26 protein-coding genes, 1 tRNA gene, 1 pseudogene and 1 riboswitch (1 of these 29 running past the window's edge) are annotated in these 57,671 nt (G+C 73.8%); of the genes and pseudogenes, 24 read left to right on the top strand and 4 right to left on the bottom strand.

Translation table 11 applies throughout. From position 1 onward, the window contains the following. From AB0D45_RS19135 to AB0D45_RS19115, 5 genes are all read left to right on the top strand, one after another. Window positions 1–754: the 3' portion of a polyprenyl synthetase family protein gene (locus AB0D45_RS19135; RefSeq protein ID WP_361608341.1), read on the top strand. 407 nt of this gene lie to the left of the window's left edge; the window shows 754 of its 1,161 coding nt (coding positions 408–1,161); its start codon lies beyond the left edge, outside the window; the stop codon is at window positions 752–754. Between the two features lie 112 nt (window positions 755–866). Continuing rightward, window positions 867–2,906, top strand: coding sequence for a squalene--hopene cyclase (gene shc, locus AB0D45_RS19130; protein WP_362460363.1), 2,040 nt, complete (start codon window positions 867–869; stop codon window positions 2,904–2,906). Beyond that, complete coding sequence (locus AB0D45_RS19125; RefSeq protein WP_362460360.1) at window positions 2,906–3,544, top strand: 1-hydroxy-2-methyl-2-butenyl 4-diphosphate reductase; 639 nt, start codon at window positions 2,906–2,908, stop codon at window positions 3,542–3,544. Before shc ends, AB0D45_RS19125 begins: the two co-directional genes overlap by 1 nt. A gap of 5 nt (window positions 3,545–3,549) precedes the next feature. Continuing rightward, window positions 3,550–4,581, top strand: coding sequence for an adenosyl-hopene transferase HpnH (gene hpnH, locus AB0D45_RS19120; RefSeq protein WP_362460357.1), 1,032 nt, complete (start codon window positions 3,550–3,552; stop codon window positions 4,579–4,581). Beyond that, entirely contained in the window at window positions 4,578–5,981 is a 1,404-nt protein-coding gene (locus AB0D45_RS19115) for an aspartate aminotransferase family protein (RefSeq protein ID WP_362460354.1), read from the top strand. The genes hpnH and AB0D45_RS19115 overlap by 4 nt, the downstream gene beginning before the upstream one ends. A 76-nt stretch (window positions 5,982–6,057) precedes the next feature. Here AB0D45_RS19115 and AB0D45_RS19110 read toward each other — a convergent pair whose 3' ends face one another. Continuing rightward, the gene (locus tag AB0D45_RS19110) at window positions 6,058–6,876 is read right to left on the bottom strand and encodes a tyrosine-protein phosphatase (RefSeq protein ID WP_362460351.1); all 819 of its coding nucleotides are present in this window, start codon (window positions 6,874–6,876) and stop codon (window positions 6,058–6,060) included. Window positions 6,877–7,154: 278 nt separating this feature from the next. Further along, window positions 7,155–7,357, top strand: a riboswitch (cyclic di-AMP (ydaO/yuaA leader). 4 nt (window positions 7,358–7,361) lie between these two features. Here AB0D45_RS19110 and AB0D45_RS19105 point away from each other — a divergent pair. The 3 genes from AB0D45_RS19105 (at window position 7,362) to AB0D45_RS19095 (ending at window position 10,716) form a co-directional block, all read left to right on the top strand. Next, on the top strand, window positions 7,362–8,381 hold the full coding sequence (locus AB0D45_RS19105) for a LysM peptidoglycan-binding domain-containing M23 family metallopeptidase (protein WP_362460348.1): 1,020 nt from the start codon (window positions 7,362–7,364) through the stop codon (window positions 8,379–8,381). Between the two features lie 163 nt (window positions 8,382–8,544). Further along, window positions 8,545–9,330, top strand: a complete 786-nt coding sequence (locus AB0D45_RS19100) for an SGNH/GDSL hydrolase family protein (protein ID WP_361609539.1) — start codon at window positions 8,545–8,547, stop codon at window positions 9,328–9,330. A 156-nt stretch (window positions 9,331–9,486) separates the two neighbouring features. Continuing rightward, window positions 9,487–10,716 (top strand): MBL fold metallo-hydrolase, encoded by a 1,230-nt coding sequence (locus AB0D45_RS19095; protein ID WP_362460345.1) that lies wholly within the window; start codon window positions 9,487–9,489, stop codon window positions 10,714–10,716. Window positions 10,717–10,773: 57 nt separating this feature from the next. Here AB0D45_RS19095 and AB0D45_RS19090 read toward each other — a convergent pair whose 3' ends face one another. Next, complete coding sequence (locus AB0D45_RS19090; RefSeq protein WP_362460342.1) at window positions 10,774–11,658, bottom strand: oxygenase MpaB family protein; 885 nt, start codon at window positions 11,656–11,658, stop codon at window positions 10,774–10,776. Between the two features lie 55 nt (window positions 11,659–11,713). Here AB0D45_RS19090 and AB0D45_RS19085 point away from each other — a divergent pair, with 55 nt between their 5' ends. From AB0D45_RS19085 to AB0D45_RS19060, 6 genes are all read left to right on the top strand, one after another. Further along, window positions 11,714–12,337: an NAD(P)H-dependent oxidoreductase gene (locus tag AB0D45_RS19085; RefSeq protein ID WP_361611183.1), complete on the top strand. Its 624-nt coding sequence runs from the start codon at window positions 11,714–11,716 to the stop codon at window positions 12,335–12,337. A 257-nt stretch (window positions 12,338–12,594) separates the two neighbouring features. After that, window positions 12,595–14,859, top strand: coding sequence for an ATP-binding protein (locus AB0D45_RS19080; RefSeq protein ID WP_362460339.1), 2,265 nt, complete (start codon window positions 12,595–12,597; stop codon window positions 14,857–14,859). 23 nt (window positions 14,860–14,882) lie between these two features. Further along, window positions 14,883–15,314, top strand: coding sequence for a roadblock/LC7 domain-containing protein (locus tag AB0D45_RS19075; RefSeq protein ID WP_362460394.1), 432 nt, complete (start codon window positions 14,883–14,885; stop codon window positions 15,312–15,314). Between the two features lie 104 nt (window positions 15,315–15,418). Continuing rightward, a complete protein-coding gene (locus AB0D45_RS19070; protein WP_362460336.1) occupies window positions 15,419–15,760 on the top strand; it encodes a DUF742 domain-containing protein in 342 nt (113 codons plus the stop codon). Further along, window positions 15,738–16,382, top strand: coding sequence for an ATP/GTP-binding protein (locus AB0D45_RS19065; protein ID WP_362460333.1), 645 nt, complete (start codon window positions 15,738–15,740; stop codon window positions 16,380–16,382). Before AB0D45_RS19070 ends, AB0D45_RS19065 begins: the two co-directional genes overlap by 23 nt. After that, a complete protein-coding gene (locus AB0D45_RS19060; RefSeq protein WP_362460330.1) occupies window positions 16,379–16,924 on the top strand; it encodes a GAF domain-containing protein in 546 nt (181 codons plus the stop codon). Before AB0D45_RS19065 ends, AB0D45_RS19060 begins: the two co-directional genes overlap by 4 nt. Before the next feature lie 31 nt (window positions 16,925–16,955). Here the strand turns inward: AB0D45_RS19060 and AB0D45_RS19055 are convergent, their stop codons facing one another. Together AB0D45_RS19055 and AB0D45_RS19050 are read right to left on the bottom strand one after the other, a co-directional pair. After that, on the bottom strand, window positions 16,956–17,852 hold the full coding sequence (locus AB0D45_RS19055; RefSeq protein ID WP_362460391.1) for a transketolase C-terminal domain-containing protein: 897 nt from the start codon (window positions 17,850–17,852) through the stop codon (window positions 16,956–16,958). Between the two features lie 25 nt (window positions 17,853–17,877). Continuing rightward, on the bottom strand, window positions 17,878–18,579 hold the full coding sequence (locus AB0D45_RS19050; RefSeq protein WP_362460327.1) for a transketolase: 702 nt from the start codon (window positions 18,577–18,579) through the stop codon (window positions 17,878–17,880). A gap of 158 nt (window positions 18,580–18,737) precedes the next feature. On the opposite strand from AB0D45_RS19050, the gene AB0D45_RS19045 reads away from it, so the two are divergent. The 10 genes and pseudogenes from AB0D45_RS19045 to AB0D45_RS19000 all read left to right on the top strand — a co-directional run. Beyond that, window positions 18,738–18,811, top strand: a tRNA-Pro gene (locus tag AB0D45_RS19045). A 604-nt stretch (window positions 18,812–19,415) separates the two neighbouring features. Next, window positions 19,416–20,816, top strand: a complete 1,401-nt coding sequence (gene lpdA, locus AB0D45_RS19040) for a dihydrolipoyl dehydrogenase (RefSeq protein WP_362460389.1) — start codon at window positions 19,416–19,418, stop codon at window positions 20,814–20,816. 58 nt (window positions 20,817–20,874) lie between these two features. Next, on the top strand, window positions 20,875–22,680 hold the full coding sequence (locus tag AB0D45_RS19035; RefSeq protein ID WP_362460324.1) for an acyl-CoA dehydrogenase: 1,806 nt from the start codon (window positions 20,875–20,877) through the stop codon (window positions 22,678–22,680). A gap of 129 nt (window positions 22,681–22,809) precedes the next feature. Beyond that, window positions 22,810–35,820 (top strand): type I polyketide synthase, encoded by a 13,011-nt coding sequence (locus AB0D45_RS19030; RefSeq protein ID WP_362460321.1) that lies wholly within the window; start codon window positions 22,810–22,812, stop codon window positions 35,818–35,820. A 145-nt stretch (window positions 35,821–35,965) separates the two neighbouring features. After that, window positions 35,966–41,404: pseudogene (locus AB0D45_RS19025) on the top strand (SDR family NAD(P)-dependent oxidoreductase); the annotation flags it as partial. A gap of 40 nt (window positions 41,405–41,444) precedes the next feature. Next, the gene (locus AB0D45_RS19020) at window positions 41,445–50,102 is read left to right on the top strand and encodes an SDR family NAD(P)-dependent oxidoreductase (RefSeq protein ID WP_362460317.1); all 8,658 of its coding nucleotides are present in this window, start codon (window positions 41,445–41,447) and stop codon (window positions 50,100–50,102) included. Then, the gene (locus AB0D45_RS19015; protein ID WP_362460315.1) at window positions 50,099–54,952 is read left to right on the top strand and encodes an acyltransferase domain-containing protein; all 4,854 of its coding nucleotides are present in this window, start codon (window positions 50,099–50,101) and stop codon (window positions 54,950–54,952) included. The genes AB0D45_RS19020 and AB0D45_RS19015 overlap by 4 nt, the downstream gene beginning before the upstream one ends. A gap of 45 nt (window positions 54,953–54,997) precedes the next feature. Further along, window positions 54,998–55,789, top strand: a complete 792-nt coding sequence (locus tag AB0D45_RS19010; RefSeq protein ID WP_362460313.1) for an alpha/beta fold hydrolase — start codon at window positions 54,998–55,000, stop codon at window positions 55,787–55,789. Then, on the top strand, window positions 55,786–57,222 hold the full coding sequence (locus tag AB0D45_RS19005) for an MFS transporter (RefSeq protein WP_361603237.1): 1,437 nt from the start codon (window positions 55,786–55,788) through the stop codon (window positions 57,220–57,222). The genes AB0D45_RS19010 and AB0D45_RS19005 overlap by 4 nt, the downstream gene beginning before the upstream one ends. A gap of 149 nt (window positions 57,223–57,371) precedes the next feature. Further along, on the top strand, window positions 57,372–57,671 hold a 300-nt coding region (locus AB0D45_RS19000), incomplete at its 3' end, for a carboxyl transferase domain-containing protein (RefSeq protein WP_362460309.1).

Below are 57,671 nucleotides of genomic sequence, written 5' to 3'. Positions count from 1 at the left end.
CGACCTGATGGACGGCGACGAGCAGCGCCGCCACCGCGACACGGTGTGGAAGGTGCACGGCCCCGCCCTCGCCATCCTGGTCGGCGACGCCCTGTTCGCCCTCGCCAACGAGGTGCTGCTGGAACTCGGCACCGTCGAGGCCGGGCGTGCCACCCGCCGCCTGACCACCGCCAGCCGCAAGCTCATCGACGGCCAGGCCCAGGACATCTCGTACGAGCACCGCGAGCGCGTCAGCGTCGAGGAATGCCTCGAGATGGAGGGGAACAAGACCGGAGCCCTGCTCGCGTGCGCGGTGTCCATCGGCGCCGTGCTGGGCGGTGCCGACGACCGCACCGCCGACAAGCTGGAGGAGTACGGCTACCACCTCGGCCTCGCCTTCCAGGCCGTCGACGACCTCCTCGGCATCTGGGGCGACCCGGAGTCCACGGGCAAGCAGACCTGGAGCGACCTGCGCCAGCGCAAGAAGTCCCTGCCCGTCGTCGCGGCCCTCGCGGCGGGCGGACCCGCATGTGAGGAGCTCGCGACGCTGCTCGCGGCGGACGCCAAGAGCAACGACTTCGAGAACTTCTCCGAGGAGGAGTTCGCCCACCGCGCCGCGCTCATCGAGGCCGCCGGCGGCCGCCAGTGGACCGCCGACGAGGCGCGCCGCCAGCACGCCGTCGCCATCCGCGCGCTCGACGAGGTCGACATGCCGCAGCGCGTGCGCGAGCAGCTCGTCGCCCTCGCCGACTTCGTCGTCGTGCGCAAGAGGTGACCATCGCCGAAATGTGGATATGAATCGCGAGTCGCCGGCCGGAGGCGCCCCTTAGGGCCCCCGGCCGACGGCAGACCCGGGCACAGCCGAAGCACTGTACGAAGGGGAAGCCATGACAGCGACGACCGACGGCGGCGGTGCGACGACCGACGGCGCGGATCCACGACACGAGAGCGCGCCGGCCATGGGCGCCGTGGCCGCCCTCGCCGCCGCCGCGCCCGCCGGTGAATCCGGCCTGCTGCGGGACGTCCGGCAGGCCGCCGACCGGGCCATCGGCGAGCTGCTCGCCCGCCAGGACCCGGCCGGCTGGTGGAAGGGCGACCTCCAGACCAACGTCACCATGGACGCGGAGGACCTGCTGCTGCGGCAATTCCTCGGCATCCGCGACGAAGCCGTCACCCACGCCGCCGCCCTGTTCATCCGCGGCGAGCAGAACGCCGACGGCACCTGGGCCACCTTCCACGGCGGACCGCCCGAACTCTCCGCCACCGTGGAGGCGTACGTCGCCCTGCGCCTGGCCGGCGACCCGCCCGACGCCCCGCACATGGCCCGCGCCTCGGCCTGGATCCGGGCCCACGGCGGCATCGCCGCCGCGCGGGTCTTCACCCGCATCTGGCTGGCCCTGTTCGGCTGGTGGAACTGGGAGCACCTGCCGGAGCTGCCGCCCGAGCTGGTCTTCCTGCCCTCCTGGATGCCGCTCAACATCTACGACTTCGGTTGCTGGGCCCGCCAGACGATCGTCCCGCTCACCGTCGTCTCCGCGCTGCGGCCCGTCCGCCCCGCGCCCTTCGCGCTCGACGAACTTCACACCGACGCGCGCGACCCGAACCCGGCCGCGCCCCCCGCGCCGCTGGCCAGCTGGGACGGGGCCTTCCAGCGGATGGACAAGGCCCTGCACCTCTACCGGCGCTTCGCCCCGCGCCGGCTGCGCAAGGCGGCCATGGACTCCGCCGCCCGCTGGATCATCGAACGCCAGGAGAACGACGGCTGCTGGGGCGGCATCCAGCCGCCCGCCGTGTACTCGGTCATCGCCCTGCACCTGCTCGGCTACGACCTGGAGCACCCGGTGATGCGGGCCGGGCTGGAATCCCTCGACCGCTTCACCGTCTGGCGCGAGGACGGCGCCCGGATGGTCGAGGCCTGCCAGTCCCCGGTCTGGGACACCTGCCTCGCCGCCATCGCCCTGGCCGACGCCGGCCTGCCCCCCGACCATCCCGCGCTGGTCCGGGCCGCCGACTGGATGCTCGGCGAGGAGATCCGCCGCCCCGGCGACTGGGCCGTCCGCCGGCCCGCCCTCGAACCCGGCGGCTGGGCCTTCGAGTTCCACAACGACAACTACCCCGACATCGACGACACCGCCGAGGTGGTCCTGGCCCTGCGCCGCATCCGCCACCCCGAACCGGCGAAGGTCGAGGCCGCCATCGCCCGCGGGGTGTCCTGGACCGTCGGGATGCAGTCGAAGAACGGCGCCTGGGCCGCCTTCGACGCCGACAACACCAGCCCCTTTCCCAACCGGCTGCCCTTCTGCGACTTCGGCGAGGTCATCGACCCGCCCTCGGCGGACGTCACCGCCCACGTGGTGGAGATGCTCGCCGCGGAGGGCCGGGCCGCCGACCCCCGCGCCCGGCGGGGCATCGCCTGGCTGCTGGCCGAACAGGAGCCCGACGGCTCCTGGTTCGGCCGCTGGGGCACCAACTACGTCTACGGGACGGGCTCCGTGGTCCCGGCCCTCACCGCCGCCGGGTTCGCACCCGCGCACCCCGCCCTCCGGCGGGCCGTGCGCTGGCTGGAATCCGTACAGAACGAGGACGGCGGCTGGGGCGAGGACCAGCGCTCCTACCAGGACCCCTCCTGGGCCGGGAAGGGCGCCTCGACCGCCTCGCAGACCGCGTGGGCGCTGATGGCCCTGCTGTCGGCGGGGGAGCGCGAGAGCCGGGCCGTCGAGCGGGGACTGGCGTACCTGGTGCGGACCCAGCACCCCGACGGCACGTGGGACGAGCCGTACTTCACCGGCACCGGCTTCCCCTGGGACTTCTCCATCAACTACCACCTCTACCGGCAGGTGTTCCCGCTCACCGCCCTCGGCCGGTACCTCCACGGAGAACCGTTCGGCCCCGGGCGCAGGCACCCCGCCGCGGCCGGTGGGTCCTGATGCCCGCCGCAGCGGAGCCCCCGCCGCCGCTGTTGGTCGCCTGCGCCCTGCGCATCGAGCAGGCGGCCCTGCGCAGCGCGGGCCGCGCCGGACCCGTGCCCGGCGCCCTGCTGCGCACCGGCATGGGCCCCCGCGCGGCCGAGCGGGCCGTGGCCCGGGCCCTGGAGCGGCCCGGGATGCGCCGGGCGGCCGTCCTCGCCACCGGTTTCTGCGCCGGCCTGGTCCCCGGCATGCACCCCGGGGACCTGGTCGTCGCCGAGGAGACCCGCGACCCCCGCGGGGTGGTCACCTGCACCGGGACCGCCCTGCTCGCCGGCGCCCTGGCCCGCGCCGTCCCCGGCCGGACCGTACACACCGGCGCTCTGACCGGCTCCGACCACGTCGTACGCGGCCAGGAGCGCGCGCAGCTGCGCGCCACCGGCGCCGTCGCCGTCGACATGGAGTCCGCGGCCACCCTGTGGACCGCCGCAGCACCGGGCCGTCCCGTTGCCGCCGTCCGGGTGGTCGTGGACGCTCCGGAGCACGAGCTCGTCCGCATCGGCACGGTACGGGGTGGAATATCTGCCTTCCGTGTCCTGCGCGCCCTACTGCCCGCGTTCCACGAATGGCACCGTTCGTTACTGCTCCCCAGGAGGTGAACCAGATGGCCATGCCGTTGCGACAGTCCATCAGGGTCGGGACCTATCTTCTCGAACAGAAGCTCCGCAAGCGCGAGAAGTTCCCGCTGATCGTCGAGCTGGAACCGCTCTACGCCTGCAACCTCGCCTGCGAGGGCTGCGGGAAGATCCAGCACCCGGCCGGGGTGCTCAAGCAGCGCATGCCCGTCGCCCAGGCGGTCGGCGCCGTGCTGGAGTCCGGCGCGCCGATGGTCTCCATCGCGGGCGGCGAACCCCTGATGCACCCGCAGATCCACGAGATCGTGCGCCAGCTGGTGGCGAAGCGGAAATACGTCTTCCTCTGCACCAACGCCCTGCTGCTCCGCAAGAAGATCGAGAAATTCACCCCTTCCCCCTACTTCGCCTTCGCCGTCCACATCGACGGACTGCGCGAACGCCACGACGAATCGGTGGCCAAGGAGGGCGTCTTCGACGAGGCGGTCGCGGCCATCAAGGAGGCCAAGCGCCGCGGATTCCGGGTGACCACAAACTCCACCTTCTTCAACACCGACACCCCGCAGACGATCATCGAAGTACTGAACTACCTCAATGACGACCTCCAGGTCGACGAGATGATGATCTCGCCCGCCTACGCCTACGAAAAGGCACCCGACCAGGAGCACTTCCTGGGCGTCGAGCAGACCCGGGAACTCTTCAAGAAGGCCTTCGCGGGCGGCAACCGGCGGCGCTGGCGGCTCAACCACTCGCCGCTCTTCCTGGACTTCCTCGAAGGCAAGGCCGATTTCCCCTGCACCGCCTGGGCCATTCCCAATTACTCGCTCTTCGGCTGGCAGCGCCCCTGCTACCTGATGAGCGACGGCTACGTGCCCACGTACCGGGAGCTGATCGAGGACACCGACTGGAGCAAGTACGGCCGCGGGAAGGACCCGCGCTGCGCGAACTGCATGGCGCACTGCGGCTACGAGCCCACCGCCGTCCTCGCCACCATGGGGTCGCTGAAGGAGTCGCTGCGCGCGGCCCGCGAGACCGTGGGCGGGAACCGGGACGCGTCCGCATGACCCCCGCACAGGGCGGGCCGGGCGGCTTCGACCTCGCCGCGCTGCTGGCCGAGCGCGGCGGGGAGCGCTACGAGCTGCACGCCCGCCACCTCAACCACCAGCTGCCCCGCATGCTGCACACCATCGGCTTCGACAAGGTCTACGAGCGGGCCGAGGGCGCCCACTTCTGGGACGCCGAGGGCAACGACTACCTCGACATGCTCGCCGGGTTCGGGGTGATGGGCCTGGGCCGGCACCACCCGGTCGTACGCCGGGCCCTGCACGACGTCCTGGACGCCCAGCTCGCCGACCTGACCCGCTTCGACTGCCAGCCGCTGCCCGGGCTGCTGGCCGAGAAGCTGCTGTCGTACAGCCCCCACCTCGACCGGGTCTTCTTCGGCAACAGCGGCACCGAGGCGGTGGAGACCGCCCTGAAGTTCGCCCGGTACGCCACCGGGCGGCCCAGGGTCCTCTACTGCGACCACGCCTTCCACGGGCTGACCACGGGCTCGCTGTCGGTCAACGGCGAAGGCGGCTTCCGCGACGGCTTCGCCCCGCTGCTCCCCGACACGAAGATCGCGCTCGGGGACCTGGCCGCGCTCGAGCGCGAGCTCGCGCGCGGGGACGTGGCCGCCTTCGTGGTCGAACCGGTCCAGGGCAAGGGGGTGCACGCCGCCCCGCCCGGCTTCCTGCGCGCTGCGCAGGAGCTGCTGCACCGGCACAAGGCGCTGCTGATCGCCGACGAGGTGCAGACGGGCCTCGGACGTACCGGTGACTTCTACGCGTACCAGCACGAGCCGGGCGTGGAGCCGGACCTGGTGTGCGTGGCCAAGGCCCTCTCCGGCGGCTACGTGCCCGTCGGCGCGACCCTGGGCAAGGACTGGATCTTCCAGAAGGTGTACTCGTCCATGGACCGGGTGCTGGTGCACTCGGCCAGCTTCGGCTCCAACGCGCAGGCGATGGCGGCCGGGCTGGCGGTGCTCTCCGTCATGGACGACGAGCAGCTGGTGGCCAACGCCCGGGCGATGGGCGACCTGCTGCGCGGGCGGCTCGCGGCGCTCGTGGACGAGTACGAGCTGCTGCACGAGGTGCGCGGGCGTGGGCTGATGATCGGCATCGAGTTCGGCAAGCCCTCCTCGCTCGGCCTGCGCAGCCGCTGGGCGGTGCTCCAGGCGGCCCGCAAGGGGCTGTTCGCCCAGATGGTCGTGGTGCCGCTGCTGCGCAAACACCGGATCCTCACCCAGGTCTCCGGGGACCACCTGGAGGTCATCAAGCTCATCCCGCCGCTCGTCGTGGACGAGGCCGACGTGGAGCGCTTCGTCGGGGCCTTCCGGGAGGTCATGGACGAGGCGCACGGCGGGGGCGGGCTCATGTGGGACTTCGGCAGGACGCTGGTGAAGCAGGCGGTCGGCAACCGCTGAGCCGACGACCGCCGGGCCGGCTGTCCGGGGGCCGGCGGGGCCGTATCCGGTCCCCGCCGGCCCTCTTTCCGGAGGGTCAGTCCAGGAGCCGGTCCCGCAGCAGGCCGAGGGAGGCGGGGGCGAGCCCGAGCCCCTCGGCGAGGTAGCGGTCCGCCCCGCCCCACAGCTCGTCGATGGTCGCGAAGGCCGCCAGCAGGTACTCCGCGCGGGCGTCGAACAGCGGGGCCAGCAGCTCCGTCACCTCGGGGGCGCGGGCCTCGGGAGTGTCGGTGCCGCGGCGCACCCGGTAGCGGTTGTGCGGGGCGTTCGACTCCAGGTAGTCCGCCACGATGGCCTCGCGCTCCACGCCCAGCGCGAGCAGCGTCACCGCGATCGACAGCCCCGCCCGGTCCTTGCCCGCCGCGCAGTGCATCAGCGCCGGGACGCTGTCCTCGGCCAGCGCGTGCAGGACGCGGCCGTGCTCGGCGGTGCGGGTGCGGATGATCGTGCGGTACGACTCCGCCATGCGGGCGGCCCCCCTGCCCCCGCCCAGCAGGCCGCGGAGCTGTTCGAGGTCGCCTTCGCGGACCATCGTCCAGAACTCCCGGCCGTCGGCGGGGTCCGTCAGCGGGATGTTCACGTTCAGCACGCCCGGCAGTTCGACGTCCGGGCCCTCCAGGGCCTGGTCGACCGCGTTGCGGAAGTCGAAGACGGTGTGCAGGCCCAGCGATGCGAGGAATTCTGTATCGGTTTCGGTGGCATGCGCGAGATGTCCGCTTCGAAACAGTCGTCCCGGCCTGACCCTTCGTCCGTCCGCGGTCGGCAGCCCGCCCACGTCACGGAAGTTGCGCACTCCGGTCAGCTGCGCACCGGGCTCGGGGGCGGCCGGAAGGGGCTGGGGTATCTGCTGGGTCACGTGTACTCCTCCGCGTGGTCCTGGGGTGTCCGAATTGGTCCGGTTGGGAGCAACTTGCCATAGGTGGAGGCGAGATCGGGCCATGCCCCGTGAGCCAGATCATACGGTGACCGTGCGTGCCTGATCACGGGAATCGAATTCCCTCGTGGGAGCGGTTGTTGAGGGTACGGAATGGACGCAGGGTGACCGTAATTCCATTGATCCCCCATATCTGCGATTCCGTCAGAGAATTCGTGGCTTGTTGCCCGGCGCCCGCCTCGATTACCTTCGCGATCGATCCGGGTGGACCGCCTAATCCTGCCGCCGCCCGGGAACCGCACCCGACCACCGCGCGCGGCAGGAGCGGGGGAACCAGGTAGGCCGCTGCTCCGGAGCATGTCCGGTGCAGCTCGGGGTGAAGCCGAAACCGTGCTCCGCACGTATGGCCGGACATCTCCAGTCCGAACCCGACAGCTCACCTCGCAGGCGCCGGAGAGGAATTCGCCATGCCCGCAAAGGGTAAGCACCGCCGTCCGAAGTCCAGTTCGATATCCCGCGGTTTCGCCGTGGCCGGAACCGGCGGGGCGGCCCTCGCCCTCCCGCTGATGGGTGCCGCCGGCGCCCACGCCGCCCCGGCGGCCGTGCCCGCGAAGACCGCCCCCGCGCACCACGCGCAGGCCCCCCAGGCGCTGACCGCCGCGCCCGCCGCCGCGTCCGCCGTCTACACGGTGGTGCCGGGCGACTACCTCTCGAAGATCGCCGCCGAGCGCCACCTGGACGGCGGCTGGGAGAGGCTGTACGCCGACAACCGCGAGGCCGTCGGCGAGGACCCCTCCCTCATCCACCCCGGCCTGAAGCTCACCCTCGGCGGCGTCGGCGGCCAGGTCCAGACTCCCGCCCCGAAGGCTCCTGCGGCCCCGGCCGAGGAATCCTCGAGCGATGCTCCGGCCGCCTCCGAGGACACGGCCGACTCGGCCCCGGCCGCGAAGGGCTCCGGCGGGGCGTCCGCCAAGGGCTCCGGCGGCAAGGCCGGCCGGACGTCCGGCAGCCAGGCCGCCCAGGGCTCCGGCGCCGCGGCCAAGAGCGAGAAGGCCCCGGCGCCCGCAGCGCCCGCCACCTCCTCCGGGTTCACCGCCCCCGTCGGCGGCGGCATCTCCACGCAGTACCGGGCGAGCGGTGCCATGTGGTCCTCCGGCTACCACACCGGCGTCGACTTCATCGCGAGCACGGGCACCACGGTCAAGGCCGTCGGCGCGGGCACCGTGGTCTCCGCAGGCTGGGGCGGCGCCTACGGCAACGAGGTCGTCATCAGGCACGCCGACGGCAAGTACTCCCAGTACGGCCACCTCTCCTCGCTGTCCGTCTCGGCGGGCCAGAGCGTCACCGGCGGCCAGCGCATCGGCCTCTCCGGCGCGACCGGCAACGTGACCGGCCCGCACCTGCACTTCGAGATCCGTACGGGCCCGTCCTACGGCTCCGACATCGACCCGCTCGGCTACCTCCGCTCCAAGGGCGTGAGCATCTGACGGCACCCGCCGTCGGCACCGTGACGCGTGTGGGGCCGGGACCCGAGGGGGGTCCCGGCCCCACGCGTACTTATTCCTTATCCCCCGCGTGGTATAGATCACGGTCTGTCAACCCCTCATTACGTTGGCGTAGGTTGGTTGCCAAGGTGAAGGATGTCGTCCCGTGGCAGCGACGAAGACGACACTCAAGACCATCGGCTCGTACGCGGCGATCGGGGACAGCTTCACCGAGGGCGTGGGGGACCCGGGACCCGGGGATTCATATCTCGGCTGGGCGGACCGGCTCGCCGTACTCCTGGCCGATCAGCGCGAAGAACACGACTTCCGCTACGCGAATCTGGCCGTGCGGGGGAAACTTCTCGACCAGATCGTGGCCGAGCAGGTCCCGAGGGCCAGGGAACTCGCACCCGACCTCGTCACCTTCTGCGCGGGGGGCAACGACATCATCCGTCCCGGCAGCGACCCGGACGACGTGGCGGAGCGGTTCGAGGCGGCCGTGGCCGACCTCACCCGGTCCGTCGGGCTCGTGATGGTCACGACCGGCTTCGACACCCGGGGCGTGCCCGTCCTCAAACACCTGCGGGGCAAGGTCGCGACGTACAGCGCGCACGTCCGCTCCATCGCCGACCGGTACGGGTGCCCCGTCCTCGACCTGTGGTCCCTCAAGTCCGTACAGGACCGGCGGGCCTGGGACGGCGACCGGCTGCACCTCTCGCCCGAGGGGCACACCCGCGTCGCCCTGCGCGCCGCGCAGGTGCTCGGCTACGCGGTGCCGACCGACCCGGACCAGCCCTGGCCGCCGGTCCCGCCGCGCGGGTCGGTGGACGTGACCCGGGACAACATCCAGTGGGCCCGTGAACACCTCGTGCCCTGGATCGGCCGCCGGCTGCGCGGGGAGTCCTCCGGCGACCACGTCGAGGCCAAGCGCCCGGACCTGCTGCCGCTGTAGCGGGGGAGGGGCCGGCTGCGGCGGCGCCGCGCCGGCCCGCCGGCGCCCACGGCAAGGCGGACCCCGCGCTGCGGAATCATGGGGAGCCGGTGTGCGTTGGGACGGTCGTAGTCGTACGACCGTCCCACCTCATCCTGCACCTTCCCAGGAGGCGCCTTGACCGGCTCCCGACCCCTGCGTCCCCGGCTGCGCGCCCTGCGGCCCGAAGCCTTCGGCGCGGACCCCTCCGGCGCACGGCTGGAGCGGATCCTGCGCTCGCCGAACTTCGCCGACGGCGTCTTCCAGAACCCGGTCGGGGCCCGGACCAGGCCTTCCGGATCGATGGCCGAGTTCGCCAGGACCTACTTCCAGAAGGAGCAGCGGGTCCGGCGCGGTCCCGGCGCGCCGATCCCCGTCTACCCGACCACCCTCGCCGAGCTGGCCAAGCCGCCCGTGAGCGGACTGCGCCTGACCTGGATGGGCCACTCCAGCGTGCTCGCGGAGATCGACGGCCGCCGGGTGCTCTTCGACCCCGTGTGGGGCGAGCGCTGCTCCCCCTTCCCCTTCGCCGGGCCCAAGCGGCTCCACCCCGTCCCGGTGCCGCTGGCCTCGCTGGGCGACGTCGACGTCGTCGTGATCTCCCACGACCACTACGACCACCTCGACCTCCCCACGATCAAGGCCCTGGCCGGCACGGACACGGTCTTCGCCGTCCCGCTGGGCGTCGGCGCGCACCTCGAGCGCTGGGGCGTCCCGGCGGACCGGCTGCGCGAGCTCGACTGGAACGAGGCCACCGAGGTCGCCGGGCTCACCCTCACGGCCACTCCCGCCCGCCACTTCTGCGGACGCGGCCTGCGCAACCAGCAGTTCACCCTGTGGGCCTCCTGGGTCGTCGCCGGCGGGGAGCACCGGATCTACCACAGCGGGGACACCGGCTACTTCCCCGGCTTCGAGGAGATCGGTGGCCGGCACGGGCCCTTCGACGCCACGATGATCCAGATCGGCGCCTACTCGGAGTACTGGCCCGACATCCACATGACCCCCGAGGAGGGCATGCGGGCCCACCTCGACCTCCAGGGCGGTGTCCCGCACGGCACGATGCTGCCGATCCACTGGGGCACCTTCAACCTGGCCCCGCACCCGTGGGAGGAGCCCGGCGAGGGGACCCTCGCCGCCGCCGGCGCGGCCGGCGCGGCCGTCGCCCTGCCGATCCCGGGCCAGCCCTTCGAGCCCGGCGCGCCCGACGCCCCGGCCGCACCCTGGTGGCGGCCCTTCACGGCCACCGCCCGGGCCGCCGGCGTGACCGCCCCGGCAGCGGCGGCGGGCCCGGCCCGCTCCGCCGCCCCCGACGGAGCCCGCGCGCCCGCCCTCCTCCAGGACGACCTCGACCTGGCGCGCGAACGCTGACGTCCCCGCCGCTGCCACGGCCCGCCCCGTTATGGCGGGAGCGGGCCGTGGCCGACGTCATCCGGACCGGCCCGGCGCCGGCGGCAGCGCCCAGCGCAGCGCCCAGGTCACGGCGTGACCCCCGGCGCGGGCCGCCGGGGCCGGTATCCACGCGACCACGTGCGCCGGGCCGGGCCGGACGGCCGCCCTCGCCCAGGGCGGCAGGAGCTCCACGGCCGCCGCGGCCAGCAGCGCGTACGGCAGCCGGGCCGCCCCCGGCAGCGGCGGATCGGTCAGCAGAAACCGGGCGGTGTCCCGGGAAGCCGCCGTCGGCCGCAGCGAGGGACGGTACGCGGCCATCCGCAGCGCCAGCTCCCGCTCGTCCTCCGGCGGCCGCTCCGCGCCCAGGGCCCTGGCCACCCGGGCGGTGTCGGCGAGGTAGGCGTCGCGGCCCGAGGGGCTCAGCGGATGCCGGCCGTACCGCTGGTGGGCCCGCAGGAAGCAGTACGCCTCGGCGACGTGCACCCAGGTCAGCAGCTCCGGGTCGTCGGCCCGGTACGGCATCCCGTCGGCCGTCCGGCCCCGGATCCGCGCGTGCACCTCCCGGACCCGGTCCACGGCCGCCGTCGCGTCGGCGCTCGTGCCGAAGGTGGTGACCGCCAGGAAGGTGCTGGTGCGCTGCAGCCGCCCCCACGGGTCGCCCCGGTACCCCGAGTGCGCGGCCACGGCCGCCATCGCGAGGGGGTGCAGCGACTGGAGGAGCAGGGCCGCCAGACCGCCGATGAACATCGACGCGTCCCCGTGGACCTGCCGCACCGGCCGTCCCGGCCCGAACCACCGGGGTCCGGGAGCGCCGTGGATCCGCTCCCGGTTGCGCGCGCCGTCGGGCCCGGCGACGCGCAGGAAAACCGCCTCGCCGGCGTGCCGCCTCAGCTGCCGGACGGCGGCCGTCGCCCGGGTCATGGGGCCAGTATGCGCCCGGCCGGGTCGGGCGCGGAGTTCGGGGTAAGCGCGCGGCATGGAAGCCAAAGAGACCACTCCGCTGCGCGCCGTCGCGCTCGTCTGCACGCTGACGCCCTCGCCCGCCCCCTCCAGCTCGCAGCTGCTGGCCGAACAGACCATGGCCGCCCTCGCGGACCACGGCGTATCGGGCAAGACCATCCGTGTGGTCGACCACGACGTGCGCCCCGGCGTACGGACCGACATGGGGGACGGTGACGCGTGGCCCGAGATCCGCGAGACCATCCTCGGCACCGACATCCTGATCCTCTCCACGCCGATCTGGCTCGGCCACCCCGCCAGCGTCGCCCAGCGGGTCCTGGAGCGCCTCGACGCCGAACTGGGCGAGAGCGACGAGGAGGGCCGCCCGCTCACCTACGGCAAGGTCGCCGGCATCTGCGTCGTCGGCAACGAGGACGGTGCCCACAAGGTCAGTGCCGACCTCTTCCAGGGGCTGAACGACGTCGGTTTCACCCTCCCGGCGAACGCCGTCACGTACTGGGTCGGCGAGGCCATGCAGGGAACGGACTACCAGGACCTCGACGAGACCCCGAAGAAGACCGCGGCCACCACCGCCACCCTGGCCGCCAACGCCGCCCACCTCGCGCGGCGCCTCAAGTACGCCCAGTATCCGGCGTCCTGACCGGGGCTGACGACCGGCTGACCGCCGCCGGCCGGGCCCGAGGTCCGCTCGGAAGTCGGCGGGGCCACCGGGAGCGCGTGCGCCCGCCGTCGTGCGGGGGTACGCGCTCCCGGCGGATTCGGGCTGCCGTACGAGCGCTCCATCGGGAGCGGGAAGCACCCCGGTGAAGTTCCCCGAGTGGGCACCGGCTGCGCGATCGTGCGGTCTAGCGTGGGTATCCGGTGATCAACACCGGGCCCCACGTACCGAGGACGCCGATGTCCGGACTCCGCGCCGCCCGCCACTCCCCGTCGAGACACGCCGTCAAGGGGCCCGGCCGGCAGATGCGCCCCCAGCTGGTCCGCGCCGCCGTGCTGCCCACGCTCGCCGCCGGGCTCAGCGGCGCCGCCGCGGTCATGTTCACCCTCCACCTCGGCGGGGGCGCCGGGGCCCGCGACGACCGGCTGTGGCCGGTGCTCGCGGGCTGCGCCCTGCTCGCCGTCGGCGCGCTCGCGGCCGCTCTGCTCGGGGCCCAGCGCGCCGCCAAGGCCGTCCGGGACCGCTGCGAGGCGCTGCGCCGCTCCAGCATGCGCGGACGCCAGGAGCTGCGGACGGCCGCCGAGCGGATCGAACGCGGGGAGGGTGCCGTGCGCCCCGTGCGGGGGGCCCAGGGCAGTGCGCCGCCGGAGGGGGACCCGTCCGGGGTGGACGAGTTCTGGCTGCTCGCACAGGAGTTGCGCAGCGCCCGGGAGCAGGCGCAGGAGACCCTCGTACGGCTGGCCGCGCCGCCCGCGCCGACCGACAGCGACCGCAAGGTGGAGGTCTTCGTCAACCTCGCGCGCCGGCTTCAGTCGCTCGTGCACCGCGAGATCGCCCTCCTCGACGACCTCGAGGACACCGTCGAGGACCCCGACCTGCTGAAGGAGCTCTTCCACGTCGACCACCTCGCCACCCGGATCCGCCGGCACGCCGAGAACCTCGCCGTGCTGGGCGGCGCCGCGTCCCGGCGCCAGTGGACCCGGCCCATCGACCTGAGCGAGGTCCTGCGCTCCTCGGTCGCCGAGGTCGAGCAGTACACGCGGGTCAAGGTGGTGCCCCCGGCGGGCGGAACCGTCCGGGGCCACGCCGTCGCCGACGTGGTGCACCTGGTGGCCGAACTCGTGGAGAACGCCACGGTGTTCTCCGCCCCCGACACGGACGTGGTGGTGCGGGCCGAGCGGGTCACCGCCGGGATCGCGGTGGAGGTGGAGGACCGCGGGCTGGGCATGCCGGTGGAGGAGCAGCACCGGATGAACCTGCTGCTCGGCGACCCCGACCAGGTGAGCGTGCGGCACCTGCTGGCCGACGGGCGGATCGGCCTGTTCGTGGTCGCGGCACTGGCCCGGCGGCACGGGATCGCGGTCGAGCTGAAGTCGAACATCTACGGCGGGGTGCTGGCCGTGCTGGTGCTGCCCCAGGGGCTGCTGGGCGCGGAGGCCCCGACCGCGTCCGACGCGCTGGGCGGATCCCGAACCACCTCATGGGGCACCGTCTCCTGGCCGACGACCGAGCCGGCCCCGGCGGCGGGGCCGGTCTCCGGCTCGGCGGCCCCGGGCGGGGGCGCCGGCTCGATGACCCCGGCGGGCCCGGGCCGGGCTCCCGTCCGGACGGTCCCGCCCCAGGGCCTGCCCCGCGACCCGGGCGGGTCGGTACCGGCCCCGGGTCCGGCGGTCCGGGCCCCGGCCCGGGAGCCGGGCGGGGATCCGGGCCGGGACTCCGGCCCGGCTTCGGGTACGGCCACGGCCCGGGGCGGGGCACCGGGCCTGGAACCGGCCTTCGGGCGGGCCCCCGGGCCGGAGCAGCCCCTGGAGGCGGACGCCGCTCGGGGTCTGGCCGCGGTGCCGTCCCCCGCCCGGCATGCGGAACTCCGCCCCGACACGGACGAGGGCGGGGCTCCGGGCACGGCCCGGACGCCGCCCCCGACCCCGGAGCCGGCGGCTCTGGACCGTGGCGCGGAGCCGACGCCCTGGGCCCCGGGCGCGGCAGCCCCGCAGCCGGCGGCGTGGGACCAGGCCGCGGCAGCCCCGGAGCCGGCGGCGTGGGACGACGGTCAGGGAGACCCCGACCGCGCGGCCTGGGTCCCGGGCGCGGTAGCCCTGGAGCCCGCGGCGTGGGGCCAGGGCGTGGCAGTCCCGGAGCCGGTGGTTCGGGAGCGCGGTGCGGGAGACCCCGCGCCCGCGGGCCGGGGCCCGGCCGGCGCCGGGTCGGTTCCGGACGCGGAGGAGCCCGGCCGGCGTGCGGAAGCGCCGGGCGGGTTCGGCCCCGCGCCGGCGGCCTGGAACCCGGGCCCGCCGCCGCCCCGCGTACCGCACCAGGGCTCCGCCCCGGAGGAGGCCCGGCCCTGCCTGCCCCGGCGCCGCGCCCAGCAGCACCTCGCGCCCCAGCTGCGCGACACCCCCACCCCCCGGCGGGCCGACGCAACCGAACAGCCCGTGCACGACCCCGGCCTGATGGCGGCCTTCCAGCGGGGCTTCGGCCTTGCCCAGGCCGACGAGCAGGCATGAACCCCAGCAAGGAGCACACCCCCATGGCCGGCGAACTGGCAACCAGGACAGGCAGCCTCTCCGATCTCGACTGGCTGCTCAGCGGTCTGGTCCAACGGGTGCCGTACACCCGCAGCGCGGTACTGCTCACCGCCGACGGACTCGTCACCTGCGTGCACGGCATGGATGCCGACAGCGCCGACCACATGGCGGCACTCGCCTCCGGCCTGTACTCCCTGGGCCGCAGCGCCGGCACCCGGTTCGGGGACGGGGCCGAGGTCCGGCAGGTGGTCGTGGAGCTCGACACGGCGCTCGTGTTCGTCTCCGCGGCCGGCTCCGGTACCTGCCTGGCGGTGCTCGCGGACCGCGAGGCCGACGCGGGCGTGCTCGGCTACGAGATGGCGATGCTGGTCAAGAGCGTACGGCCGTACCTGGCCGCGCCCCCGCGCCGGCCCGTCGCCGGCCCGGAGCGATGAGGGCCTGGGCGAGGGGGGCGCACGGGGTCCGCGGCTTCCCCGGGCCGAACGCTTTCCCCACGGCCCGGGACACGCCCTGGCTGGACGATTCCGCCGGCCGCGTCATGCGCCCGTACACGGCCAGCGGCGGCCGCACCCGTCCGGCCATGGCGCTCGACCTGCTGTCCGTGATGACCGCGACCGGCGTACGCCCCAGGGGCCCGCTCGGTGCCGAGCACGCGCTCGCGCTGCGCGTGTGCGCCGGTGCGGCGGCGGTGACCGTCGCCGAGGTGGCCGGGCAACTGCGGCTGCCCGCCGTGGTGGTGAAGGTGCTGCTGTCCGACCTGATGGAATGCGGGGCTGTCATGGCGCAGGCACCCCGCTTCCCGGACGGCGGCGGCCCGCTCGCCGCCGATGACGTGTCCCTGCTGCGGGCGGTGCTCGATGGCCTGCGCCGACGGCTGTGAGACGGCCCCGGCCCTCCCCGCGACCTTGAAGATCCTGGTCGCGGGCGGGTTCGGGGCGGGCAAGACCACCTTCGTGGGTGCGGTGAGCGAGATCGAGCCGCTGTGCACGGAGGAACTGCTGAGCGGGCCGGGCGAGGCCGCCGACCCGCTCGACGGGGTGGAGGCGAAGACGACGACGACGGTCGCGCTGGACTTCGGGCGGATCACCCTGGACGACCGGCACGTCCTGTACCTCTTCGGCACGCCCGGCCAGGAGCGCTTCTGGTTCCTGTGGGAGGAGCTGTGCGCCGGCGCGCTCGGTGCGGTGGTCCTCGCGGACACCCGCCGCCTCGCCGACTGCTTCCCCGCCGTGGACTTCTTCGAGCGCCGGGGGATCGGCTTCGTCCTCGCCGTCAACGAGTTCGACGGCGGTCACCGCTACACCTCCCAGGAGGTCCGCGAAGCCGTGGGCCTGGACCCGGACGTGCCCGTCGTCCGGTGCGACGCGCGCCTGCCGCGCTCCGGTACGGGGACGCTGGCCGCCCTCGTCGAACACCTGCTGTCCACGGCCCGCCAGGGCCGCCGGGAACACCACGGCCGGCCGGACCGCCTGCCGCACGCACATCAGGGGGAACCGCCATGACCCACTACGAATCGACCGGCCACCTGCTGCTCACCCCGGTGGACCGGGAGGCTCCCGCGCGGGCCCTCCGGCTGCGCGAGATGGGCCTGGGCGAGCGGGTGGACGCGGAACTCGACGCCTTCGCGCGCCGGGTCGCCGACACCCTGGGGGCCCCGTACGCGGGGGTCAACTTCGTCGGGGAGGAACGGCAGTTCTTCGCGGGTCTCCACCACGGCCCGGACGCCGCGGCCGGCGGCTACCCGGCCCGGGTGCTGCCCCGCGACCACGGCTACTGCCCGCACGTGGTGGTGCGCCGGCGGGCCCTGGTCCTGGAGGACGTACGGGATTTCGCGCGCTTCGCGGGCAACGCCGTCGTCGACGGGAGCGGGGTCCGTTCGTACCTCGGGGCGCCCCTCACCGACCGGCACGGCTTCGTCCTGGGCACCGTGTGCGCGGTGGACGTGGTGCCGAGGCGGTGGGGGACGCAGGGCCTGGCGACGGCCAAGGCGCTCGCCGCCGAGCTGGGCGGGCTGCTGGACGACCGGTCGGCCCGCCGCGGCTGACGGGAGGCCTTCCGGTGTCCGTGGACCGCCCTCAGCGCAGGAAGGCGGTGATCCGCTGCCGGAGGGAGGCCGCGTCCAGGCCGTGGGCGGCGGTGTGCTCCTCCACCGTGCCGTAGCGGCGCAGCTCCGCCCGTCCGACACCCAGCGGCAGCACGCGGTGCGGCACCTCCATCAGGGCCTGCCCGGCGGCCGCCGCCGAGGTGCCGGCGAGGTACGGCTCGACCAGCACCACATCGGCCGCGGCCCGTCCGGCGGCGGTGCGCAGGGCCGCGTCGTCGAAGGGGCGCACGGTGGCGGCGTACAGGACGGTGACGTCGAGGCCCTCGGTGGCGGCGAGGACGTTGTCGAGCAGCGGGCCGACGGCGACCACCACACCCGCGCGCCCCTCCCGCACGGTCTCGAAGCGCGGGCCGTCGAGGGGGCGCGGGGAGCGGTTGGACATCTCGGAGAGCCGGACGTACACGCGGTCGTCGCCGGCGGCGTAGGCGTGCCGCAGCAGCGCCTCCGCTTCGTCGGGGTGGCCGGGCACGTGGACGGTCCAGCCGTCGAGGGTGTCGAGCAGCGCCACGTCGCCGGGTGCCATGTGGGTGAACCCGCCGGCCGGCCAGTCGTAGCTGGCGCTGGCGCTGACCAGCACCCCGCCCGTGCCCTGGTGCCCGAAGTCCAGCTTGACCTGCTCGAACGGCCGCTCGACGAGGAAGCTGGCGAAGGTGTGCACCACGGGACGCAGCCCCGTGAGGGCCAGCCCGCCCCCCACGCCGACGAGCAGCTGTTCCCGGATCCCGACGTTGATCACCCGGTCCGGGTGCCGCTCGCGGGCGGGCCGGAACCCGTCCACGGTGATCTCGGCGAGCACGAGGGCCAGCCGGGGGTCCTCGTCGAGCAGCCGCGACGTGACGGAGACGAACCGCTCCCGCATGGTGTCCATCGTCGTGTCCATCATCGTGTCCCCCTCAGAACTTCTTCTCGACGCGGGCGACGACGGCGAGCGGCCGGCCCGGATGCGGTGCGGTGAAGGCGGCGTGCAGGGCCGCGTGGTCGCGCCCGTCGACGGTGAGCGCGCTCCAGCCGGCCGCTTCGAAGCGGGAGGCGATCCCGCCGGGCCACCCGTGGGTGGCGGAGTCGTTGTCGATCACCACGGTGTGCAGCGCCTCCAGTCCGGCGGAGCCGGCGTACGCGATGGCCTCGTGGTTGCTGCCCTCGTCCAGCTCGGCGTCCCCGATCAGCACCCACACCGCCGACTCGTCCAGCCCCTGGGCCCGCAGCCCCAGCGCGCTGCCGACGGCGAGCGGCAACCCGTGCCCCAGCGAGCCGCTGCCGATCTCCACGCCGGGGATCAGGGTGCGGTCGGGGTGGTGCCCCAGCGGGGAGGCGTACGTACCGAACCCGGGCAGCCAGTCGACGGGGAAGTACCCCTTCGCGGCGAGCACGGCGTAGTAGGCCATCGGCCCGTGCCCCTTGGACAGCAGGAACCGGTCCCGCCCGGCATCCCCGGCCGTCCCGGGCCGCACCCGCAGCACCCGGTCGTAGAGCACCCACAGCACGTCGAGCGTGGACGTGGCGGCGGGCCCGTGCTTCTCGGCGCCGGTCATGAGCGCGATCAGCCGGTCCAGATCCTCGTAGCGGAGCCCTGCGTCCGCGGTTAGCTGTGTCATGCACCAACCGTGCAACCTCAAGCGGACTTGAGGTCAAGCGCCGGACGCCGCGTACGTCAGGTCCCATCCGCCCCGGAAAGGTGCGCGCGACCACCCCCGGAAGTGCGGTATTGTTCTCGTGCCGGTCCGGCCGGGGGAAACCCCAGGTCAGCGGGCATCGGGACGTGGCGCAGCTTGGTAGCGCACTTGACTGGGGGTCAAGGGGTCGCAGGTTCAAATCCTGTCGTCCCGACTCGAAAGAGTCGCAGATCAGGGGCCGTTTCGGAGCAATCCGAAACGGCCCCTTGATCGTTTTTGGGGACCAGTCGGGGACCAGGCCGGTCCGAGCGGGTGATACGGCGGTCATTGCCGACGCCGAGAAGGTCCTCCTGCTCCGGCACCGGCATGTGGTCCTGCCGGAGGCGCGACGGGGTGCTCAGGCGCTGGAGGCGGCGTGGATCACCATGCGGCGCGCTCCTTCCGAACGTCTGGTCCAGCCGCGCCGCCCTCGCGGGGGTGAGCCGCGGGACGGCATGGGCGACCGGGGCGGGGCGGTCGCCGGCCCCATCTCCTCCCACGCGTACCCGGCCCCCGGACTCCGAATGGCGCCACCGTCAGCGCAACTGTGGCCGCTCCACGCCAGTCCGCCCAGTCGACTGACTCGAACCACCCATCGCCCCTCAGAATCAAGCCAAGGCGGCTGAAAATACTCGGCACTTGAGGCATGCTCGATCATGTGAGAGTGATCACGTAGTGGACGTTGCTGGATACTGCAAGGATGTGATCGGTTAAAAGCTTGCGGAAGTGGCGCTTTGCGCTTGGGTGCAAGCGTCGGGGTGTAAGCAGGGGGAAGCGTGATTTCTTCACACTTTGATGTCGTGGTCCTTGGGGCGGGGCCCGGCGGTTACGTCGCGGCAATTCGCAGCGCCCAGCTCGGGCTCAGTGTCGCCATCGTCGAGGAGCGCTACTGGGGCGGCGTCTGCCTCAATGTCGGCTGCATCCCCTCGAAGGCGCTCCTGCGCAATGCCGAGCTCGCCCACCTCCTCGGCCACGAAGCCAAGGAGTTCGGCATCACGGTGGAGGGCACTGTCTCGTTCGACTACGGCGCGGCTTTCCAGCGCAGCCGCCGGGTGGCGGACGGCCGGGTCAAGGGCGTCCACTACCTGATGAAGAAGAACAAGATCACGCAGTTCGAAGGGCGCGGGCACTTCGCGGGCCCCAACAGCCTTCAGGTCCGAGGCAACGACGGCGTCGTCCAGGACGTCACCTTCGACCACTGCATCCTCGCCACGGGTGCCACTCCCCGGCTGCTCCCCGGGACCTCGCTGAGCGACCGGGTGGTGACCTACGAGGAGCAGATCCTCGCCGACCGGCTGCCCGAGAGCATCGTCATCGCGGGCGCCGGCGCCATCGGGCTGGAGTTCGCGTACATCCTGCGCAGCTACGGCGTGCAGGTCACGATCGTCGAGTTCCAGAACCGGATCGCCCCCCTCGAAGACGAGGAGGTCTCCGCCGAACTGGCCCGCCGCTACAAGCGACTCGGGATCGAGCTCCTCACCTCCACCCGCGTGGACGGCATCGACGAGTCGGGCGAGAAGATCCGGGTCACCGTCACCAGCGGCGACCGGCAGCGGGTCCTCGAAGCGGACAAGGTGCTGCAGGCCATCGGATTCCAGCCCAGAGTCGAGGGCTACGGGCTGGAGAACACCGGCGTGAGGCTGACCGAGCGCGGTGCCGTCGAGGTCGACGCCCGCTGCCGGACCTCGGTGCCGCACATCTACGCCATCGGTGACGTCACCGCCAAGCTGATGCTGGCCCACGCGGCGGAGGCCATGGGCGTCATAGCGGCCGAAACGATCGCGGACGCGGAGACGGCCGAGCTGGACTTCGTGATGATTCCCCGGGCGACGTACACCCAGCCCCAGATCGCCAGTTTCGGCTGGACCGAGGCCCAGGCCCGCGAGCAGGGATTCGACGTCCGGGTCGCGAAATTTCCGTTCATGGCGAACGGGAAGGCGCACGGCCTCGGCGACACCGGCGGCTTTGCTAAGATCATCAGTGATGGCCGCCACGGGGAACTTCTCGGCGCGCATCTCATCGGGCCCGAGGTCACGGAACTCCTGCCCGAACTCACACTGGCCCAGCAATGGGATCTCACGGTCACCGAATTGGCCCGGAACGTTCACGCCCACCCGACGCTGGGTGAGGCCGTCAAGGAAGCCATTCACGGACTTGCCGGTCACATGATCAATATGTGACATCGGTGTTACATCAAGACGAATTTCGAACAACATAGCATTAGTAACGGGGGTTGCTATGCGTTCCACCTTCACGTCTCTGATACATAAACCTGCCTATGAGGGGCATGCGAAACACCTCAGAGAGGTTTTCGCCGATCCGCTCTTCGACCGCCCCACGGGCCTCGACGACTCGGCACGCTGTGACCTCACCTACCGTCGCCTGAAGCACATCAACGACGGCCTCGGCCTCACCGCACCGCTCCTCGAAGACCGTGAGCGCCTCTTCACCCTGGTGGAATGGGCTGCGCTCGCCGACCCGTCGCTGTTCTACGGGGTCTTCCTCCACTACTGCACCACCATGGGCGCCATCCAGGACTTCGGCCGGGGCCGCGACGACCTCGACGACCTCATCGGCTCCATGGTCAACATGGACACCATCGGCTCGCTGATGATGACCGAGGCGGGCCGCGGCAACAGCAACGCGAACATCCGCACCCAGGCCGTATACGACGCCGAACGCCAGGAGTTCGTCCTCCGCACCCCGGACCCGGCCGCGGTCAAGTTCCCGCCCGGCGTCTCCTCCCCGTTCCCGAGGACCGCCGTCGTCAGCGCCCGCCTGATGGTCGACGGCCACGACCGCGGACTCTTCTTCTTCGTCGTCCCCATCCGCGACGCCGACGGGCGGCCCTGCGACGGTGTGCGCATCGCCCCGCAGCGCCCCACCGCGATCCTGCCGCTGGACTGCGCGCTCGTCTCCTTCGAGGACGTCCGCGTCCCCTTCCGCCACTGGCTGCGCGACGGCGCCACCCTGACTCCGGAAGGCGAGTTCACCGACCCGGCCGGCGACGCCCTCACCCGCACCCGCCGCCTCCTCAGCGTCATCCGCCACGCCTGGGAAGCCGCCGTCGTCGGCCTGTCCGCCGTCAGCCGCGCCAGCGCGGCGGTCGCCGTACGGCACGCCCACCACCGGCGCACCTCCGGCCGCCACGCCGCGGACGTCCCCGTCATCACCTACCGCAACCAGCAGCGGCCCCTGTTCGGCGCCCTCGCCGCCGCGTACGTCACCGGCTTCGTCGCCGCGACCGTCGCCGCGCCCGAGAAGCCCGTCGCCAGTGCACGCACGATCCGCACCACCTCCCTGCTGAAGGTGACCGTCGACCGGCTCGCCGAGCGCGTCACGATCCGGGCCCGGCAGGCCGCCGGCGCCCTGGGCTTCTTCGCCGACAACCGGTACCTCGACTACCAGGGCCTCGCGCACTCGTTCAACACCGCCGCCGCCGACAACCAGATGATGCTGCTCGACGGCGCCCTGACCCTGGCCGCCGGCGTCGAGTACGAGCCCCCGGCCCACGCGGCACCCACCCGGGCCGAGCGCGACCGTTTCACCCCCGAGGTCTGGACCGCCCTGGCAGCCACCCGCGAGCGGCTGCTGCACCAGGAGCTCACCACCGCCCTGCGCACGGCCACCGAGGCCGGCCGGTCCACCCTCGACATGTGGAACGAGAACAACGCCCTCGCCGAGGCCCTCTCCGAGGCGCACGCGTTCTCCCTCGTCCTCGACACCGTCCGTACCGCCCTGGACTCGGTCGCCGATCCCGCCGCCAAGGCCGCGCTCACCGACCTGTGCGCCCTCTACGCGACCGAGGAGATCGCCGCCCACGACGGCTGGTACCTGGCCCACGGCCTGCTCGACGCCGACGAGGTCCGCTCCCTCCCGCAGCGGGTCAACGAGCTGTGCGAGCGCATCGCACCGCACGCCCTCGAACTCGCCGAAGGACTCGACGTCCCCCACGAGGTGGTCGGCGCCCCCATCGCGGAGGCCGACTACGTGCACGCCCTGACCGCCCACACCGCGGTGGCGCACCCCGACCTCCAGGCCTGACGGCCCCCATCCCCAGCAGCTCGGAAGGCTCCGCCGCCTCCTGAGCCGATGACGCACGCGTACGGCCGATTCCCGAGTCCCGTACGTCTTCAGCCGTGCCCGCGCCCAGGGCCAAGGGAGAGACCTGCCATGCCCACTGCCGTGCCCACCCCTGCCCACACCCCGACGCCCATCGCGGTCATCGGCCTGTCCTGCCGCCTCCCCGGAGCGGACGGCCCCGAGGCCTTCTGGACCCTCCTGCGCGACGGCGTCGACGCCGTCACCGACGTGCCCGCCGACCGCTGGGACGCGGACGCCCTGTACGACGGCGACCCGGCCGCGCCGGGCCGGACCACCGGCAGGCGGGGCGGCTTCCTCGGCGACGTCAGCGGGTTCGACCCCGCCTTCTTCGGCATCTCGCCGCGCGAGGCCGCGGCCATGGACCCCCAGCAGCGGCTCACCCTCGAACTGGCCTGGGAGGCCCTCGAACACGCCCGCATCGTCCCCGCCGGGCTGCGGGGCGGGCGGGTCGGCGTCTTCATCGGCGCGATGACCGACGCCTACGCGACGTTGACGCACCGTCAGGGCCTGGAGTCCATCGGCTCCCACACCCTGACCGGCCTCAACCGCGGCGTCATCGCCAACCGCGTCTCGTACCTGCTGGGTCTGCGGGGCCCCAGCCTGACCCTCGACACCGGCCAGTCCTCCTCGCTCGTCGCCGTCCACTCGGCCTGCGAGAGCCTGCGCTCCGGCGAGTCCGACATGGTCCTGGCCGGCGGCGTCAACCTCGACATCGTCCCGGACTGCTTCGTCGCCGCCACCAAGTTCGGCGGCCTCTCCCCGGACGGCCGCTGCCACGCCTTCGACGCCCGCGCCAACGGCTTCGTCCACGGCGAGGGCGGCGGCGTCGTGGTCCTCAAGCGCCTCGACAGCGCCCTCGCCGACGGCGACCGGGTCCTCGCCGTGATCCACGGTTCGGCCGTCAACAACGACGGCGGCGGGCAGAACCTCACCTCTCCCGACCGGGCGGGCCAGGAGGACGTCCTGCGCCTCGCCTACGAACGGGCCGCGGTCGACCCCGCCCGCGTCCGTTACGTCGAGGCGCACGGCACCGGCACCCGCATCGGCGATCCGGTCGAGGCCGCGGCCCTCGGCGCCGTGCTCGGCGGTCCGCTGCGCGACGCCGCGCTGCCCCTCCACATCGGCTCCGTGAAGACCAACGTCGGCCACCTGGAGGCCGCCGCCGGCATCACCGGCTTCATCAAGGTGGTCCTCTCCCTCGTCCACCGCGAACTGCCGCCCAGCCTCCACTTCGCCGCGCCCAACCCGGACATCCCCTTCGACGAGCTGGGCATCCGGGTGCGTACGGAGCTCGGCCCCTGGCCGCAGGCCGCCGAGCCGGACGCACCGCTGATCGCCGGTGTCTCCTCCTTCGGCATGGGCGGCACCAACGCCCACGTCGTGCTCGGCGAGGCCCCGGCGGGGAAGCCCGGGCCGTCCGCCGCCGGGTCCCCCGAGGGCGGGGTTCGGCCTCTGCCGTACGTGCTGTCCGGCCGCACCGAGGAGGCCCTGCGGGCCCAGGCGGGCCGGCTGCTCGACCAGGTCACGGCCGGCCCGGAGACGGAGCCGGCCGACCTCGCGTACTCGCTCGCCGCCACCCGGACCGCCTTCGAGCACCGGGCCGTGCTGACGGCCGCGGACCGCACCCAGCTGGTGGCTTCGTTGGAGGAGCTGGTGGCGGGGCGTCGTGGTGGCGCTTCGGTGTCGGAGGGCCGGCTGGCGTTCCTGTTCACCGGTCAGGGCTCGCAGCGGGTGGGTATGGGCGCGGAGCTGCGTGAGGCGTTCCCGGTGTTCGCGTCGGCTTTCGACGAGGTCCTCTCGCACCTCGACCCGTCGCTCGGGGAGGTCATTTCCACCGGTGAGGGTCTGGACGAGACCGGTAGCACTCAGCCCGCCTTGTTCGCTCTGGAAGTCGCCCTGTTCCGGCTGCTGGAATCGTGGGGGGTGCGCCCGGACGTTCTGGCCGGGCACTCCATCGGTGAGATCGCCGCCGCACACGTCGCCGGCATCCTCTCCTTGGAAGACGCCTGCACGCTGGTCTCGGCACGGGGCCGTCTGATGCAGGCCCTGCCGGCCGGCGGAACGATGGTCGCCGTCCAGGCCTCCGAGGAGCAGGTCATTCCCCTGCTCGCCGGGCGTGAGGCCGGGGCCGGGATCGCTGCGGTCAACGGTGCGACCTCCGTGGTCATCGCCGGAAACGAGACCACGGTCCGGGAGATCACCGAGACGCTGGGCGTGAAGTCCAAGCAGCTCCCGGTGAGTCACGCTTTCCACTCGCCGCTGATGGAACCGATGCTGGAGGACTTCCGCAGCATCGTCGCCGGGCTGACCTTCCACGCCCCGCGTCTGCCGTTCGTCTCGACCGTGACCGGCCGGTCCGCCACCGCCGAGGAGCTGTGCTCCGTGGACTACTGGGTCGAGCACGTGCGCCGCCCGGTCCGTTTCGCGGCCGCGATCGCCACCCTGGAAACCCAGGGCGTCACCCGCTTCCTGGAACTGGGCCCGGACGCCACCTTGACCGCGATGGCCAAGCCCTGCGCCTCGGACACCGCGCTTGTGGTGCCTGCCCTGCGCAAGAACCGCTCCGAAGCACGTACCGCGATCACAGCCCTTGGTGAACTCTTCGCCCACGGCACCCCTGTCGACTGGCCCGCCCTCTTCACCGGGACCGGAGCACGCACCGTCGACCTCCCCACCTACCCCTTCCAGCGTCGCCCGTACTGGGTCGGCACCACGGCCGCGCCCCAGCCGGTCGACGGGCCCCGGATCCCGGAGCCCCGGGTCGCCGAGGCCGTACCGGCCGCGCCGGCCGCGCCCGCGCAGCGCCAGTCGCTGGTCGAGCTCGTACGCACCGAGTCCGCCGCCGTCCTGGAGTACGCCGGTCCGCACGAGGTCGACCCGTCCCGCAGCTTCAAGGAGCTCGGCTTCGACTCGCTGACCTCCGTCGAGCTGTGCGGCCGGCTCGGCGCCGCCACCGGTCTGCGGCTGTCCGCGACCCTGCTGTTCGACCACCCCACCCCCGCCGCCGTGGCCGCACACCTCCGTACCGCACTGGACGGTGCGGACACCGCCGCCGAGGACGAGGCGGCCGTGATCCGGACCCCTCGGGACGAGCAGCCGATCGCCATCGTGGCCATGGGCTGCCGCCTGCCCGGCGGAGTCCGTACGCCCGAGGACCTGTGGGAGCTGCTCGCCGCAGGCGGCGACGCGGTCTCCGAGTTCCCCGCGGACCGGGGCTGGGACATCGAGGCCCTGTACGACGCGGAGCCGGGGGTGCCCGGCCGTACGTACACCCGCCACGGCGGGTTCCTCTACGACGTGGCCCAGTTCGACCCGGACCCCTTCGGCATCTCGCCGCGCGAAGCCGCCGCGATGGACCCGCAGCAGCGGCTGCTCCTGGAGACCTCCTGGGAGGCGCTGGAACGGGCGGGCATCGCGCCGGACACCCTCGGCGGCACCCGTACCGGCGTGTTCGTCGGCCTCACCGCGCAGGACTACGGCCCCCGGCTGGACGAGGCCGCCGAGGGCGCCGAGGGGTACGTGCTGACCGGCACCACCCCGGCCGTCGCCTCGGGGCGGATCGCCTACACCTTCGGTCTCGAAGGCCCGGCCGTGACCGTGGACACCGCCTGCTCCTCCTCGCTGGTGGCCCTGCACCTCGCCTGCCGCTCGCTGCGCTCGGGCGAGAGCACGCTCGCCCTGGCCGGCGGCGCCATGGTCATGTCGCGTCCCGGAATGTTCGTGGAGTTCAGCCAGCAGCGCGGGCTCTCCGCCGACGGCCGCTGCAAGGCCTTCTCGGAGGACGCGGACGGCACCGGCTGGGGTGAGGGCGCGGGCATGCTCGTGCTGGAGCGGCTGTCGGACGCCCGGGCGAACGGGCACGACGTGCTCGCCGTGATCCGCGGTACGGCCGTCAACCAGGACGGCGCCAGCAACGGCCTGACCGCGCCGAACGGTCCGTCCCAGCAGCGGGTGATCCGGGCCGCGCTCGCGGACGCGGAGCTGACCGGCGCCGACGTGGACGCCGTCGAGGCGCACGGTACGGGCACCCGGCTCGGCGACCCGATCGAGGCGCAGGCGCTCCTCGCCACCTACGGTCAGGGCCGTCCCGAGGGCCGGCCGCTGTACCTGGGCTCGCTGAAGTCCAACATCGGCCACACGCAGGCCGCCGCCGGCGTGGCGGGCATCATCAAGATGGTGCTGTCCATGCGGCACGGTGTGCTGCCCCGGACCCTGCATGTGAGCGAGCCCTCCTCGCACGTCGACTGGTCCGCGGGCTCCGTCGAGCTGCTCACCGAGGCCCGCGAGTGGCCCGAGACCGGGCGGCCGCGCCGCGCCGCCGTCTCCTCCTTCGGCGTCGGCGGCACCAACGCCCACGCCGTCATCGAGCACATGCCCGAGACGGTGTCCGAGCCCGCCCCCTCGGCGGTGACCCCCGCCGTGTTCCCGTGGCCGGTCTCCGCCGCCACGTCCGGTGGGCTGCGCGCCCAGGCGGCCCGGCTGCGCGACCTGGTCGCCGCCGACCCCGGCACCGACCTGGCCGCCGTCGCGTTCTCCCTCGCCACCACCCGCGCCGCGCTCAAGGAGCGGGCCGTCCTCGTCGCGGGCGACCACGCGGGCTTCCTGGCCGGCCTCAGTGCCCTCGCAGACGGCGCGGCCGCCGAGGGCCTGGTCACCGGCACCGCCACGGGCGGCCGGCAGCCGGTGTTCGTGTTCCCGGGGCAGGGCTCCCAGTGGGTCGGCATGGCCGTGGGCCTGCTCGACTCCGCACCGGCGTTCCGTGAGGCGATCGAGGCCTGCGAGGAAGCACTGACGCCGTTCGTGGACTGGTCGCTGACCGATGTCCTGCGCGGCACCGAAGACGCTCCGGGCTTCGACCGCGTCGACGTCGTCCAGCCCGTCCTGTGGGCCGTGATGGTCTCCCTCGCCGGGCTCTGGCGCTCCCACGGCGTGGAACCCGCCGCCGTGGTCGGCCACTCCCAGGGCGAGATCGCAGCCGCCTGCGTGGCCGGCGCCCTCACCCTCAAGGACGGCGCACTCATCGTCGCCCTCCGCAGCCGTGCCCTCCTGGACATCGCCGGACACGGCGGCATGGTCTCGATCCCCCTGCCCGTCGCCGAAGTCGAACACCGCATCGCCGCCTGGGACGACCTGTTCGTAGCCACCGTCAACGGCCCCCGCTCCACGGTCGTCTCCGGCGCCGCCACCCAGCTCGACGAACTCCTCACCGCCTGCGAAGCCGACGACATCCGCGCCCGCCGCATCCCCGTCGACTACGCCTCCCACTCCGCCCACGTCGAAGCCATCGAAGAACGCCTCGCCGAACTCCTCGCCCCCGTCCGCCCCCAGCCCGCCCACACCCCGTTCTACTCCACGGTGACCTGCGAACCCCTCGCGGGCGAGGAACTCGACGCCGCCTACTGGTACCGCAACCTCCGCGCCACCGTGCAGTTCGAGCGCACCACCCGCGCCCTCCTCGACCACGGCTTCGACGCCTTCGTGGAGATGAGCCCGCACCCGGTGCTCGCCATCGGCGTCCAGGAGACCGTGGAGGCCGCCGGCGCCGCGGACGTCGCCGTCCTGTCCTCGCTGCGCCGCAACGAGGGCGGACTCGACCGCTTCCTCTGCTCGCTCGCCGAGGCCCAGGTCCGCGGCGTCCCCGTCGACTGGCGGCCCGCCCCGGCCGCCCGCGCCGCCCTGCCCACCTACGCCTTCCAGCGCGACCGCTACTGGCTCGAACCCGCCGCCGCCCGCACCGGTCTCCGGGCCGGCGACGCCCGGGAGGACCGCTTCTGGGAAGCGGTCGAGGGCCAGGACACCAGCTGGCTCGCCGGCGAGCTCGGCGCCTCCGACACCGACGCGCTCGCCCCCGCGCTCTCCCTCCTGGCCGAATGGCGCCGGCAGGGCCGTGCGACGGACGAGGCCGACGGCCGCCGCTACCGCGTCACCTGGCGCACCCTCGGCGACACGCCCAACCCCCGGCTGTCCGGGGACTGGCTGCTCGCGGTCCCGTCCGGCCGCGCCGACGACCCCTGGGCCGCCGCGGCGGCCCGGGAGCTCGCGGAGCGCGGGGCGCGGGTCGTACCGCTGGAGCCGGGTGACGACCGGGACGGGGCCGCCGCGGCCCTGCGGGCCGCGACCGAGGGCCTCAGCCCGGCCGGCGTCCTGTCCCTGCTCGCCCTCGACGACACCGGACCGGCCGCCACCCTCGCGCTCGTCCAGGCCCTCGGCGACACCGGCGTCTCCGCCCCGCTGTGGTGCGTCACGCGCCAGGCCGTCGTCGCGCACGACACCGACACCGCGTGCGACCCCGGTCAGGCACGCACCTGGGGCTTCGGCCTCGTCGCCGCGCTCGAACACCCCGACCGCTTCGGCGGCCTGATCGACCTGCCCGCCGAGCCCGACGCGCACGCCCTGCGCCGCCTCTGCGGCATCCTGGCGCGCTCCGGCGACGGTGCCCGAGCCGGCGGCGAGTACGAGGACCAGCTCGCCGTCCGCGCCCAGGGCATCCTGGCCCGCCGCCTGGTCCGCGCCCCCCGCTCCGCGGCCGCCGGCGAGGGCTGGCAACCACGCGGCACCGTCCTGGTCACCGGCGGAACGGGTGCACTGGGCGCCCGCATCTCCCGGAGCCTGGCCACCGCGGGCGCCGACCACCTGCTGCTGACCAGCAGGCGCGGCGCCGACGCCCCCGGAGCCCGCGAACTCGCCGACGAGCTGACCGCCCTCGGCGCCCGGGTCACCGTCGCCGCCTGCGACGCGGCCGACCCGCACGCCCTGCGCGAACTGCTCGGCTCCCTGCCCGGGGACCAGCCGCTGACCGCCGTGGTCCACGCCGCCGGCGTCCTCGACGACGCCGTCATCGAGGCTCTCACGCCCGAACAGCTGGACCGGGTCCTGCGGCCGAAGGCCGACGCCGCCCGGCACCTGCACGAGATCACCCGTGAACTCGGCCTGGAGCTCGACGCGTTCGTCCTCTTCTCGTCCGTCATGGGCACCCTCGGCAACGGCGGCCAGGCCGCCTACGCCGCCGCCAACGCCTCGCTCGACGCCCTCGCCCATCTGCGCCGCGCCCAGGGCCTGCCCGCCGTCGCCATCGGCTGGGGCATCTGGGGCGGTGGCGGCATGGTCGGCGACGCCGTCGAGGCCCACATGCTCCAGCGCGGCATCCCCGCCATGGACCCCGACCAGGCGGTATCCGCACTCTGGTACGCGGCGGCCCAGCCGGAGCCGGCCCTCGTCGTCGCGGACATCGACTGGGAGCGGTTCGCCCCGCGCTTCACCGCCAGCCGGCCCAGCCCGCTCCTCGGCGAGCTGCCCGAGGCCCGCGCGGCCCTCGCGGGTGCCGCGACGGCCACGTCCACGGCCGGCAGCGCCCTCCTCGGCACCCTGAGCGAGCTGACCGAAGCCGAACGGCAGAACGTCCTGCTGGAGCTCGTACGGGCCCAGGCGGCCGTCGTGCTCGGCCGTGCCTCCGGTGACGACCTCTCCGCCCACCAGGCGTTCAAGGCCTCCGGCTTCGACTCGCTCACCTCCGTCGAGCTGCGCAACCGGCTGGCGACGGCCACCGGCCTGCCCCTGCCCACCACCCTGGTCTTCGACCACCCCACGCCGGCCGCGGTCGCCGCGCACCTGCTCACCCTGCTCGTCGGGGAGGAGCAGCCGGCAGCACCGGCGACGGCAGTCGCCCGCCGCGGCGCCGTCCGCGACACCGACGAGGACCCGATCGTCATCGTCGGCATGAGCTGCCGCTACCCCGGTGGCGCGGACACCCCCGAGGGACTCTGGGACATCCTCGGCGACGGCCGCGACGTCATCGCGCAGCTCCCCGAGAACCGCGGCTGGGACACCGGCGCCCTCTACCACCCGGACCCGGAGCACCGCGGTACCTCGTACGCCCGCGAAGGCGGATTCCTGTACGGGGCGGGCGAGTTCGACGCGGCCTTCTTCGGCATCTCGCCGCGTGAGGCGCTCGCGATGGACCCACAGCAGCGGCTGCTGCTCCAGACCTCCTGGGAGGCCCTGGAGCGGTCCGGGATCGCCCCGGACAGCCTGCGCTCGTCCGACACCGGCGTGTTCACCGGCGTGATCCACCAGGATTACGGCGCGCTGCTGCACGAGGCCCCGGAGGAGGTCGAGGGCTACCTCCTCACCGGCAAGTCCTCCAGCGTGGCCTCCGGCCGCATCTCGTACACGCTCGGCCTCGAAGGCCCGGCGATGACGGTGGACACCGCCTGCTCGTCGTCGCTGGTCGCCGTGCACCTGGCGGTGCAGGCGCTGCGCAGCGGCGAATGCGGCCTCGCCCTCGCGGGCGGCGCCATGGTGATGGCCACCCCCGGTCTGTTCGTCGAGTTCAGCCGGCAGCAGGGGCTGGCGCCGGACGGCCGTTCCAAGGCCTTCTCCGCCGACGCCGACGGTACGAGCTGGGGTGAGGGCGCGGGCATGCTCGTGCTGGAGCGGCTGTCGGACGCCTGGGCGAACGGGCACGACGTGCTCGCCGTGATCCGCGGTACGGCCGTCAACCAGGACGGTGCCAGCAACGGCCTGACCGCCCCCAACGGTCCTTCCCAGCAGCGGGTCATCCGCACCGCCCTGGCCGACGCCGGTCTGGAGACGGCGGACGTGGACGCCGTCGAGGCGCACGGTACGGGCACCCGGCTCGGCGACCCGATCGAGGCGCAGGCCCTGCTCGCCACCTACGGTCAGGGCCGTGCGGCGGGCAGGCCGCTGTACCTTGGTTCGCTGAAGTCCAACATCGGCCATGCCCAGGCCGCCGCCGGTGTCGGCGGCATCATCAAGATGGTCCTGGCGATGCGGCACGGCGTGCTGCCCAAGACCCTGCACGCGGACCGGCCTTCGCCGCACGTCGACTGGTCGGCGGGTGCGGTGGAGCTGCTGACCGAGGCGCGTGAGTGGCCCGAGACCGGGCGGCCGCGCAGGGCCGGTGTCTCCGCCTTCGGTGTGAGCGGCACCAACGCCCACCTCGTCCTGGAACAGGCCCCGGCGAACCCGGAGCCGGCCGCGGCCGAGGACCGGCCCGGGCTGCCCGTCCTCCCGCTGGTCCTGTCCGCGAAGAACCCGACGGCACTGCGCGCCCAGGCCGAGCGGCTGCTCGCCGAGCTGGTCCGGCGTCCCGAGCACGAGACCCTGGACATCGCCCACTCCGCTGCCACGACCCGGGCGGCGCTCGAACACCGTGCGGTTGCGGTGGGCTCCGACCGCGCCGAGCTGGTGGGTTCGTTGGAGGAGCTGGTGGCGGGGCGTCGTGGTGGCGCTTCGGTGTCGGAGGGCCGGCTGGCGTTCCTGTTCACCGGTCAGGGCTCGCAGCGGGCGGGTATGGGCGCGGAGCTGCGTGAGGCGTTCCCGGTGTTCGCGTCGGCTTTCGACGAGGTCCTCTCGCACCTGGACCCGTCGCTCGGGGAGGTCATTTCCACCGGTGAGGGTCTGGACGAGACCGGTAGCACTCAGCCCGCCTTGTTCGCTCTGGAAGTCGCCTTGTTCCGGCTGCTGGAGTCGTGGGGGGTGCGTCCGGATGTTGTGGCCGGGCACTCCATCGGTGAGATCGCTGCCGCGCACGTTGCCGGTGTGCTGTCTCTGGAAGACGCCTGCACGCTGGTTTCGGCACGGGGCCGTCTGATGCAGGCCCTGCCGGCCGGCGGAACGATGGTCGCTGTCCAGGCTTCCGAGGAGCAGGTCATGGCGCTGCTTGCCGGGCGTGAGGCCGGGGCCGGGATCGCTGCGGTCAACGGTGCGACCTCCGTGGTCATCGCCGGCAACGAGGCCACGGTCCGGGAGATCACCGAGTCGCTGGGCGTGAAGTGCAAGCAGCTGCCCGTGAGTCACGCTTTCCACTCGCCGCTGATGGAACCGATGCTGGAGGACTTCCGCGGCATCGTCGCCGGGCTGACCTTCCACGCCCCGCGTCTGTCGTTCGTCTCGACCGTGACCGGCCGGTCCGCCACCGCCGGGGAGCTGTGCTCCGTGGACTACTGGGTCGAGCACGTGCGGCGCCCGGTGCGTTTCGCGGCCGCGATCGCCACCCTGGAAACCCAGGGCGTCACCCGCTTCCTGGAACTGGGCCCGGACGCCACCTTGACCGCGATGGCCAAGCCCTGCGCCTCGGACACCGCGCTCGTGGTGCCCGCCCTGCGCAAGAACCGCTCCGAAGCACGCTCCACGATCACGGCCGTCGGTGAACTCTTCGCCCACGGCACCCCCGTCGACTGGCCCGCCCTCTTCGCCGGGACCGGAGCACGCACGGTCGACCTCCCCACCTACCCCTTCCAGAACCAGCACTACTGGCTCAACGCACCGCGCGCGGCGCGCGCTGCGGACCTCGGGCTCGAACCCGCCGGGCACCCGCTGCTCGGCACGGCCACCGTGCTGCCGGACTCCGCGGGCGTCCTGCTCACCGGGCGCCTCTCGCTCCGCACCCACCCCTGGCTCGCCGACCACGCCGTCCTCGGCACGGTCCTCGTGCCCGGCACCGCCCTGGTCGAACTGGCCCTCAAGGCGGGCGAACTCGTCGGCGTCGGCGCTCTGGAGGAGCTGACGCTGGCGGCCCCGCTGGTGATCCCGCAGCAGGGCGGCGTCGACGTCCACGTGTCCGTCGGGTCGGCCGACGACAGCGGCCGCCGTACGGTCACCGTGCACTCCCGCACGGAGGGCGACCACGCCGACGAGCCGTGGACCCGGCACGCGACCGGCTTCCTCGGCGACGCCACCGCCGAGGCCGAACACGACGGCGCCGGCCTGACCGGGGCCTGGCCGCCGGCCGACGCCGAGCCCGTCGACCTGGAAGCGCTGTACGAGTCCTTCGCCGAGGCGGGGTACGCGTACGGCCCCGCGTTCCGCGGCCTGGCCGCGGCCTGGCGGCGCGGCGACGAGGTCTTCACCGAGTCCGTGCTGCCGCAGGACCAGCGCACCGACACGGCCGGCTTCGGACTGCACCCCGCCCTGTTCGACGCGGCCCTGCACGGCACGTTCCTCCAGGGTGGCGGTGAGCGCAGGCTGCCCTTCACCTGGGCCGGGGCGCGCTGGTACGCGACCGGCGCCACGGAACTGCGGACCCGGCTCACCCCGACCGGAGCGGACGGCGGCATCAAGGTCACGGCCTTCGACACCGCCGGCAAGCCGGTGGCCTCGGTGGACTCCCTGGTCCTGCGCCCGGTCCCGGCCGGGGAGCTCGGCGGTGCCCCCGTCGACCCCCTGTACCGGGTGGAGTGGGTGCCGGTGACCGGGACGAAGCCCGCCAAGGCCGTCGTCCTCGGTTCCGACCACGAGGACCTGGCCGCGCTGCGGGCCGCCGTCGCGGCCGGTGCGCCGCTGCCCGAGGCGGTGCTCTGCCCGGTCGGCGGTACGGGAACGCCCGGCGCCGAGGTGTCGGCGGACGAGGTCCGGGCCGCGAGCCTGCGGGGCCTGGCCCTCGTCCAGGAGTGGCTCGCCGACGAGGCACTGACCGGATCCCGGCTCGTGCTGGTCACCACGCGGGCCGTGGCCGTCGACATCGACGAGGACGTACGCGATCTCGCCCACGCCCCGCTCTGGGGTCTGGTGCGGTCGGCGCTGGTGGAGCACCCGGGCCGGTTCGGCCTGGCGGACGTGGACCGTCCCGAGGACCTGGAGCTGGTGGCCGCCGCGCTCGGCGGCGACGAGCCGCAGCTCGCGGTCCGCGACGGAGCCGTACGGGTGCCCCGGCTCGCCCGGGCCACGGCCCCGTCCGCACCGGACGCGGCGCCCGGCTTCGGTGGCGGCACGGTCCTGGTGACCGGCGGAACGGGCACGCTGGGCGCGCTCGTGGCCCGTCACCTCGTCACCGCGCACGGTGTCGAGCGGCTGCTGCTGACCAGCCGTCGCGGCCCGGCCGCAGAGGGCGCCGCCGAGCTGGTGGCGGAGCTCTCGGGTCTGGGTGCCGAGGTGCGGGTGGCGGCGTGTGACGTCGCCGACCGTGCCGCGGTGCGGGGCCTGCTGGAGTCCGTACCGGCCGCGCACCCCCTCACGGCCGTGGTGCACACGGCGGGCGTCATCGACGACGGCGTCGTCGGTTCCCTCACCGAAGAGCAGCTGGAGAGCGTCTTCCGGGCCAAGGCCGATTCGGCCCTGCACCTGCACGAGCTCACCCGCGACCTCGATCTGGCGGACTTCGTCCTCTTCTCCGGCGCTGCGGGCGTGTTCGGCAGCGCGGGCCAGGCCCACTACGCGGCCGCCAACGTCTTCCTGGACGCGCTGGCCCAGCGCCGCCGGGCGCAGGGCCGGCCGGCCACCGCGATGGCCTGGGGCCTGTGGGCCGAACGCAGCGGCATGACCGGTCAGCTCGACCGCACCGCCCTGCACCGGCTCTCGCGGGCGGGCTTCGCCCCCATGCCCTCGGAGCAGGGCCTGGCCCTCTTCGACGCGGCACGGGCGGCGGACACGGCCACCCTGGTGACGCTGAAGCTGGACAAGAAGGCACTGCGCGCCCAGGCGGACTCCGGGACCCTCCCCGCCTTCCTGAGCGCCGTGGTCCCGGCGGCCCCGGCCCCGGTCAGCACGGCCGCGACCCGGACCGCCGCCACGGCGGGCCCGGACGGCGGCCCGGCCTCGCTCGCCGAGCGCCTGTCCGTACTGCCGGAGCAGGAGCAGACCGCCGAGCTGGTCGCCCTGGTGAGCGGCGAGGTCGCCGACGTCCTCGGACACGCCTCGGCGGCGGCGGTCGACCCCGCCCAGGCCTTCAAGGACCTCGGGTTCGACTCGCTGAGCTCGGTGGAACTGCGCAACCGCCTCAACCAGGCCACCGGCCTGCGGCTCGCACCCACCCTGGTCTTCGACCACCCGTCCCCGGAGGCGGTCGCCCGGCAGCTCCGCGAGGAACTGCTGCGCGCCCACCGGCCCTCCGCCGACCGGGTACTCGGCGATCTGGCCCGGCTCGACGGCCTGCTCGGCTCGGCCGAGGCGGGGGATCCGGAGCGCGAGCGCATCGTGCGCCGGCTGGAGGAGCTGGTGGCGCGGTTCGGCGACGGCCGTACCACGCCGCCCGCCGGAGACCAGGCCGCCGCAGCGTCGAGGGACGCGCTCGAAGACATCAGCGACGACGAGCTCTTCGACTTCATCGACAACGAACTGTGAGCCCCGCATCCGCCCGGAACCCGGGCACCGATCCGATTCCGTCCCGACCCCGATCCCGATGCCGATCCCGACTGCGACCCGACTTCCGGCGCACGAACCACAACGCGAGGCGAACCCAGTGAGCACGGTGAACAACGAGGAGAAGCTCCGCTCGTACCTCAAGCGGGTCTCCGCCGACCTGAAGGAGGCCCGGGAGCGCCTCCAGGAGATCGAGAACGGCCCTGCCGAACCCATCGCGATCGTGGGCATGAGCTGCCGTTACCCCGGCGGGGTCGAGAGCCCCGAGGACCTGTGGCGGCTCGTCGAGTCGGGCTCGGACGGCGTGTCCGGCTTCCCGGACGACCGCGGCTGGGACCTGGAGGACCTGTTCCACCCGGACCCGGAGCACCGCGGCACCTCGTACGCCCGCGAGGGCGGATTCCTGCACGGTGCCGGACGGTTCGACCCCGCCCTGTTCGGGATCTCGCCGCGCGAGGCGCTGGCGATGGACCCGCAGCAGCGGCTGCTGCTCGAAACCTCCTGGGAGGCGTTCGAGCGCGCGGGCATCGACCCGCAGTCGGTGCGCGGCTCGCGCACCGGCGTGTTCACCGGGTTCATGTACCACGAGTACCTCAGCCGGCTGCCCGTCCTGCCGGAGGAGATCGAGGGCTTCCGGGGCACGGCCGACGTCGGCAGCGTCGCCTCGGGCCGGGTCAGTTACGTCTTCGGCCTCGAGGGCCCGGCGATGACCGTGGACACCGCCTGCTCGTCGTCCCTGGTCACCGTGCACCTCGCCGCCCAGGCGCTGCGCCGCGGGGAGTGCTCCCTCGCCCTCGCGGGCGGTGTCGCGATCATGCACACGCCGAGCATCTTCGTGGACTTCAGCCGCCAGCGCGGGCTCGCGGCGGACGGCCGCTGCAAGTCGTTCTCGGACGACGCGGACGGAACCAGCTGGGGTGAGGGCGTGGGCGTCCTCGTCCTGGAGAAGCTGTCGGACGCCCTGGCCAACGGGCGTCGGGTGCTCGGCGTCATCCGTGGCTCCGCCGTCAACCAGGACGGTGCGAGCAACGGCCTGACCGCGCCCAACGGCCCCTCGCAGCAGCGGGTCATCCGGGCCGCCCTGGCCGACGCCGGTCTGGAGACGGCGGACGTTGACGTGGTCGAGGCGCACGGCACGGGCACGCGGCTCGGCGACCCGATCGAGGCGCAGGCCGTCCTGGCCACCTACGGGCAGGGCCGTGCGGAGGGCCGGCCGCTGTACCTGGGCTCGCTGAAGTCCAACATCGGCCACACCCAGGCCGCCGCCGGTGTCGGCGGCATCATCAAGATGGTCCAGGCCATGCAGCACGGCGTACTGCCCCGGACCCTGCACGTCAGCGAGCCCTCCTCGCGGGTGGACTGGTCCGCGGGGGCGGTGGAGCTGCTGACCGAGGCGCGTGAGTGGCCCGAGACCGGACGGCCGCGCAGGGCCGGCGTCTCCTCGTTCGGCGTGAGCGGCACCAACGCCCACGTCGTCCTGGAGCAGGCGCCGACGGGCGGACAGCCCGCCCCGGCCGAGGACGCCGTCACCCCCGCCCTGCTCCCCTTCGTCCTGTCGGCGGCCTCCGAGGAGGCGCTGCGGGACCAGGCCGCGCGGCTCGCCGAGCACTGGGACCGCGAACCGGACACGGCGGCCGCCGACCTCGCGTACGCGCTCGCCACCACCCGGGCCTCGCTGGACCACCGCGCCGTGGTCGTGGCGGCGGACCGGGAGGAGGCGCTGAGTGCGCTCCGCTCGATGGACGGGAACGTCACCGGGGTCGCGACGCGTGGCCGGCTGGCGTTCCTGTTCACCGGGCAGGGCTCGCAGCGGGTGGGTATGGGCGCGGAGCTGCGTGAGGCGTTCCCGGTCTTCGCGTCGGCTTTCGACGAGGTCCTCTCGCACCTGGACCCGTCACTGGGGGAGGTCATTTCCACCGGTGAGGGTCTGGACGAGACCGGCAGCACCCAGCCCGCCCTGTTCGCTCTGGAAGTCGCCTTGTTCCGGCTGCTGGAGTCGTGGGGGGTGCGTCCGGATGTTGTGGCGGGGCACTCCATCGGTGAGATCGCCGCCGCGCACGTCGCCGGTGTGCTGTCTCTGGAAGACGCCTGCACGCTGGTCTCGGCACGGGGCCGTCTGATGCAGGCCCTGCCGGCCGGCGGAACCATGGTCGCCGTCCAGGCCTCCGAGGAGCAGGTCATTCCCCTGCTCGCCGGTCGTGAGGCCGAGGCCGGTATCGCCGCGGTCAACGGTGCGACCTCCGTGGTCATCGCCGGAAACGAGACCACGGTCCGGGAGATCACCGAGACGCTGGGCGTGAAGTCCAAGCAGCTCCCGGTGAGTCACGCTTTCCACTCGCCGCTGATGGAACCGATGCTGGAGGACTTCCGCAGCATCGTCGCCGGGCTGACCTTCCACGCCCCGCGTCTGCCGTTCGTCTCGACCGTGACCGGCCGGTCCGCCACCGCCGAGGAGCTGTGCTCCGTCGATTACTGGGTCGAGCACGTGCGCCGCCCGGTGCGTTTCGCGGACGCGATCGCCACCCTGGAAACCCAGGGCGTCACCCGCTTCCTGGAACTGGGCCCGGACGCCACCTTGACCGCGATGGCCAAGCCCTGCGCCTCGGACACCGCGCTCGTGGTGCCTGCCCTGCGCAAGAACCGCTCCGAAGCACGCTCCACGATCACCGCCCTCGGTGAACTCTTCGCCCACGGCACCCCCGTCGACTGGCCCGCCCTCTTCACCGGGACCGGAGCACGCACCGTCGACCTCCCCACCTACCCCTTCCAGCACGAACACCTCTGGCTCACCGTCCCCACGGACGGTGCGGCCAGTGACGCCGGCGCCTTCGGTCTCGCCGAGGCGGGACATCCGCTGCTCGGTGCGCTCGTCGAGCAGCCCGACTCCGGCACCCTCACCCTCACCGGCCGCCTCTCGCTCCGCACCCACCCCTGGCTCGCCGACCACGCCGTCCTCGGCACGGTCCTGCTGCCCGGCACCGCCCTGGTCGAACTGGCCCTGAAGGCGGGCGAACTCGTCGGCAGCCCGCTGCTCGACGAACTCACCCTCCAGGCCCCCCTGGTGGTCCCCGAGCGGGACGGTGTCCATCTGCACGTGTCCGTCGGCGAACCCGACGCCGCCGGCAACCGTGCGATCGGCGTCCACTCCCGGGCGGACGCGGAGGACGTGTGGGTGCGGCATGCGAGCGGTGTCGTGTCCTCGGGCCCGGTGGAGGCCGGTTTCGACCTGACGGAGTGGCCGCCGCCCGGTGCCGAGCCGGTCGCGGCGCAGGACCTGTACGAGCGGATGGCGGTGGCGGGTCTGGAGTACGGGCCCGCGTTCCAGGGTGTGCGCGGCGTCTGGCGGCTGGGCGAAGAGGTCTTCGCCGAGGTCGCCCTCGCGGACGCCGAGGCCGCCGAGGTGGCCCGGTACGGACTGCACCCCGCGCTCCTGGACGCCGCCCTCCACGGGACGTTCCTGGGACGGTCGAGCAGCCAGGGCGAACGGCGGCTGCCGTTCTCCTGGAGCGGCGTGCGCCTGTACGCCACCGGCGCGACCGAGCTGCGGGTCCGGCTGGTCCCGGCCGGGCAGGACACCCTCGAGGTGCACGTCGCCGACCCGAACGGCAAGCCGGTCGCCTCGGTCGACGCGCTGGCCCTGCGCCCGGTGTCGGCCGGGCAGCTCGGCGCCTCCGCCCTGCCCGACGGGCTGTTCCGCGTACGGTGGGCCGGTCTGTCGCTGCCCGAGCCCGGTGCCGGTGCTCCGGCCGGTGGCCGTGGCCCGGTGGTGGTCGGTTCCGGCCTCGGCCACAGCGACCACCCCGACCTCGCCGCACTCGCCGGCGCCGCCGCCGGGATCCCGGACCTGGTCGTCGTACCGTTCCTGGAGACCGCGGGCGCCGAGGCGGACACCGTGCGTGCGACCGTACGGCGTGGTCTCGCGCTGCTCCAGGAGTGGCTCGGCGACGACCGCTTCGCCGACGCACGGCTGGTGGTCCTGACCCGGGCGGGCGGGGACCCGGCCGCCGCCGCGCTCCAGGGCATGGTGCGCTCCGCGCAGGCCGAGAACCCCGGCCGTATCGTCCTGGCCGCCGCCGAGGATCTCGCCGGCTGCCTGGCCCTCGTGCCCAGGGCTGCCGCGACGGACGAGCCCGAGCTGCTCCTGCACGCCGACGGCAGCGTCTCGGCCCGCCGCCTCGCCCGGATGGACGGGGTGCAGGACGCGGACGACGTCGGCTTCGGGTCGGGGACGGTGCTGGTGACGGGCGGGACCGGGTTGCTGGGTGCTCTGATGGCCCGGCACCTCGTCACCACCCACGGTGTCCGGCGACTGCTGCTGACCAGCCGCCGCGGTCCCGCCGCCGAAGGCGCCGACCAGCTCGTGGCCGAGCTCTCCGCGCTCGGCGCCGAGGTACGGGTCGCGGCATGCGACGTCGCCGACCACGACGCGGTCCGGGAGCTGCTGGGCTCCGTACCGGCCGAACACCCCCTGACCGCGGTCATCCACACCGCCGGTGTCCTCGATGACGGTGTCCTCACCTCACTGACGCCGGAACGGGTCGAAGGAGTACTGCGTCCCAAGGTCGATGCCGCCTGGAACCTCCATGAGGCGACCCGCACCCTCGACCTGTCCGCGTTCGTCCTGTTCTCGTCGGCCGCCGGAGTCTTCGGCAGCGCCGGGCAGGCGAGCTACGCCGCCGCCAACGCCTACCTCGACGCCCTGGCCGCCCACCGCCGTGCCCTCGGCCTGCCCGGGCTCTCCCTGGCCTGGGGCCTGTGGGCCGGAGACGGCAACGCCACCGGCATGGGCGGCACCCTCACCGAAGCCGACCGGCGCCGGATCACCCGGACGGGATTCACGCCGATCGACCCGGAGCAGGGCCTCGCCCTGTTCGACAGCGCGCTGTCCCAGGGCGTCGCGGAACTCGTTCCGGCGCCGCTGGACCTCAAGGCCCTCCAGGACGGCGGCCGGGAACTCCCGGCGCTGCTGCACGGACTCGTCCGCACTCCCGTCCGCCGCACGGCCACGGGCGTGTCCACGGCGGCGGCCACGCCCGCCGACGCGGTGCCGCTCGCGGACCGGCTGCGCGGTCTGCCGGAGGACGACCGGCTTCCCCTCGTACAGAACCTCGTCCGTACCCATGTCGCCGCGATCCTCGGCTTCGCCGGCGTCCACGCGGTGCCCCTGGGCCGGTCCTTCACCAACCTGGGCTTCGACTCGCTCAGCACGTTCGAACTGCGCAACGCACTGGGCGGGGCCACCGGCCTGAAGCTGCCGGCGACGCTCGTCTTCGACTACCCCGAGGTCGACACGCTGGCCCAGTACCTGCTCGGCCTGCTGCTGCCCGCGGCGGAGCCCGGCGCCGTCCTCCTCGACCAGCTGGACGCCCTGACGGGCACGATCGAGGCCCTCGGCCCGGACGACGACCCGCTGCGCGAGGCCGCCGAGTCCCGGCTGCGCTCGCTGCTCGCCACGCTCGCCCCGACCACCGTTCCTCCGGGCGCCTTCAGCGGCGACCAGCAGATCGAGACGGCGACCGCGGACGAGCTCCTCGACCTCATCGACGCGGAATTCGGCACCTCCTGATCCGCCGCGACGGACAACCGACCTCGAAAGGACTACCGCCGTGGCGGACGAAACCCGACTCGTCGAATACCTCAAGCGAGTCACCTCCGAACTGCGCCAGGCCAACCAGCGCATCGAAGACATGCAGGACGAGGCCCACGAGCCGATCGCGATCGTGGGCATGAGCTGCCGCTACCCCGGAGGGGTCGAAACCCCCGAGGACCTGTGGCGGCTCGTCGAGACCGGCGCCGACGGCGTCACCGGCTTCCCGGAGAACCGGGGCTGGGACCTCGACCGGCTGTTCCACGAGGACCCCGACCACCGGGGCACCTCGTACAGCCGTGAAGGCGGCTTCCTGCACGACGCGGGCGAGTTCGACCCCACGCTGTTCGGGATCTCGCCGCGCGAGGCGCTGGCGATGGACCCGCAGCAGCGGCTGCTGCTCCAGACCTCCTGGGAGGCGTTCGAACGCGCGGGCATCGACCCGCAGTCGGTACGGGGCTCGCGCACCGGCGTGTTCACCGGCCTCATGTACCACGACTACGCGTCCAAGATCGGCACTCCGCCGGAGGACCTGGAGGGCTACCTCGGCAGCGGTACGGCCGGAAGCATCGCCTCCGGCCGGGTGGCGTACGTCCTGGGCCTCGAAGGCCCCGCCGTCACCGTGGACACCGCCTGCTCCTCGTCGCTGGTGACCCTGCACCTGGCCGTGCAGGCACTGCGCCGCGGCGAGTGCACCCTCGCCCTCGCGGGCGGCGTCACCGTCATGTCCACCCCCGGCACCTTCGTGGACTTCAGCCGCCAGCGCGGGCTGGCCGTGGACGGCCGCTGCAAGTCCTTCTCGGACGACGCGGACGGCACCGGCTGGGGCGAGGGCGTCGGCATGCTCCTCGTGGAGAAGCTGTCCGACGCACGCCGCAACGGGCACCGGGTGCTCGGCCTGGTGCGTGGCTCCGCCGTCAACCAGGACGGCGCGAGCAACGGCCTGACCGCGCCCAACGGGCCCTCCCAGCAGCGGGTCATCCAGCAGGCCCTGACGGACGCCCGCCTCCAGGTCCAGGACGTGGACACCGTCGAGGCGCACGGCACGGGCACGCGGCTCGGCGACCCCATCGAGGCGCAGGCGCTGCTCGCCACCTACGGACGGCGCCGCCGGCCGGACGGCAGCCCCCTCTACCTGGGCTCGCTGAAGTCCAACATCGGTCACACGCAGGCCGCCGCCGGCGTCGCCGGCGTCATCAAGATGGTCCAGGCCATGCAGCACGGCGTGCTGCCCCGGACCCTGCACGTCAGCGAGCCCTCCTCGCACATCGACTGGTCGGCGGGAGCCGTCGAGCTGCTGACCGAGGCCCGCGACTGGCCCGAGACCGGACGGCCGCGCCGCGCCGCCGTCTCCTCCTTCGGCATCAGCGGCACCAACGCCCACGTCATCCTGGAACAGGCCCCGCAGGAGGAGCCCGCGCAGGAAGCGGTTCCGGGCGAGGAGCCGCAGCCGTCCACCGAGCGGGCCGGCGCCGTCCGCCTGCCCGTCCTGCCGTTCCTGCTGTCCGCCGCCTCCGACGAGGCCCTGCGCGGCCAGGCCGGGCGGCTCGCCGCCCGGCTGCGCGAGCACCCCGGCACCGACCTCGTGGACCTGGCCGGCTCGCTCGCCACCACCCGGGCCGCCCTCGACCGGCGGGCCGTGCTCGTCGCACGCGACCACGCCGAACTGCTCGCCGGCCTCGACTCCCTGGCCCGCGGCGAACGCGCCGACGGCGTGCTCACCGGAGCCCCGGCCGAAGGACCGCTGGCCTTCCTCTTCACCTTCCAGGGCAGCCAGCGCCTCGGCATGGGCCGCGAACTCCACGAGGCCTTCCCGGTGTACGCCGAGGCCTTCGACGAGGCGTGCGCCGCGCTCGACCCGCACCTCGACCGCCCGCTCAAGTCGATCGTGTTCGCCCCCGAAGGCTCCCCGGAGGCCGCCCTCCTCAACCGCACCGGATGGTCCGCGCCTGCGATCTTCGCCCTCGAAGTCGCCCTGTACCGGCTCCTGGAGCACTGGGGCCTGCGCCCCGACGCGGTCTCCGGCGGCTCGCTCGGCGACTACGCCGCCCTGCACGTCGCCGGCGTGCTGCCGCTCCGCGAGACCGCACACCTCCTGGTCACCCGCAGCCGCCTGATCGAGGAACTCCCCGAGGGCGGCGCGATGATCGCGCTGGAGGCCTCGGAGGACGAGGTGCGCGCCTGCCTCGACGAGCTCGGCATCACCGGCCGCCTCTCCGTCGCCCTGGTCAACGGGCCGCGTGCCGTGGTCGTCTCCGGCGAGGAGGAGGCCGTGCTGGCCACCGCCGGGTACTGGCGCGAGCGGGGCCGCAGGACCCACCGGGTGGAGGTCAGCCACGCCTTCCACTCCGCCCACATGGATCCGGTGCTCGACGCGTTCGGTGCGTTCGCGCAGCGCCTCGACTTCCGGGCGCCCACCGTCCCCATGGTCGACGGGCTCACCGGCCGTTTCTTCGACGAGGGCCGGATCCCGGGGGCCGACTACTGGGTCCGACACATCCGCGAGGGTGCCCGCTTCTTCGACAGCGTGCGCACCCTGGAGACCCGGGGCACCGCGACGTACCTTGAGGTCGGCCCCATCGACATGCAGGCCCAGATGGGCCAGGACTGCCTCGTCGACACCGACCCCGACGCCCTCGTGCCCGCCCTGCGCCGGGGCACGCCCGAGCTGGAGTCCCTGGTCACCGCGCTCGCCCGGCTGCACACCCGGGGCGTCGCCGTCGACTGGGCGCTCTTCTTCGCCGAGCTCGGCGCCGCGTCCCGCGTCGACCTCCCGACGTACGCCTTCGAGCGGCGGCAGTTCTGGCTCGCCTCCGGCCACGCCCCGGGCGACGCGTCCGCGTTCGGTCTCGGCGAGGCCGGGCACCCGCTCCTCGGCGCCTGCGTGACCCTGGCCGACGCCGACGGGCAGCTCTTCACGGGCAGCCTGTCGCTGCGCACCCACCCCTGGCTGGCCGACCACGCCGTGTTCGGCACGGTCCTGGTCCCGGGCGCGGCCCTGGTCGAGCTGGTGCTGCACGCCGGTGAACGCGCGGGCTGCCCCGCCCTGGACGACCTCACCCTGGAGGCGCCGCTGGTGCTGCCCGTCACCGGTGGCGTCCAGCTCCAGCTCACGGTGGGCGCCGCGGCCGAGGACGGCCGCCGCCACGTGACCCTGCACTCCCGGGCGGACGGGGACGACGTGTGGGTGCGGCATGCGAGCGGTGTCGTGTCCTCGGGCGCGGTGGAGGCCGGTTTCGACCTGACGGAGTGGCCGCCGCCCGGTGCCGAGCCGGTCGCGGCGCAGGACCTGTACGAGCGGATGGCGGTGGCGGGTCTGGAGTACGGGCCCGCGTTCCAGGGTGTGCGCGGCGTCTGGCGGCTGGGCGAGGAGGTCTTCGCCGAGGTGGGTCTCGCGGACGCCGAGGCCGCCGAGGTGGCCCGGTACGGACTGCACCCCGCGCTCCTGGACGCCGCCCTCCACGCCCTCTGGTTCAGCGGTGACCGCGACGGCTCCGACGGGGCGGGTGGCGCCCGGCTGCCGTTCGCCTGGACCGGTGTCTCGCTCCGCGCCTCCGGGGCCACGGCCCTGCGGGTGCGGATCTCCCCGGTGCCCGGCTCGGACGCCGTGTCCTTCGCCCTCGCCGACACCACCGGCACGCCGGTGGCCTCGGTCGACGCGCTGGCCCTGCGCCCGGTGTCCGCCGGCCGGCTGGCGGGTGCCGCGCACCGCGACGCGCTCTTCCACGTGGAATGGGCGCCGGTCGACGTCGCCCCCGCAGCGGACGTCCGCACCGCCGTGCTCGGCTCCGCCGGCACGGCCGCGGCCACCGCCACCGCCCTCGGCACCACCGCCGCCGCGGACCTCGACGCCCTGGCCGCGGCCGGGCCGGTGCCGGACCTGGTGGTCGTGCCGTTCCTCGACGGAGGCGGCGCGGACGCGGAGACGACCCGCTCCGTCGTACGCCGCACGCTGGCGCTGCTCCAGGAGTGGGTGGCCGACGAACGGTACGCGGACGCGCGCCTGGTCTTCCTGACCCGGGGCGCCGCCGACGTTCCCGCCCTCGCCGCGCTCCAGGGCATGGTGCGCTCCGCGCAGGCCGAGAACCCCGGCCGGTTCGGCCTGGTGGACGTGGACGACGCGCAGGCCCTGGACTTGGTGGCCGCGCTGCTGAGCGGCGACGAGCCGCAGCTCGCGGTGGCCGACGGCGTCGTCCGGGCGCCGAGGCTGGCCCGAGTCCCGGCTCCGTCCGGCGAGACCCCGGACTTCGGGTCGGGGACGGTGCTGGTGACGGGCGGTACCGGGTTGCTGGGTGCCCTGATGGCCCGGCACCTCGTCACCACCCACGGTGTCCGGCGACTGCTGCTGACCAGCCGCCGCGGTCCCGCCGCCGAAGGCGCCGACCAGCTCGTGGCCGAGCTCTGCGCGCTCGGCGCCGAGGTACGGGTCGCGGCATGCGACGTCGCCGACCACGACGCGGTCCGGGGCCTGCTGGACTCCGTACCGGCCGAACACCCCCTCACCGCCGTCATCCACACCGCCGGTGTCCTCGACGACGGTGTCCTCACCTCGCTGACGCCGGAACGGGTCGAAGGAGTACTGCGTCCCAAGGTCGATGCCGCCTGGAACCTCCATGAGGCGACCCGCACCCTCGACCTGTCCGCGTTCGTCCTGTTCTCGTCGGCCGCCGGAGTCTTCGGCAGCGCCGGGCAGGCGAGCTACGCCGCTGCCAACGCCTATCTCGACGCCTTGGCCGCCCACCGCCGTGCCCTCGGCCTGCCCGGGCTCTCCCTGGCCTGGGGCCTGTGGGCCGGAGACGGCAACGCCACCGGTATGGGCGGCACCCTCACCGAAGCCGACCGGCGCCGGATCACCCGGACGGGATTCACGCCGATCGACCCCGAGCAGGGCCTCGCCCTGTTCGACAGCGCGCTGTCGCAGCAGTCGGTGACGCTCGTTCCGGTGCCGCTCGACCTCAAGGCCTTCCAGGACGGGGGCCGGGAGCTCCCGGCGCTGCTGCGCGGACTCGTCCGTACCCCCGTCCGCCGCGGCCCCGTACGCGCGGCGGCCGCCGCCGGAGCCGGCGCGACCGGCGGCACGGGCCTTCGGGAACGGCTGCTGACCCTGCCGTCCGAGGACCGGATCCCCGCCGTCCTCGACCTCGTCCGCACGCACGTGGCCACCGTCCTCGGCCACGGCGACCCCGGATCGCTCGACTCCGGCCGGGCCTTCCGCGACCTCGGCTTCGACTCCCTCAGCGCCACCGAGCTGCGCAACACGCTCAACACCGTCACGGGGCTGCGGCTGCCCTCGACCCTGGTCTTCGACCACCCCAGCCCGGGCGCACTCGCCGCGTACCTCCTCGGCGAACTCCTCGGCGACAGCGCCGGTGCGGAGGCGTCCGCGCCCGTAGCGGCACGCTCCACGGCCGCCGACGAGGACGAGGACCCGATCGTCATCGTGGGCATGAGCTGCCGCTACCCCGGCGGCGTCGAGACCCCCGAGGACCTGTGGCGTCTCGTCGAGACCGGCGGGGACGGCATCACCGGGTTCCCGGAGGACCGGGGCTGGGACATCGAGAACCTCTACCACCCGGACCCGGAGCACCGGGGCACCTCGTACGCCCGCGAGGGCGGCTTCCTGCCCTCCGCCGCCGAGTTCGACCCCGCCTTCTTCGGCATCTCGCCGCGCGAGGCCCTGGTCATGGACCCGCAGCAGCGGCTCCTGCTCCAGACCTCCTGGGAGGCCCTCGAACGCGCGGGCATCGACCCGCTGTCCGTGCGCGGCTCGCGCACCGGTGTGTTCGTCGGCCTGATGTACCGGGACTACCTCAGCAGGCTGCCCTCGATCCCCGAGGAGCTGGAGGGCTTCCGGGGTACCGGTGCCTCCGGCAGCGTGGCCTCCGGCCGCATCTCGTACACCTTCGGTCTCGAAGGTCCCGCGATGACGGTGGACACCGCCTGCTCCTCGTCGCTGGTCACCCTGCACCTGGCCGTGCAGGCACTGCGCCGCGGCGAGTGCACCCTCGCCCTCGCGGGCGGCGTCACCGTCATGGCCTCCCCGACCGCCCTGATCGACTTCAGCCGCCAGCGCGGACTCGCGCCCGACGGCCGCTGCAAGTCCTTCTCCGACGACGCGGACGGCACCGGCTGGGGCGAGGGCGTCGGCATGCTCCTCGTGGAGAAGCTCTCCGACGCACGCCGCAACGGGCACCGGGTGCTCGCCGTGATCCGCGGTACGGCCGTCAACCAGGACGGTGCCAGCAACGGCCTGACCGCGCCCAACGGCCCCTCCCAGCAGCGGGTCATCCGGGCCGCGCTCGCCGACGCGCGGATGACCACGGGCGACGTGGACGTGGTCGAGGCGCACGGTACGGGTACCCGGCTCGGTGACCCGATCGAGGCGCAGGCCGTCCTGGCCACCTACGGTCAGGGCCGTCCGGAGGACCGGCCGCTGTACCTGGGCTCTCTGAAGTCCAACATCGGTCACACGCAGGCCGCCGCCGGTGTCGGCGGCATCATCAAGATGGTGCAGGCCATGCAGCACGGCGTACTGCCCCGGACCCTGCACGTGAGCGAGCCCTCCTCGCACATCGACTGGTCGGCGGGAGCCGTCGAGCTGCTGACCGAGGCGCGTGAGTGGCCCGAGACCGGACGGCCGCGCCGCGCCGCCGTCTCCTCCTTCGGCATCAGCGGCACCAACGCCCACGTCATCCTGGAGCAGGCCCCGCAGGAAACCGCGGACGACCGTCCGGAGCGCGCCCCGGACGACACCCTCGTCCCCTGGACCCTCACGGCCAAGTCCCCGGCCGCCCTGCGCGGCCAGGCCGAACGGCTCCTCGCGTACCTGGGCGAGCACCCGGGCGCCGACGTACGGGACATCGCGTACTCGCTGGTGGCCACCCGCTCCTCCTTCGAGCACCGGGCCGTGCTCCTCGGCCGGCGGGAGGAGGACTTCCGCACCGGCCTCGCCGCCCTCGCGGCGGGCGAACCGGCCGTCGCGCCGACCCAGCTCCAGAACGCGGACGGCGGCCGCCTGGCGTTCCTGTTCACGGGGCAGGGCAGCCAGCGCGTGGGAATGGGCCGGGAGCTGTACGACGGATTCCCGGTGTTCGCGTCGGCCTTCGACGCGGTCTGCGGTGTCGTGGACCCGCTGTTGGGGCGTGCTCTGAAGCCGCTGGTCTTCGGAGAGGACGAATCCGAGGACGGAGTACTGGACCGTACGGAGTTCACCCAGCCCGCGGTGTTCGCGGTCGAGGTGGCGCTGTTCCGGCTGCTGGAGTCGTGGGGGGTGCGGCCGGACGTGGTGGCCGGGCACTCCATCGGTGAGATCGCCGCCGCGCACGTGGCCGGGGTGTTCTCGCTGGAGCACGCCGCACGGCTGGTCGTGGCGCGCGGCCGGCTGATGCAGGCGCTGCCGGAAGGCGGCGTGATGGTGGCGGTGGCCGCCTCGGAGGAGGACGTGCTGCCGCTGCTGGAAGGCCGGGCGGACCTGGTGGGTCTGGGTGCGGTCAACGGCCCGGAGTCCGTGGTGCTGTCCGGCGCGGGCACGGTCGTCGACGAGATCGTCGCCGTGCTGGCCGAACGGGGTGTCAAGACCCGCCGTCTCACGGTGAGCCACGCCTTCCACTCGCCGCTGATGGATCCGATGCTGGAGGAGTTCCGGCAGGTCGTCGAGGGCCTGGAGTTCGGCCGTCCGACCCTTGCGGTCGTGTCGACGGTGACGGGCGGCCCCGTCGAGGCGGAGGAGTTCGCCTCCGTCGGCTACTGGACGCGGCACGTGCGTCAGCCGGTCCGCTTCGCCGACGCGGTAGGTGCCCTGCGGGCGCAGGGCGTCTCCCGGTTCGTCGAGGTCGGTCCCGACGCCACCCTCACCGCCATGGCCAAGGCGAGCGTGGGCGACGACGTCTTCCTCGTACCGGCCCTGCGGCGCAACCGGCCCGAGACGCAGACCCTGACCGACGCCGTCACCGGCCTGCTCACCAAGGGCATCCCCCTGGACGAGGAGTCCGGGGCACGCCGGGTCGACCTGCCCACGTACGCCTTCCAGAACCGGCGCTACTGGCTGGACGTGCCCCGTCCGGTCACGGCGGAGTCCGGCGGGCCCGCCGCCCTCCCGGAGCTTTCCGGGCTGCCGGAGGAGGAGCCGGAGCAGAGGCCGACCGCCGATCCGACAGTGCTGTACGGCCTCTCGACGGCCGCACTGGAGCGCGAGCTGACGGACGTCGTGCGCACCACCGCGGCCCGGGTCTTCGGCCACGACTCGGCCGACGAGGTCGATCTCGCCGCGAGCTTCAAGGACCTCGGGATCGACTCGCTGACCGCCATCGAACTGCGCAACCGGCTCGTCGAGGCCACCGGCCTGGGGCTCCCGCCGACGCTGATGTTCGACTGCCCCACCCCGCTGGACCTGATCGCCAGGCTCCGGGAAGAGGTGGCACAAGAAGCCGCGGCGGCCGAGCCCGCGGCGCCGGTCTCGCTCCGCACGGAGCTCGACCGGCTGGAGAAGCTCCTCACCTCCAACGCGCCCGAAGACGCGGAGGAACGGGAAGAGGTCGGCGAGCGCCTGCGGGCGCTGCTGACGGCCTGGAACGACAAGGCCGCCACCGGGCCCGAGGACGCGTCCGCCGCCGACCTGTCCGCGGCCTCGGCCGAAGAACTCTTCGAACTGCTCGACGTGGAACTGGAGATGCCGTGACTGCCGCGACCAATGACGAGAAACTGCTCGACTACCTGAAGCGGGCCACCACCGAGCTGCGGGACACCAAGCGGCGGCTGCGCGAGGTCGAGGACCGCGGCCGTGAGCCCATCGCCGTCGTCGGCATGAGCTGCCGGCTGCCCGGCGGGGTGACCTCTCCCGACGAGCTGTGGCAGCTCGTCATGGACGAGCGGGACGCCATCGGCGACTTCCCGGTGAACCGCGGCTGGCAGCTGGAGGACGGCGAATCGGCCACCCACCAGGGCGGCTTCCTCTACGACGCCCCCGAGTTCGACGCCGACTTCTTCGGGATCTCGCCGCGCGAAGCCCTCGCGATGGACTCCCAGCAGCGGCTGCTCCTGGAGACCTCCTGGGAGGCGTTCGAGCACGCCGGCATCGACCCGACCTCGGTACGGGGGACCGCCGTCGGCGTGTTCACGGGCGTCAACCAGCACGGGTACGCCTCCGATGTCACCGAACTCCCGGAAGGCGTGGGGGGATACCTCTCCACCGGCGTCTCCGGCAGCGTCGCCTCCGGGCGCGTGGCGTACTTCATGGGCCTCGAGGGCCCGGCCGTCACCCTGGACACCGCCTGCTCCTCCTCGCTGGTCGCCGTCCACCTCGCCGTACAGGCGCTGCGCCGGGGCGAGTGCTCCATGGCGCTCGCCGGAGGCGTGACGATCATGTCGACGCCCGGTGCGTTCGTGGAGTTCAGCAAGCAGGGCGCGCTCTCCGGTGACGGCCGTTCCAAGTCCTTCGCCGCGGCCGCCGACGGCACCGGCTGGGGCGAGGGCGTCACCACCCTCCTGGTCGAGAAGCTCTCCGACGCCCGGCGCAACGGCCACCAGGTGCTCGCCGTGATCCGCGGCACGGCCGTCAACCAGGACGGCGCCACCAACGGCCTGACCGCCCCCAGCGGCAAGGCCCAGCAACGGGTCATCCGTGCCGCGCTGGCCGACGCCCGCATGGAGACGGCCGACGTGGACGCCGTCGAGGCGCACGGTACGGGCACCCGGCTCGGCGACCCGATCGAGGCGCAGGCCCTCCTCGCCACCTACGGGCAGGGCCGTCCCGAGGGCCGGCCGCTGTACCTGGGCTCGCTGAAGTCCAACATCGGCCACACCATGGCCGCCGCCGGAGCCGGCGGCATCATCAAGATGGTCCAGGCGATGCGGCAGGGCACCCTCCCCAAGTCGCTCCACATCGACGCCCCCTCCCCGCACATCGACTGGTCTGCGGGCTCCGTGGAACTGCTGACCGAGGCCCGGGAGTGGCCCGAGCTCGGGCGCCCGCGCCGCGCCGGCGTCTCCTCCTTCGGCATGAGCGGCACCAACGCCCACGTCGTCCTGGAGCAGGCGCCCGCCGACGACGACGCCCCGGCCGCCGCCGACGACGGCCCGGCTCCGGAGACGCCGGACACCCCGGTCCCGTGGACCCTGTCCGGCCGCAGCGAGGCCGCCCTGCGTGCCTCGGCCGAACGGCTCCTCGCCCACCTGGAGCGGTTCCCCGGCCAGCGCCCCGCCGACATCGGCCACTCCCTGGCCGTCGGGCGTGCCCACCTGGAGCACCGGGCCGTGCTGATCGCCGCCGACCGGGAGGACTTCATCCTCCGGCTCAAGGAGCTCGCCCTCGGCGAGACCTCGCCCGGGGCCGTCCGGGGCGTCGCCGCCGGTGCCCCTGCCAAGCCGGTGTTCGTGTTCCCGGGGCAGGGCTCCCAGTGGGTCGGCATGGCCGTGGGCCTGCTGGACTCCGCACCGGCGTTCCGTGAGGCGATCGAGGCCTGCGAGGAAGCACTGACGCCGTTTGTGGACTGGTCGCTGACCGATGTCCTGCGCGGCACCGAAGGTGCTCCGGGCTTCGACCGCGTCGATGTCGTCCAGCCCGTCCTGTGGGCCGTGATGGTCTCCCTCGCCGCGCTCTGGCGCTTCCACGGTGTGGAACCCGCCGCCGTCGTCGGCCACTCCCAGGGCGAGATCGCAGCGGCCTGCGTGGCCGGTGCCCTCACCCTCAAGGACGGCGCACTCATCGTCGCCCTCCGCAGCCGTGCCCTCCTGGACATCGCCGGACACGGCGGCATGGTCTCGATCCCCCTGCCCGTCGCCGAAGTCGAACACCGCATCGCCGCCTGGGACGACCTGTTCGTAGCCACCGTCAACGGCCCCCGCTCCACCGTCGTCTCCGGCGCCGCCACCCAGCTCGACGAACTCCTCGCCGCCTGCGAAGCCGACGACATCCGCGCCCGCCGCATCCCCGTCGACTACGCCTCCCACTCCGCCCACGTCGAAGCCATCGAAGAACGCCTCGCCGAACTCCTCGCCCCCGTCCGCCCCCAGCCCGCCCACACCCCGTTCCGTACGTCCGTCGACGGGGAGACCGAGGACACCGCCGTCTTCGACGCCGCCTACTGGTACCGGAACCTGCGCCGCACCGTGCGGTTCGAGGAGGCCGTCCGGGGGCTGCTCGCCGACGGACACCGGCTGTTCGTCGAGGTGAGCCCGCACCCGGTGCTGGCCACGGGCCTCCAGGAGACCTTCGAGGCCGCCGCCGTCGGCGGGCGCGCGCCGGCCGTCGTCGAGTCGCTCCGCCGCGACCAGGGCGGAACCGAGCGCTTCCTCACCTCCCTCGCCCAGCTGTACGTACGCGGCGGTGCGGTCGACTGGGCGCAGGCCACCGCGGGCCACCGCCCGTGCCGGGTGCCGCTGCCGACGTACGCCTTCCAGCGCAGCCACTTCTGGCTGGAGGGCGGCGGCAGCGGTGACGTCACCGCCGCGGGCCTGACGGCCGTGGGCCACCCGCTGGCACCGGCCGCCGCCGCGGTGCCCGGCACCGGGCAGCTGCTGTTCACGGGCCGGCTGTCCCTGCGCAGCCACCCCTGGCTGGCCGACCGCACGGTGCACGGAGCGCACGCGCTGCCCGAGCCGGCCCTGGCCGACCTCGCCCTGAGCGCCGGTGCGCGGGCGGGCTGCCCGCGGCTGTCCGTCCTGGAGACGACCGCCCCGCTCCTGCTGCCCGGACAGGGCGCCCTCCAGCTGCGCCTGGTCCTGGAGCCGGAGGCCGACGGCGTCCGGGGCTTCTCCCTCTACGCGCGCGCCCAGGACGCGCCGGACACCGAGGAGTGGACCCTGCACGCCCGCGGGGAACTCTCCACCGGCGAGCCCGTGGCCCCGGCCGTCACCGGCCTGGAGACCTGGCCCCCGCAGAACGCGCGGGAGCTGCCCGTCGACGAGCTGTACGGCGCCCTCCGCGACCGGGGTCTGGCCCACGGCGCCGCGTTCGGGCTCGTCACCGAGGCGTGGGAGGCGGACGGCGACTACTTCGTCGAGACCGTCCTGCCGCAGGGGCAGTCCGAGGCCGGTTTCACCGTGCACCCGGCGCTGCTCGACGCCGCCCTGCACCCGCTGCTCGCCGACACCGCACCGGACTCGACGGGGGGCCGGACCCTGCGCGCCGACCGCTGGGCCGACGCGGCGGTGCACGCCACGGAACCCGCCGTGCTGCGGACCCGGATCACCCGCACCGGCGCGGACACGGTCGCGCTGACCGCTGTGGACGCGGCGGGCGGCCCGGTCCTCACCGTCGGCGCCCTGCGCCTCGCGGACGCGGCACCCGAGGCGTACCCGTCCGGGCTCCCGGACGGCGAGCCCGTCGCCGCGCCCGTACTCCCGCCCACCGGGCCGCGGCGCGCGGCCGCCACCGCGCCGGCCGTCGCCGGCGGGCTGCGCGCCCGGATCGCGGCGCTGTCCCCGCAGGACGCGGAGAGCGAGCTGTGCCGGTTCATCCAGGGCACCGTCGCCTCCGCACTCGGGCACACCTCGGCCGACGCCGTCGACCCGGACCGGTCGTTCATCGAGCTGGGCATCGAGTCGATCACCGCCACCCAGCTGCGTGCCCGGCTCGGCGAGGAGACCGGGCTCCAGCTCCCCGTCACCCTGGTGTTCGACCACCCCACGGCCGTCCTGCTGGCCCGCCACCTCGTCGAGGGGATCGCCGCGGACGGGGCGGGCGGCGCGGCGGGCGGGGCCGCCGGCACGCTCACCACGCTGTTCCGGCACGGCTGCGAGCAGGGCAGGGCCTCCGAGGCCGTGCAGATGCTGGTGGCCGCCGCCCGGCTCGCGCCCTCCTTCGAGCGGCGCGAGGACGCGGCCCGGCTGCCCGGCCCGGTGCGCTTCGCGCGGGGCGACCAGGGACCGGCGGTCTTCTGCTTCCCCTCGCTCGGCGCCATCTCGGGTCCGCACGAGTACCTGAAGTTCGCCTCCGCCTTCCAGGGCGTACGCGACGTGACGGTCCTGCCGCACCCCGGGTTCCTCGACGGCGAACCGCTCCCGGCCGACCGTGACGTGCTCGCCGCCGCCCACGCCGAGGCGGTCCTGGAGGAGGCCGGCGGCCGGCCCGTGGTGCTGCTCGGCCGCTCGTCCGGCGGCTGGATCGCGCACCGGGTGGCCCAGCGCCTGGAGGAAATCGGCAGTCCCGCCGCCGGTGTGGTCCTGCTCGACACCTACTCCCGTACCGCCGACCACTACAGCCTTCCGCTGATGACCTCCCAGATGGTCGCCGCCGCCGACCTGTTCGTACCGCTGGACGATCTGCGGCTCACCGCGATGGGCTCGTACATCGGCATCCACGCCGACTGGCGGCCCACCGCACACCACACCCCCACGCTGCTGCTCCGCGCGGCGGACCCCGTACCCGGCGTCCCGGCCGACGAGTCGGCGCCGGAGGGCGGCCGCCCGGGCTGGGAGTTCGCCACCGAGCGGGCCGACGTACCCGGCGACCACTTCACGATGCTCGACGAGCACGCCCGCACCACCGCCGACTCGGTCGAAGCCTGGCTGCGCGGACTCACCGTCTGACCCCTCTGTCCCACCCTCCCCCCAGAAGAAAGAGAACCGTTCCTTATGCAAGCGGCAACGGCCCAGCGCGAGCTGTGGCTGCGGCAGTACCACCCAGGCCCCGACGACGGGCCGGTGCTCGTCTGCTTCCCCCACGCCGGCGGATCGGCCACCGCCTTCCGCCCGCTGTCCGCGGACCTGTCCGCCCACACGGCGGTCCGGTGCGTCCAGTACCCGGGCCGGCAGGACCGGTACACCGAGGCACCCGCCACCCGGCTCGGCGCACTCGCCGACGCCGTCTCCGCGGTGCTCGCCGCGGAGACCGGGCGGCCCCTGGTGCTCTACGGACACAGCATGGGCGCCCTCGTGGCGTACGAGACCGCTCTGCGTCTGCAGGAGCGCCACCCCGGCGCCGCCCCGGTCGGACTCGTGGTCTCGGGGGCCCAGGCCCCCGGGGTCCCCCGTACCGACTGCGTACACCGGCGCGACGACGACGGCGTCATCGAGGAGATCCGCAAGCTCAACGGCACGGCACCCGAGCTGCTCGCCGACCCCGACGTGCGGGCCATGATCCTGCCCGCCGTGCGCGGCGACTACGAGGCGCTGGAGAGCTACCGCTTCCGTCCGGAAGCACCTCGGCTGGACTGCCCGGTCAGCGTGCTGATCGGCACCGAGGACACGCAGACCACCCAGGACGGCGCGCTGCGCTGGCAGGAGATCACCGCGGCGGGCTTCGGTCTGCGCAGCTTCCCCGGCGGCCACTTCTTCACCGAGTCGCACCGCCCGCAGGTGGCCGCGGCCCTCACCGACGACATCCGTTCGTTCACGTCCGAAACCGAAATACGGAGCTTCCGTTGACATCCCGCCCCCGCCCGTCGTTCGGGCTGACCGTCCTCGCCGTCTCACTGCCCATGTTCATGGTGGCGCTGGACAACCTGGTCGTCACCAACGCCCTCGCCTCCATCCGCCGGGACCTCGGCTCCACGGTGGAGAACCTCCAGTGGGTCACCAACGCCTACGTCCTCGGATTCGCGGGCTTCCTGCTGACCGCCGCCGGACTCGGCGACCGCTACGGCCGGCGCAAGGTGTTCGCCATCGGCATCACCGCGTTCACCCTCGCCTCGCTGGGCTGCGGTCTGTCCGACTCCACCGAGGCCCTGATCCTCTTCCGCACGCTGCAGGGCATCACCGCCGCGGCCGTACTGCCGCTCTCGCTGACCATCCTGACGGTCTCGGTCCCGCCGGAGAAGCGCGGCGTCGCCATCGGCCTGTGGAGCGCCATCAGCAGCCTGGCCGTCGCGCTCGCCCCGCTCGTCGGCGGCGGCATCACCACCGGCCTCGACTGGCACTGGATCTTCCTGATCAACATCCCGGTCGGCCTGATCGCCATTCCGCTGGTGCTGAAGGTGCTCGACGAGAGCCGCGGCGCGCCCGCCAAGCTCGACATCCCGGGCCTGGTCCTGGCCGGCGCGGGTGTGCTGAGCCTCATCTGGGCCATCGTCAAGGGCGGCGAGGAGGGCTGGACCTCGTCCACCGTCGTGGCCGCCTTCGCGGCCGCCGCCGTACTGCTCGTCGCGTTCCTGCTGTGGGAGCGCAAGGCCTCCTCGCCGATGCTGCCGCTGAGCATCTACAAGATCAAGGCGTTCTCCCTCGCCAACGTCGTGTCGCTCGCGGTGTTCTTCGGCCTCTTCGGTCCGATCTTCCTGATCGCTCAGTACCTCCAGGTGGCCCGCGGCCACTCCGCGTTCGAGGCCGGCCTGTGGACCCTGCCGTGGGCGATCATGCCGATGCTCGTCGCCCCCTTCGCGGGCAAGTTCGCCCCCCGGGTGGGCAGTGGGCTGTTGATGGCGGCCGGTCTGTTCATCTCCGGCATCGGCCTGGCCTGGTTCGCCGCGGTGGCCGGAGTCGACGCCGCCGACTGGGAGTACGTCGGTCCGTTCATCCTGGCCGGCGCCGGCATGGGCCTCGTCTTCGCGCCCACCGCAATGGTCGTCATGAGCTCGGTCCCCCCGCAGATGGCGGGCAAGGCGTCGGGCGCCAACACGACGGTGCGTGAGCTCGGCGGCGCCCTCGGCATCGCCGTCAGCACCAGCATCTTCTCGACCTCCGGTGCCTACGACACCCCGCAGAGCTTCACCGACGGCATGACCCCCGGCCTGTGGGTCGGGGCCGCCGTCCTCGTCGTGGGCGCGCTGATCGCCCTGGCCATCCCGCGTCCGCGGCAGGCGGGTGCGGCGCAGCCGCAGCCGCAGCCGCCGGTGAAGCAGGACGCCGCCGCCGTGGCGGAGTGACGGAAGGTCACCGCAGCGCGGTGAACGGAACCCGTTGAGCGGGAGGGGCCGGTGGCCCGTGACACGCCGTGGCGCACGGGCCACCGGTGCCCCTCCCCTCCGTCCGGGTTCCGGCACGACCAAGGCAAAACGTCAAGAACGGGTGGGACATGTACGGGGATGAAGACCGCGCCGGTGTGGGAGTCACCGCCGGCTCACGCGGCCGAGTGGCCGAGCTGCACGCCCTGCGCGAGCAGGCGCGGCGCGGTCCGAGCGAGAAGGCCACCGAAGCGCAGCACGCCAAGGGCAAGCTGACCGCGCGCGAGCGCATCGCGCTCCTGCTCGACGAAGGTTCCTTCCGGGAGGTCGAGCAGTTGCGCCGGCACCGGGCGACCGGTTTCGGGCTGGAGGCGAAGAAGCCCTACACGGACGGTGTGATCACCGGGTGGGGAACGGTCGAGGGCCGGACG

The sequence above is a fragment of the Streptomyces sp. NPDC048352 genome, from assembly GCF_040651895.1.
Taxonomy (GTDB): Bacteria; Actinomycetota; Actinomycetes; order Streptomycetales; family Streptomycetaceae; genus Streptomyces.
The sequence above is the reverse complement of the archived record's forward strand: the minus strand, read 5'-3'. Positions and strand labels throughout refer to the sequence as shown.

Coding starts and splice junctions, on each gene's coding strand:
- shc (WP_362460363.1), top strand. CDS start 867: ATGACAGCGACGACCGACGGCGGCGGTGCGACGACCGACGGCGCGGAT.
- AB0D45_RS19125 (WP_362460360.1), top strand. CDS start 2,906: ATGCCCGCCGCAGCGGAGCCCCCGCCGCCGCTGTTGGTCGCCTGCGCC.
- hpnH (WP_362460357.1), top strand. CDS start 3,550: ATGGCCATGCCGTTGCGACAGTCCATCAGGGTCGGGACCTATCTTCTC.
- AB0D45_RS19115 (WP_362460354.1), top strand. CDS start 4,578: ATGACCCCCGCACAGGGCGGGCCGGGCGGCTTCGACCTCGCCGCGCTG.
- AB0D45_RS19105 (WP_362460348.1), top strand. CDS start 7,362: ATGCCCGCAAAGGGTAAGCACCGCCGTCCGAAGTCCAGTTCGATATCC.
- AB0D45_RS19090 (WP_362460342.1), bottom strand. CDS start 11,658: ATGACCCGGGCGACGGCCGCCGTCCGGCAGCTGAGGCGGCACGCCGGC.
- AB0D45_RS19085 (WP_361611183.1), top strand. CDS start 11,714: ATGGAAGCCAAAGAGACCACTCCGCTGCGCGCCGTCGCGCTCGTCTGC.
- AB0D45_RS19080 (WP_362460339.1), top strand. CDS start 12,595: ATGTCCGGACTCCGCGCCGCCCGCCACTCCCCGTCGAGACACGCCGTC.
- AB0D45_RS19075 (WP_362460394.1), top strand. CDS start 14,883: ATGGCCGGCGAACTGGCAACCAGGACAGGCAGCCTCTCCGATCTCGAC.
- AB0D45_RS19070 (WP_362460336.1), top strand. CDS start 15,419: ATGCGCCCGTACACGGCCAGCGGCGGCCGCACCCGTCCGGCCATGGCG.
- AB0D45_RS19065 (WP_362460333.1), top strand. CDS start 15,738: ATGGCCTGCGCCGACGGCTGTGAGACGGCCCCGGCCCTCCCCGCGACC.
- AB0D45_RS19060 (WP_362460330.1), top strand. CDS start 16,379: ATGACCCACTACGAATCGACCGGCCACCTGCTGCTCACCCCGGTGGAC.
- AB0D45_RS19055 (WP_362460391.1), bottom strand. CDS start 17,852: ATGGACACCATGCGGGAGCGGTTCGTCTCCGTCACGTCGCGGCTGCTC.
- AB0D45_RS19050 (WP_362460327.1), bottom strand. CDS start 18,579: ATGACACAGCTAACCGCGGACGCAGGGCTCCGCTACGAGGATCTGGAC.
- AB0D45_RS19035 (WP_362460324.1), top strand. CDS start 20,875: ATGCGTTCCACCTTCACGTCTCTGATACATAAACCTGCCTATGAGGGG.
- AB0D45_RS19030 (WP_362460321.1), top strand. CDS start 22,810: ATGCCCACTGCCGTGCCCACCCCTGCCCACACCCCGACGCCCATCGCG.
- AB0D45_RS19010 (WP_362460313.1), top strand. CDS start 54,998: ATGCAAGCGGCAACGGCCCAGCGCGAGCTGTGGCTGCGGCAGTACCAC.